The organism is Methanobrevibacter sp., from assembly GCF_045586545.1.
Classification (GTDB): Archaea; Methanobacteriota; Methanobacteria; order Methanobacteriales; family Methanobacteriaceae; genus Methanocatella.
The window spans coordinates 1-53,917 of sequence record NZ_JAZNAN010000064.1 but is presented as its reverse complement, the minus strand read 5'-3'; the positions used below and the strand labels follow the sequence as shown (position 1 = coordinate 53,917).

General features: G+C 32.8%; 49 protein-coding genes. 20 read left to right on the top strand and 29 right to left on the bottom strand.

What is annotated here, in order from left to right:
- Positions 1 to 91: 91 nt before the first annotated feature.
- The 5 genes from ACKI3D_RS05400 to mcm form a co-directional block, all read right to left on the bottom strand.
- Positions 92 to 295, bottom strand: a complete 204-nt coding sequence (locus ACKI3D_RS05400; protein ID WP_407392719.1) for a hypothetical protein — start codon at positions 293 to 295, stop codon at positions 92 to 94.
- Positions 296 to 1,258 carry a tyrosine--tRNA ligase gene (locus ACKI3D_RS05395; RefSeq protein ID WP_407392718.1) on the bottom strand — a complete coding sequence of 321 codons (963 nt, stop codon included), beginning with the start codon at positions 1,256 to 1,258 and terminating at the stop codon, positions 296 to 298.
- Between the two features lie 8 nt (positions 1,259 to 1,266).
- The gene (locus tag ACKI3D_RS05390; RefSeq protein ID WP_407392717.1) at positions 1,267 to 2,310 is read right to left on the bottom strand and encodes a 60S ribosomal export protein NMD3; all 1,044 of its coding nucleotides are present in this window, start codon (positions 2,308 to 2,310) and stop codon (positions 1,267 to 1,269) included.
- A gap of 31 nt (positions 2,311 to 2,341) precedes the next feature.
- Positions 2,342 to 2,749: a translation initiation factor IF-2 subunit beta gene (locus tag ACKI3D_RS05385; RefSeq protein WP_067040760.1), complete on the bottom strand. Its 408-nt coding sequence runs from the start codon at positions 2,747 to 2,749 to the stop codon at positions 2,342 to 2,344.
- 124 nt (positions 2,750 to 2,873) lie between these two features.
- Positions 2,874 to 4,877, bottom strand: coding sequence for a minichromosome maintenance protein MCM (gene mcm / locus ACKI3D_RS05380; protein ID WP_407392716.1), 2,004 nt, complete (start codon positions 4,875 to 4,877; stop codon positions 2,874 to 2,876).
- 119 nt (positions 4,878 to 4,996) lie between these two features.
- Here mcm and ACKI3D_RS05375 point away from each other — a divergent pair, with 119 nt between their 5' ends.
- Positions 4,997 to 5,416, top strand: a complete 420-nt coding sequence (locus tag ACKI3D_RS05375; RefSeq protein ID WP_407392715.1) for a hypothetical protein — start codon at positions 4,997 to 4,999, stop codon at positions 5,414 to 5,416.
- Positions 5,417 to 5,421: 5 nt separating this feature from the next.
- Here ACKI3D_RS05375 and ACKI3D_RS05370 read toward each other — a convergent pair whose 3' ends face one another.
- Both ACKI3D_RS05370 and ACKI3D_RS05365 read right to left on the bottom strand, forming a co-directional pair.
- Positions 5,422 to 6,048: an RlmE family RNA methyltransferase gene (locus tag ACKI3D_RS05370; protein WP_407392714.1), complete on the bottom strand. Its 627-nt coding sequence runs from the start codon at positions 6,046 to 6,048 to the stop codon at positions 5,422 to 5,424.
- Between the two features lies 1 nt (position 6,049).
- Positions 6,050 to 6,580 carry a metallophosphoesterase gene (locus ACKI3D_RS05365; RefSeq protein ID WP_407392713.1) on the bottom strand — a complete coding sequence of 177 codons (531 nt, stop codon included), beginning with the start codon at positions 6,578 to 6,580 and terminating at the stop codon, positions 6,050 to 6,052.
- A 137-nt stretch (positions 6,581 to 6,717) separates the two neighbouring features.
- On the opposite strand from ACKI3D_RS05365, the gene ACKI3D_RS05360 reads away from it, so the two are divergent.
- Positions 6,718 to 7,809: a formate--phosphoribosylaminoimidazolecarboxamide ligase gene (locus ACKI3D_RS05360; protein ID WP_407392712.1), complete on the top strand. Its 1,092-nt coding sequence runs from the start codon at positions 6,718 to 6,720 to the stop codon at positions 7,807 to 7,809.
- A 66-nt stretch (positions 7,810 to 7,875) separates the two neighbouring features.
- Here the strand turns inward: ACKI3D_RS05360 and ACKI3D_RS05355 are convergent, their stop codons facing one another.
- The 3 genes from ACKI3D_RS05355 to ACKI3D_RS05345 all read right to left on the bottom strand — a co-directional run bounded on the left by ACKI3D_RS05355 (position 7,876) and on the right by ACKI3D_RS05345 (position 11,352).
- A complete protein-coding gene (locus ACKI3D_RS05355; protein WP_407392711.1) occupies positions 7,876 to 8,280 on the bottom strand; it encodes a hypothetical protein in 405 nt (134 codons plus the stop codon).
- A 17-nt stretch (positions 8,281 to 8,297) separates the two neighbouring features.
- Positions 8,298 to 8,666, bottom strand: coding sequence for a DUF5518 domain-containing protein (locus tag ACKI3D_RS05350; RefSeq protein WP_407392710.1), 369 nt, complete (start codon positions 8,664 to 8,666; stop codon positions 8,298 to 8,300).
- A gap of 88 nt (positions 8,667 to 8,754) precedes the next feature.
- The gene (locus ACKI3D_RS05345) at positions 8,755 to 11,352 is read right to left on the bottom strand and encodes an ATP-dependent helicase (protein WP_407392720.1); all 2,598 of its coding nucleotides are present in this window, start codon (positions 11,350 to 11,352) and stop codon (positions 8,755 to 8,757) included.
- Positions 11,353 to 11,611: 259 nt separating this feature from the next.
- Between ACKI3D_RS05345 and ACKI3D_RS05340 the strand changes: the two genes are divergently transcribed.
- Together ACKI3D_RS05340 and ACKI3D_RS05335 are read left to right on the top strand one after the other, a co-directional pair.
- On the top strand, positions 11,612 to 12,382 hold the full coding sequence (locus ACKI3D_RS05340) for an SDR family NAD(P)-dependent oxidoreductase (RefSeq protein ID WP_407392709.1): 771 nt from the start codon (positions 11,612 to 11,614) through the stop codon (positions 12,380 to 12,382).
- Between the two features lie 86 nt (positions 12,383 to 12,468).
- Positions 12,469 to 13,314, top strand: coding sequence for a HEAT repeat domain-containing protein (locus ACKI3D_RS05335; RefSeq protein WP_407392708.1), 846 nt, complete (start codon positions 12,469 to 12,471; stop codon positions 13,312 to 13,314).
- Here ACKI3D_RS05335 and ACKI3D_RS05330 read toward each other — a convergent pair whose 3' ends face one another.
- A complete protein-coding gene (locus tag ACKI3D_RS05330) occupies positions 13,315 to 14,142 on the bottom strand; it encodes a carbon-nitrogen hydrolase family protein (protein ID WP_407392707.1) in 828 nt (275 codons plus the stop codon).
- Positions 14,143 to 14,189: 47 nt separating this feature from the next.
- Positions 14,190 to 14,885: a zinc ribbon domain-containing protein gene (locus ACKI3D_RS05325; protein WP_407392706.1), complete on the bottom strand. Its 696-nt coding sequence runs from the start codon at positions 14,883 to 14,885 to the stop codon at positions 14,190 to 14,192.
- 70 nt (positions 14,886 to 14,955) lie between these two features.
- On the opposite strand from ACKI3D_RS05325, the gene ACKI3D_RS05320 reads away from it, so the two are divergent.
- On the top strand, positions 14,956 to 15,435 hold the full coding sequence (locus tag ACKI3D_RS05320; protein ID WP_407392705.1) for a hypothetical protein: 480 nt from the start codon (positions 14,956 to 14,958) through the stop codon (positions 15,433 to 15,435).
- Here the strand turns inward: ACKI3D_RS05320 and nucS are convergent.
- Positions 15,432 to 16,214: an endonuclease NucS gene (gene nucS, locus ACKI3D_RS05315; protein ID WP_407392704.1), complete on the bottom strand. Its 783-nt coding sequence runs from the start codon at positions 16,212 to 16,214 to the stop codon at positions 15,432 to 15,434. The genes ACKI3D_RS05320 and nucS overlap by 4 nt on opposite strands.
- Before the next feature lie 111 nt (positions 16,215 to 16,325).
- On the opposite strand from nucS, the gene ACKI3D_RS05310 reads away from it, so the two are divergent.
- The 3 genes from ACKI3D_RS05310 to ACKI3D_RS05300 all read left to right on the top strand — a co-directional run bounded on the left by ACKI3D_RS05310 (position 16,326) and on the right by ACKI3D_RS05300 (position 18,585).
- Positions 16,326 to 17,276, top strand: coding sequence for an alpha/beta fold hydrolase (locus ACKI3D_RS05310; protein ID WP_407392703.1), 951 nt, complete (start codon positions 16,326 to 16,328; stop codon positions 17,274 to 17,276).
- Entirely contained in the window at positions 17,266 to 17,541 is a 276-nt protein-coding gene (locus tag ACKI3D_RS05305; RefSeq protein ID WP_407392702.1) for a DUF5750 family protein, read from the top strand. The genes ACKI3D_RS05310 and ACKI3D_RS05305 overlap by 11 nt, the downstream gene beginning before the upstream one ends.
- Positions 17,542 to 17,607: 66 nt before the next feature.
- Positions 17,608 to 18,585 carry a hypothetical protein gene (locus tag ACKI3D_RS05300; RefSeq protein ID WP_407392701.1) on the top strand — a complete coding sequence of 326 codons (978 nt, stop codon included), beginning with the start codon at positions 17,608 to 17,610 and terminating at the stop codon, positions 18,583 to 18,585.
- A gap of 22 nt (positions 18,586 to 18,607) precedes the next feature.
- Here the strand turns inward: ACKI3D_RS05300 and nadA are convergent, their stop codons facing one another.
- The 3 genes from nadA to rnz are packed head-to-tail and all read right to left on the bottom strand — an operon-like array spanning position 18,608 to position 21,178.
- Positions 18,608 to 19,525, bottom strand: coding sequence for a quinolinate synthase NadA (gene nadA / locus ACKI3D_RS05295; protein ID WP_407392700.1), 918 nt, complete (start codon positions 19,523 to 19,525; stop codon positions 18,608 to 18,610).
- Entirely contained in the window at positions 19,522 to 20,271 is a 750-nt protein-coding gene (locus tag ACKI3D_RS05290) for a mechanosensitive ion channel family protein (RefSeq protein ID WP_407392699.1), read from the bottom strand. The genes nadA and ACKI3D_RS05290 overlap by 4 nt, the downstream gene beginning before the upstream one ends.
- A 4-nt stretch (positions 20,272 to 20,275) precedes the next feature.
- A complete protein-coding gene (gene rnz / locus ACKI3D_RS05285) occupies positions 20,276 to 21,178 on the bottom strand; it encodes a ribonuclease Z (RefSeq protein ID WP_407392698.1) in 903 nt (300 codons plus the stop codon).
- A 70-nt stretch (positions 21,179 to 21,248) separates the two neighbouring features.
- Between rnz and nadC the strand changes: the two genes are divergently transcribed.
- A complete protein-coding gene (gene nadC / locus ACKI3D_RS05280) occupies positions 21,249 to 22,073 on the top strand; it encodes a carboxylating nicotinate-nucleotide diphosphorylase (RefSeq protein ID WP_407392697.1) in 825 nt (274 codons plus the stop codon).
- 3 nt (positions 22,074 to 22,076) lie between these two features.
- Here nadC and ACKI3D_RS05275 read toward each other — a convergent pair whose 3' ends face one another.
- Positions 22,077 to 23,597 (bottom strand): DEAD/DEAH box helicase, encoded by a 1,521-nt coding sequence (locus ACKI3D_RS05275; RefSeq protein WP_407392696.1) that lies wholly within the window; start codon positions 23,595 to 23,597, stop codon positions 22,077 to 22,079.
- A 207-nt stretch (positions 23,598 to 23,804) separates the two neighbouring features.
- Here ACKI3D_RS05275 and carA point away from each other — a divergent pair, with 207 nt between their 5' ends.
- Both carA and carB read left to right on the top strand, forming a co-directional pair.
- Complete coding sequence (gene carA, locus ACKI3D_RS05270; protein ID WP_407392695.1) at positions 23,805 to 24,887, top strand: glutamine-hydrolyzing carbamoyl-phosphate synthase small subunit; 1,083 nt, start codon at positions 23,805 to 23,807, stop codon at positions 24,885 to 24,887.
- Between the two features lie 11 nt (positions 24,888 to 24,898).
- Entirely contained in the window at positions 24,899 to 28,075 is a 3,177-nt protein-coding gene (gene carB, locus ACKI3D_RS05265; protein ID WP_407392694.1) for a carbamoyl-phosphate synthase large subunit, read from the top strand.
- Positions 28,076 to 28,093: 18 nt separating this feature from the next.
- On the opposite strand, the gene ACKI3D_RS05260 is transcribed toward carB, so the two are convergent.
- Complete coding sequence (locus ACKI3D_RS05260) at positions 28,094 to 28,687, bottom strand: zinc ribbon domain-containing protein (RefSeq protein ID WP_407392693.1); 594 nt, start codon at positions 28,685 to 28,687, stop codon at positions 28,094 to 28,096.
- Between the two features lie 175 nt (positions 28,688 to 28,862).
- On the opposite strand from ACKI3D_RS05260, the gene ACKI3D_RS05255 reads away from it, so the two are divergent.
- The 4 genes from ACKI3D_RS05255 to ACKI3D_RS05240 all read left to right on the top strand — a co-directional run bounded on the left by ACKI3D_RS05255 (position 28,863) and on the right by ACKI3D_RS05240 (position 31,970).
- Positions 28,863 to 30,017: an amidohydrolase family protein gene (locus ACKI3D_RS05255; RefSeq protein WP_407392692.1), complete on the top strand. Its 1,155-nt coding sequence runs from the start codon at positions 28,863 to 28,865 to the stop codon at positions 30,015 to 30,017.
- Positions 30,018 to 30,189: 172 nt separating this feature from the next.
- A complete protein-coding gene (locus ACKI3D_RS05250; protein WP_407392691.1) occupies positions 30,190 to 30,612 on the top strand; it encodes a universal stress protein in 423 nt (140 codons plus the stop codon).
- Between the two features lie 46 nt (positions 30,613 to 30,658).
- Positions 30,659 to 31,498 (top strand): CBS domain-containing protein, encoded by an 840-nt coding sequence (locus ACKI3D_RS05245; protein WP_407392690.1) that lies wholly within the window; start codon positions 30,659 to 30,661, stop codon positions 31,496 to 31,498.
- Positions 31,499 to 31,508: 10 nt separating this feature from the next.
- Positions 31,509 to 31,970, top strand: coding sequence for a hypothetical protein (locus ACKI3D_RS05240; protein ID WP_407392689.1), 462 nt, complete (start codon positions 31,509 to 31,511; stop codon positions 31,968 to 31,970).
- Between the two features lie 2 nt (positions 31,971 to 31,972).
- On the opposite strand, the gene ACKI3D_RS05235 is transcribed toward ACKI3D_RS05240, so the two are convergent.
- Genes ACKI3D_RS05235 through ACKI3D_RS05220 form a run of 4 tightly spaced genes read right to left on the bottom strand, consistent with a single transcriptional unit; the run spans position 31,973 to position 35,480 of the window.
- Complete coding sequence (locus tag ACKI3D_RS05235) at positions 31,973 to 32,983, bottom strand: ATP-binding protein (protein ID WP_407392688.1); 1,011 nt, start codon at positions 32,981 to 32,983, stop codon at positions 31,973 to 31,975.
- Positions 32,980 to 33,633 carry a TfuA-related McrA-glycine thioamidation protein gene (locus ACKI3D_RS05230; RefSeq protein ID WP_407392687.1) on the bottom strand — a complete coding sequence of 218 codons (654 nt, stop codon included), beginning with the start codon at positions 33,631 to 33,633 and terminating at the stop codon, positions 32,980 to 32,982. The genes ACKI3D_RS05235 and ACKI3D_RS05230 overlap by 4 nt, the downstream gene beginning before the upstream one ends.
- A gap of 4 nt (positions 33,634 to 33,637) precedes the next feature.
- Positions 33,638 to 34,837 carry a YcaO-related McrA-glycine thioamidation protein gene (locus tag ACKI3D_RS05225; RefSeq protein WP_407392686.1) on the bottom strand — a complete coding sequence of 400 codons (1,200 nt, stop codon included), beginning with the start codon at positions 34,835 to 34,837 and terminating at the stop codon, positions 33,638 to 33,640.
- Between the two features lies 1 nt (position 34,838).
- A complete protein-coding gene (locus ACKI3D_RS05220; RefSeq protein WP_407392685.1) occupies positions 34,839 to 35,480 on the bottom strand; it encodes a site-2 protease family protein in 642 nt (213 codons plus the stop codon).
- A gap of 50 nt (positions 35,481 to 35,530) precedes the next feature.
- On the opposite strand from ACKI3D_RS05220, the gene ACKI3D_RS05215 reads away from it, so the two are divergent.
- Positions 35,531 to 36,553: a M24 family metallopeptidase gene (locus ACKI3D_RS05215; protein WP_407392684.1), complete on the top strand. Its 1,023-nt coding sequence runs from the start codon at positions 35,531 to 35,533 to the stop codon at positions 36,551 to 36,553.
- A 5-nt stretch (positions 36,554 to 36,558) separates the two neighbouring features.
- Here ACKI3D_RS05215 and ACKI3D_RS05210 read toward each other — a convergent pair whose 3' ends face one another.
- Positions 36,559 to 37,329: a hypothetical protein gene (locus tag ACKI3D_RS05210; RefSeq protein ID WP_407392683.1), complete on the bottom strand. Its 771-nt coding sequence runs from the start codon at positions 37,327 to 37,329 to the stop codon at positions 36,559 to 36,561.
- Between the two features lie 217 nt (positions 37,330 to 37,546).
- Between ACKI3D_RS05210 and ACKI3D_RS05205 the strand changes: the two genes are divergently transcribed.
- Positions 37,547 to 38,326, top strand: coding sequence for a DUF4013 domain-containing protein (locus ACKI3D_RS05205; protein ID WP_407392682.1), 780 nt, complete (start codon positions 37,547 to 37,549; stop codon positions 38,324 to 38,326).
- 100 nt (positions 38,327 to 38,426) lie between these two features.
- On the opposite strand, the gene ACKI3D_RS05200 is transcribed toward ACKI3D_RS05205, so the two are convergent.
- From ACKI3D_RS05200 to ACKI3D_RS05180, 5 genes are all read right to left on the bottom strand, one after another.
- Complete coding sequence (locus ACKI3D_RS05200) at positions 38,427 to 38,906, bottom strand: DUF11 domain-containing protein (protein WP_407392681.1); 480 nt, start codon at positions 38,904 to 38,906, stop codon at positions 38,427 to 38,429.
- 331 nt (positions 38,907 to 39,237) lie between these two features.
- Positions 39,238 to 39,873, bottom strand: coding sequence for a 4'-phosphopantetheinyl transferase family protein (locus ACKI3D_RS05195; protein ID WP_407392680.1), 636 nt, complete (start codon positions 39,871 to 39,873; stop codon positions 39,238 to 39,240).
- The gene (locus ACKI3D_RS05190; RefSeq protein WP_407392679.1) at positions 39,870 to 41,648 is read right to left on the bottom strand and encodes a PP2C family protein-serine/threonine phosphatase; all 1,779 of its coding nucleotides are present in this window, start codon (positions 41,646 to 41,648) and stop codon (positions 39,870 to 39,872) included. The genes ACKI3D_RS05195 and ACKI3D_RS05190 overlap by 4 nt, the downstream gene beginning before the upstream one ends.
- 92 nt (positions 41,649 to 41,740) lie before the next feature.
- Positions 41,741 to 42,118, bottom strand: coding sequence for an ATP-binding protein (locus ACKI3D_RS05185; RefSeq protein WP_407392678.1), 378 nt, complete (start codon positions 42,116 to 42,118; stop codon positions 41,741 to 41,743).
- Positions 42,115 to 42,414, bottom strand: a complete 300-nt coding sequence (locus ACKI3D_RS05180; protein WP_407392677.1) for an STAS domain-containing protein — start codon at positions 42,412 to 42,414, stop codon at positions 42,115 to 42,117. The genes ACKI3D_RS05185 and ACKI3D_RS05180 overlap by 4 nt, the downstream gene beginning before the upstream one ends.
- 770 nt (positions 42,415 to 43,184) lie before the next feature.
- Between ACKI3D_RS05180 and ACKI3D_RS05175 the strand changes: the two genes are divergently transcribed.
- The 3 genes from ACKI3D_RS05175 to ACKI3D_RS05165 are packed head-to-tail and all read left to right on the top strand — an operon-like array spanning position 43,185 to position 53,643.
- Positions 43,185 to 51,005, top strand: a complete 7,821-nt coding sequence (locus ACKI3D_RS05175; protein ID WP_407392676.1) for an amino acid adenylation domain-containing protein — start codon at positions 43,185 to 43,187, stop codon at positions 51,003 to 51,005.
- A 12-nt stretch (positions 51,006 to 51,017) separates the two neighbouring features.
- Positions 51,018 to 52,745 carry an MATE family efflux transporter gene (locus ACKI3D_RS05170; RefSeq protein WP_407392675.1) on the top strand — a complete coding sequence of 576 codons (1,728 nt, stop codon included), beginning with the start codon at positions 51,018 to 51,020 and terminating at the stop codon, positions 52,743 to 52,745.
- A 16-nt stretch (positions 52,746 to 52,761) separates the two neighbouring features.
- Positions 52,762 to 53,643: an alpha/beta hydrolase fold domain-containing protein gene (locus tag ACKI3D_RS05165; protein ID WP_407392674.1), complete on the top strand. Its 882-nt coding sequence runs from the start codon at positions 52,762 to 52,764 to the stop codon at positions 53,641 to 53,643.
- Here ACKI3D_RS05165 and ACKI3D_RS05160 read toward each other — a convergent pair.
- On the bottom strand, positions 53,633 to 53,917 hold a 285-nt coding region (locus tag ACKI3D_RS05160; protein WP_407392673.1), incomplete at its 5' end, for a zinc ribbon domain-containing protein. The two genes, ACKI3D_RS05165 and ACKI3D_RS05160, sit on opposite strands and share 11 nt — an antisense overlap.

Below are 53,917 nucleotides of genomic sequence, written 5' to 3'. Positions count from 1 at the left end.
ATTTTGTAAATAAATCTGTTATTTATATATTTTTCTTTCAGATAGTTGTGATGGATTAGTATTTTCTAAAAAATTGTAATTGGAGGATTAATCATCCTTCCAATTCTTTTAATCTTTCAGCAATGGCGTCTGCTAAAAACTGTTTTGCTTTTGCAAGTTCTTCATAAGAACCTATAAGTCTTGGCCCATATTCTCCGTGTTCAAGTTTCACATCAAACTTTTCTATTGCATGTGCAAGCATTGCTTCTCCAACGCCGTTCGGCAATCCCATTTGAAATTCTTCTTTTTCTTCCATTTAATTTACCTCCATGTATTCTCTTACTGGAGCAAAGAATTCAATTAAGAAATCTTTAATTCCATTTTTTAAATCCATTGGATGTAAATTACCTTCACTAAAGTCTTTAATTAGTTCATCATGAGTAAGTTCAATATCTCCACCAAATTTCTCAGGTCTTTTGATAAGTAATTTTTCTTGATTTGGGAAAACAAAGGTTTCTGCAATTTCAATCATCGGATTTCCTTCAACTTCCCCTTGTGGACAGAAACTTTTCTTGATTTTCTTAGTGATTTCTTCAACAGAATCATCAACTGCAATGTAGTTTCCTTTACTGGATGACATTTTAGCATCGCCATCAAGACCGTGTAATAATGGGGTGTGAATACAAACAGGAACATTTTCGCCAATCTTTTCTAAGTTTTCACGCGCTAACATTTGGATTTTTCTCTGTTCCATTCCTCCAAGAGCAACATCAACTTCTAAAGCAGCCATGTCAACGGTTTGCATAATAGGATAAATTACACTGGCCACTTTTGGATTGTCATCTGCACGACTTACTTGATCCATACTTCTTCTTGCTCTTTTTAAAGTGGTCATAGTAGCTAATTGATAAACTTTATCGGTGTAATCTGGTTCTAATTGGAAAGAGGAACCTAAGACAAATTCAGTTGTTTCATCAAGACCAAGTGCTTGGAAACATTTTTTGTTATATTCAGCGGTTTCAGATATTTCTTCAATTGTTCCTTTCCCATTTAAGAATGCATGGTAATCTGCTAAAAGGATTTTAATTTTAAAACCTAGCTTTTGTAGTTGTTTTAATTTTTGCACTGTTACTGCATGACCTAAATGGATTTTACCTGAAGGTTCATAACCGGTATAAGCTATAGGTTCATCTTTAGCAAGAACTTCTTTTAATTCTTCTGAATCTATAATTTCTAAGGTACCATTCTCAATTAACTGAATTTTTTCTTCAATATTCATTTTATCACTTAATTCACTAAATAGATGTAATCATTAATTCTAATAAGCTTTACTTCATCCCCAATATTGAAATTAGAGTACTCTTCTTTCATGTTAATGTCAACGGCAGAGTAATCAACCGGATCCAATATTTGTATAAATTGAGGAGATTTTGAAATAACAGTTGTGGTTTCAATTTCATCTGACTTTTTAATGAGCTCAATGTCTTCCATATTTTTCATAGGGATATTGTGCTTTTTATCTGTTGAAATTTCCGCGCCAACAAGACTATTTTTACTAATACTATGCACCTGCATTATTTTGTTATCATATTTTATGAAATCATTAGTTTCAAATTCAGGAATTCTAACTGAAATCCAAATCCTATAAAGGCCTTTTCCGGTGGACTTATCTTCGCTAATGAGTCTTGGAGATTTTTTGAGTATGCCTCCAAATTCTTCCATCAATGCTTCAGCTACTTTTTCACCAGATTTAAAAGATCCGATATAGTAATCGTATCCTTCTTTCAATTTAGCTATTTGCGGACAGTATGCTAGTTTATCGTTTTTGGATTGTTTTATTAAAGTCCTTTCAACTATTTCATCAGCTTTAGCATATTCTTCTTCTTTTATTTCCCTGTTGTCGGCTCTAAACTGCACTACAACTTCATAATATCCGGATTGTATTTTACTGCAAGTTGGACAAACAGTTTTAAGGATTTTAACTTCTGTATCATAATTCTCTTCAATTTGAACTCCATGAACTTCCCCTATAGCTTCAACAGTACAACTGGCGAGTGTCCCTTTAATCTGTTCAATTCCAAGGACAATATTTTCATTTGAAACTTCATCAGCTACTTTTATGTTTCTTTCGAGTGCTCTATAAATTATTTCTTCTTCAGGAATGAATTCATCACTCCATTTGCCTTCTTCAAGTTTACTGTTGCAGTGGCTACAAATCTGAACTTCAATGCGTTTAGGAACTTCAATCATTTGAAATTCTTTTAAAAAACAGTCAATACAGACATCGCCAACCATTTCTTTATCTGTACTTCCGCACTCTGGACAAAACATAATATCTGTAAAAATAAAATAAAAAGAAGGATTATAAAGATTTTAAAGGTGCTGTTGCACCGCATGCAGCACATTTAAGTAAGAAAATTCTTCCTTCTCTGATAATTCTTGTATCTGGTCTGTTACATTCGTGGCAAATTACATATTTGTCTACATAGTCTTCAATTCTTTCATTAATTAAGTAGTGTGTAAATTTACCTTGTAAAATTGCTCTTTGACCTTCAATATTTCCTGCAGTACCTAATTCTCTCATTAAGAATTTTAATAAATGTTGAGGGTCTCTATTCAAACCTTCTGCAACATCTTTAAAGTTTTTAATAAATGTTCTATTACCTTGGATATCTGAATAAGCTTTAGGAATTTTGAATCTTTTGTGTTCAAATACTTCAGGAGGTAATTGGTCTATTGCTCTTTCTAATAAATCTTCGTATTTGTCCATATTATCTCTCCTTATAAAATTAGTATAAGTATAATATATTAAATTTAGTTTTAATATTATATTAATGTATTGTTATTTCGAAAATTCTGGTAAAAAATTTAAAAAAAGAAAAAGTTTAGGATATTTAGACTACACGTCTAAAGTATCCAGTAGTTGGTTGGTAAATAACTCCTTTTTGAACTAAGTTTCTGACAATTTGTTCTGTTTTGTCTTCACTTACTCCATATTTTTCACTCATATTTGAAATTAACACATTTAAAGGAGCTTGACCAGCATATTCCTCTTCAAGGAGTTTAATTTCATCAGTTACTCTTTGAATTTTGTCTCTATCAGATTTTGGAGTACCTCCACTGAGGATTTCAGCATCTATCTCTCCAGTTTCAGGATCAACTCCCACATCTTTAAGACAGAATAATGTTAATTTTACAGCTTTTTCAGCATCTTCTCTATCAACAGTATCTTTAAGTTTAACTTTAGCGCTGGCTTCAGCTAAACGAATAATAGCTTCTAGCTGTCTTGCTGTAATAGGAACAGCACCCTGCTCTTCAGGATTACTATTTCTGGTACTTACATAAAACTCTTTTAAAATTTGGTTAGCTTCATCAGTCAATTTTGGGCTGATGTTTTTACGAGCGTATGCAATATATTTTCTGAGCAATTCGGGTTCAATTTCATATTCCACAGTATTCTCTTTATGTATTTTTAGGATGTGGTCTGCTAATTTTGAATCCCCTTCCTTGCTTGGTTTATCTTCAATTACAAAAATCAAATCGAAACGGGAAATAATTGGGGCGGGCAGATCAATTTGTTCTGCAAGCACTTTATATCTGTCAAATCTTCCGAATTTAGGGTTTGCTGCTGCAAGAACGGAACATCTTGAATTTAATGTTGCCATAATTCCTGCTTTTGCAATACTTACTGTTTGTTGTTCTAAAGCTTCGTGAAGTGCAGATCTGTCTTCTGCTCTCATTTTGTCAAGCTCGTCAACACAAACGTTACCTTGGTCCCCAAGTACTAATGCACCTGCTTCCAGAGACCATCCTCCAAGTTCATCTCTAACTGCTGCTGCAGTTAAACCGGCACCACTTGTACCTTTACCACTTGTATAAATACTTCTTGGAGCTAATCTTGAAACATATTTCAATATTTGAGATTTACCGATACCTGGGTCCCCTACAATAAGGATGTGGATATCTCCTCTCAATTTTGTTTCATCTTCAAGCTGTTTTGCAGCCCCTCCAAACAATTGAAGTGCAATTGCCTCTTTAACTTCTCTGTATCCCCTAATTGATGGGGCAGTTGACTTGATAATTTTTTCATAAATATTTGGGTCTTGGGACAATTCTATAATCTTTTCTTCATCCTCTTCTGAAAGGTGCAATTCTTCAAATTCTTGCTCAAGCGGTTCGATATGATTAACGTAGATATAATTTTTGAATTTGCCGCTTCTTTCCTCTCTGAAGGTTTTTAATGTTCCAGTAATTCTTACTTTGTCTCCTGGATTTAATTTGTCTACTAAATCGTCCTCTAAAATCATTAACATTTGCTTAGGTTCGCTTCCTCCAGATAGATTTTCCAATGGCTCTTGCATCCTTGCAGTTTGTGTATCAATATATTTAGATTCCTCTTGAAGCAATCTAAATGATCTTCCTCCACATTCGCTGCATAGGGAAGGTTCTATTATTCTATTTCCGGAACTTTGTTCAACTTCATGTAGTCTCATACAGCCTCTGCATTCGAAAACACCAGTTTCGATACGAGGTCTTATTTCATCGGTTTTTCTCACAATTCCATCAGCTGCAACGAAGGTCCCGATGTATTTACTTAACAGGTCTTTTAATTGGATTACATTTGAAAGATTTTCAAAACGGATGTTAATGTCAGCATCTTTAACGAGTGGGTCAATATTTTTAATAGCTAATTGTGCAGCTTCAATAACTTCCTCAGGTTTCTCAATCAATAAATCTGCCAAGTTTGGATCAAATATTTCTAAAGATTGGTAATCTACATTAAGTGATCTTTCATCCGGATATTTTTCGAGGATTTCAAACACATCATCTTTATATGATGTTGCAAAAAATTCTTCAAATTTTGCAATTGATGTTTGTGATTTAGCAGTAGAATTCATTAAGTAATTATTAAGTTTTCATTATTTAAAAAAATATTGTATATGGTGAGGGTAATAAAAATTATATACTAAAAAATTCATATTACTATAAAGATAAATTAATTATAATAGAGGTTAATATGAGAAAATCTAGACTAAGCTTATTTAAATCCACTTCTATGCTAATTTCTGTTGTTGGAATTATCATGATTATATCAACAATCATCGTTGTTGCATATGTGGGATATAGTATGGTTTCATCTGGCATCACAAATGAGATATCCTCAGGCACTCAATATGATGAACTTGCGGAGCTAAAAGCAGAGTATAGCAATTTATCCATTAAGTTTGATAGTGTCAAGTCCACATATTATGCAGGAGGTCCTGATGATGTGCAGACTTATAACGATGCAAAATTAGAGTTGACACGGGCAAATTCAGCTATTGAAAATGTTCAAAGTGCCCTTGATGCAGGTAAGCCATCAAATGAAGTAGACAGCAGAATCGATTTTGCAAAACAAAAATTAGATGATGCTAATAAGGCATATAATACTCTTTAATTTTTTTATTTTCTATTTTTTTTAACATGTTTGTAGCCTAGTCCTACAACGTACATTTCTGAACTTTTTTTACGTGATGATGCAGGTTTTGTAGTTTTTACTTGTCTAAAGTTGCCTTTAAGGGAATCAAGCATGGTTTTATATTCAGGGCCTTGGAATACTTTCATGACGAGGTTGCCTTTTGTTTCTAGAATATTGTAGGCTATCTCAATAACTGCATTTGTCAAATCAATTGATTTGAGCTGGTCAATGTTTTTAATTCCGCAAAGGGAAGGTGATGCATCAGACATTACGACCTTTGCTTTTCCTCCAATCAGTTCTGTGATTTTTTCTTGAACTTCAGGGGTTGTAAAATCTCCTCTGAGCCCATAATAGTTTTCTTCATGGAATTTTTTGAATCTGTTCAGGTCCACTCCGACAACTATTCCTTCTTCACCGACTTTTTCCAATGCTACTTGGGACCACCCTCCGGGTGCAGCTCCAAGGTCAACAACAGTATCTCCTTCTTTTATGAGTTTGAATTTTTTGTCAAGCTGTTTGAGTTTATATGATGCTCTTGAACGGTATTCTTCTTGCTTAGCTCTTTTATAATATGGGTCTTTATGTTTTTCTACTTGCCATCTGCTTCCCATTTCAATCCCTCTTAAATTGGTCAAAATCAAGTGCACTGCATACTGGAGAGCCGATTTTAATGATTTCAACGTCAACTTCATTATTGTTAATCTCAAGCAACATTACAGTTCTGTCTGCAAGTCTTGGAACAATTGGGCTTCCCGGATTCAATAGTAAAATTCCCTCTTTTTGTTCGATTTTTGGTTGGTGGGAATGACCGCTGACTAGAATATCCACATCTAGCTCTTTTGCCAAATATAGCAATTGGTCAGAATCCGCTCTTGGATAAACCTCTCCATGTATCATACCAATTTTCAGACCTTCAACTTCAATGACTTTTGCTTTGGGCAGATTAATTCCATTGGCTCTGTCCATATTTCCCTGAACTGCCATCACAGGTGCAAGTTCCTCTAATTCATCAATTACCTTAGGCGATGTCAAATCGCCAGCATGCATTATTAAATCAACATCATTAAATGCATCGAGCACATTTTGAGGCAATATCCTTGCCCTATCAGGGATGTGGGTGTCTGAAATTAATCCTATTATCATGATTTTTCAATCCTTAATTATTCAATTTAATTATTTGTTTTTTTACCTTTTTAATTATATTTCTTCATTCAAATAAAAACTATTATAAATTCGGAAAAATATATATAATATCATCATTCTTTTTAGGAGAAGATAAAATGGGAGAAGTTAAAAAGGAAGACATTTTAGATATTTTGGCTACATATGACAAAAGTGAAATTACAATAGCCACTCTCGGAAGCCACACTTCTTTACACATCTTACAAGGTGCTAAAGAAGAAGGATTTAGAACCGCTATAGTATGTCAAAAAGGAAGGGAAATTCCATATCAACGTTTTGGAGTTGCTGATGAATATATCATCGTTGATGAATTTAAAGACATTGTCAATGAGGATGTCCAACAAAAACTTAGGGATATGAATGCTATAGTTGTTCCTCACGGTTCTTTTGTTGCATATGCTGGATTAGATAATGTAGAAGACAAATTCAATGTACCAATGTTTGGAAACAGAGATGTTCTTAGATGGGAAGCTGAAAGAGACAAGGAAAGAGCATTACTTGTTGAAGGGGACGTAAGAATACCATTCAAATATAATGATCCTTCTGAAATTGACAGACCGGTAATGGTCAAGTTCCCAGGAGCAAGAGGTGGAAGAGGTTACTTTGTTGCTTCATCTACTGAAGAATTTGATGCAAAAATTGACGCTATGAAAGCTCGTGGATGGTTAGATGACAGTGATGTAGAAGCAGCTCACATTGAAGAATATGTTTCAGGTTGTAATTATTGTATACACTATTTCTACTCCGCACTTGATGATAAAGTTGAATTAATGGGTATGGACACAAGATACGAATCAAGTATTGATGGTTTTGTAAGAATGCCTGCAAAAGATCAATTAGACATCGATTTAAGTCCATCTTATGTAGTTACTGGTAACCACCCAGCTGTAATTCGTGAATCTTTACTCCCACAAGTATTTGACATTGCTGATAAATTAACTGAAAGTGCTAAAAAATTAGTTGCTCCAGGATTGAACGGACCATTCTGTATGCAAACTTTAGTAAATGATAATTTAGAAGTAATCTGTTTTGAAATCAGTGCTAGAACTGATGGTGGTACTAACACATTCATGGACGGTTCTCCTTACTCCTACTTAACTTATGGTAAACCTATGAGTATGGGTAGAAGAATTGCTCTTGAAATAAAAAGAGGAATTGAAAGAGACGAATTAGAAAAAATAATAACATAAGTTTGTTATTATTTTTCATATTTTTATTTTTTTAAATTTCTTTAAAACCAGTTTAATGCTTTTTTGTTATTTTGCTTTTTTCTTTTTGGTTTTACCTATATTTTGCTTTTTTTCGTATTCTTCCAGTGCTTTCACACGGCTTTGTTTAGTCCATGCACCAACGAATCCGACAAATGCTCCAACGGCGAGTATTAAAACGGTCAATGCCATTATTCCATTTTCAGTTAGGAAAAAGCCATCAAATTGCCCCATATATCCTTGGAATGTTAAGATTATGATAGGTGTGGCAGCTAATGCTCCGAGTATTGTTCCCATTTTAAGGTTATTCTGGCCGTATCCTGCATATAAGAGGCCTATTGCTGAAAATGGATAAAACCAATCCCAATAATTATATCCAAATATTATAAATGCGGCAGCTATTGCTGCTCCAAATATCAAAGCTTTAATATTTATTTCCGGTAAGTTTGCCATATCATATCTCCAAAAATTCATTTTTTAGAAGCTATTGCGCCTCCAACAGCTCCTGTAATTCCCATGACGATTGCATAATAAATTAGATCTCCTATAATTACAGTTATGCTTGTGATTCCAGAGAATGTAAATCCAGTCAATCCTCCGAAAATGCCCATTACGCTTCCGCCTAGGGTTGCAACCAATACAAATAATATTGCGCTTATTATAGTTCCTAATGCTCCTGCAAGAGCGGCATTCCATAATCCTCCAAGCGCTCCTTCATGGGCTATATAACCTGTAATGAATCCAACAATCAATAATCCAATAAATTCATATTGTGCAAAAAATGATTTAACTATTACAGCTAATATGAAACCTGTAATTACTGCACTCCATTTAGTCATAGTATCACCGTAATATAATTATGTAATTTAATTAATAAATGTATTTATTTTTTCCCTTTTGATTTTCAATATCTTTTGATGTTGATGCCTAATAAATGTCGTTTAGTTTATCTTTAATCTGGTCAAGAATTGCCAAATGCATTCTTTTTGTAAATTCGCCTTTATCATTTTGATTCAACACGTCCAGATATCCTTGTGAAACTAAATTGAAAGCAAAAGGACTAGGAATAACTGTATTTATTGTTTTTATTTCCATTTCTCCAGAATCAATCATGTTAATTATCTTTAAAGCATTTTTTATATCCATATAATCTTCTAATGCTTCCCTTCTGGCTTCTTTTAGGATTGAAAAGTCATCGTCCATATCCTGCACGAATTTCAAAAGTATTTTGCCTCTGACTTGCTGACGGCCAGCAGATTTTGATTCGCCTTTGTATCTTCTAAGAGTCATAAGTGACCTTCCGGCGCAATGTCTGAATCTGGAAGCCAATGTTTCGGTTTTATTAAGGGAATTTGTCAAGATTCTTTCAAAATTTTCAGGATTTAATTGTTTGAATGATTCCAAACCTCCAATTTTTCCATCTGAACTTAAATAAAATCCGTTATCCGAAATGGATAGGGTCACATTCATGTTATATTGTTTGGCGGCAATGTATGCAACGGCTCTTGATAGCGCATCATTAACTTTTCTTCCGAATAAGGAATGGAATATTACAAAACGCCTTCCGCCATATCCTTTATAATATTCAATCAGCAACAGGCGATTTGATGGAATTTTGGCATATTTGTATTGTTCAATGAAGTATTCATAAATTGAATTTGCCGCAAAGTCATCGACATATAGGTAGCTGTGTATGAATTCCATTATCTCCTCTTTGCTTCTTCTGTATTCGAATTTGGTTTCCATGTGGGATCTAAACTTCTGGATATCCATTGCAAGGTCAAAGGATAATGGCAATTGTTGTGAAAACCAGGAAGGGATTGTAGGAGGGCCACTTGAAGGAGTTACATTTATTGTCATTCCTTTTCCATAATTGAATCTGTAGGTTCTGCCTCCCAAAACAAATGTGTCTCCTTTTTTTAATCTTTCCATAAATGATTCTTCAATCTTTCCAACGGTTTCACCATCACATTTAACCAGCACTCCGGAGGAGTCAGGTATGGTTCCGATGTTTGTTGAATATAACATTCTAGCTAGTTTTCCACGTTTGCCGAAGGTATTTTTCTTGTAATCAATCCAAATTTTAGCATACACATATCTCTCTTCAAGTTCAGGATATTCTCCTGCCATATAGCTTAAAACGTCTTCGTAATCATCTCTTGAGAGGTCTTTATAACAATAACTCTTCCGTATAACGTCATAAGCATAATCAATGTCCCATGGATTTTCAATACTCATTCCATAGATGTGCTGTGCAAGAACGTCTAGACAGTTTGTTGGAATGCTGATTTTATCTATTTTACCTTCTTTTGCATTCTTAAGTAAAACTGAACATTCAACTAAATCGTCACGATTGGTTACAATGATTCTGCCTTTTGACTTTTCATGTAACTTGTGTCCGCTTCGCCCAATTCTCTGAAGTGCTCTTGCAACAGATTTTGGAGAGTTTATGAGCACTACCAAATCAATGTATCCGATATCAATTCCAAGTTCCAGGGAAGTTGATGAAACAACAGCTTTCAATTTACCTTCCTTAAGCTTATTTTCGGTTTCAAGGCGCACTTCCTTTGAAAGCGATGAATGGTGGGCCATTATATTAGAATCATTGTAGTTGTGAGGATACATCTTTTTTAAATTGTAAACAAAACGTTCCGTACCGCTTCGGGTATTTGTAAATATTAATGTTGTCTTGTTTTCCTGAATCAAATCGTCCAATAGGTCATACATTCCTAAACGTGTGTCTTCTTCATCTGCAAGAACGATATCGCTTACTGGACACATCACTTCCATATCAAGTTCCTTCAGGTAATCAATATTGACGATTTTGCAGCTCCGGCCAACGCCATATTCATAGCCCACCAGGAATTTTGCCATTTCTTCCAGGGGACTGACTGTTGCTGAAAGCCCTATCCTTGTAAATTGCCCAAGCAAGTGTTGTAAACGTTCAAGGGATAAAGTTAAATGAACTCCTCTCTTATTTTCAGCTAATGAATGTATTTCATCAACAATAACGTATTTGACTCCACTTAGTTTTTCCCTAAATTTTGGAGCTACAAGTAAAATTGATAATGTTTCTGGAGTTGTAATTAATATGTGCGGAGGCTTTTTAAGCATTTTCTGTCTTTGATATTGTGTTGTGTCTCCTGTCCTAACTGCTTTTCTGATTCCCAATTCACGGCCAGCAATCTTTTCTATGCCATCTAAAGGTTCATCTAGATTCTTTTCTATATCATTATCAAGCGCTTTCAGAGGTGAAATATATATGCAATAGACTTTGTCTTCCAGCATATCCTTTTCAGCTAATGTGGTTAATTCGCTGATTACTGATAAGAATGCTGTCAATGTCTTTCCGGAACCTGTTGGTGATGAAATTAGGATGTTGTTCTTTTTATGGATGTCAATGATTGATCTTTTCTGAGCAGGAGTAAAATCACTGAATTGTGAGTCAAACCATCGCCTAACCCACGGATGTAAGATTTGATAAATCTGTTTTTTTGAATAACTTTTAGTTTGCTCTTCAATCATTTTAACGTCCTTAATCATTTATTTATAATTCTAGTTAAATCTTCTTATCTATTATAATTTTTGCACAATCCTGCTGTTTCATGGCTTCCTAAAATTTTTAGAGTTTTTTTTTAATCAAGTTCATTTGAATAATTTCTATTTTAAATTTCAATTCATTAAATTTTGTTTGGCATTTTACGAATTTGATAAAATAAAAATTATTAAATAGTTAAAATGTTATAATTATTATCATAGGCTCATGCCTAAGGTGGTATTAAATATGAAAAACTATTTTGATATAAAAGACAAAGTTGCGGTTGTTACTGGAGCTTCTTCCGGTCTTGGTTGGCAAATTGCTCAAGCATACGCAAGCCAAGGTGCTATATTAGCATTAGTTGCAAGAAGAGAAGAAAGGTTATTAGAAAACGTTGCTGAAATCGAAAAAGAATTCGGAACTGAAGTAATGTATGCTGTATGTGATGTTGGAGACTACGACAGTATCACTGCTGCTGTTGCAAAAGTTATGGATGCTTACGGAAGAATTGACATCTTAGTAAACGCAGCTGGTATGGGTAACAACAAAATGGTCACTGATCAATCCAACGAAGAATGGGAAAGACACATCCACATCGACTTAAGCGGTGTATACTACATGTGTAAAGCTGTTGGAGAAATCATGATCGAACAGGAATATGGTAAAATCATTAACATTGGTTCAATCCACTCAAGAGTAATCTTCCCTGGTGGAGGTATCAGCGCATACTCCTCAGCTAAAGGTGGAGTAATGAACTTAACCAAAAACTTAGCTGTTGAATGGGCTAAATACAACATTACCGTTAATGCAATCGGTCCTGCAGTATTTGAAACTGAATTAACTGTTGACTCTATTGAATTACCTGGATTCATGGACCTCATTGCAGCTTACTGTCCAGCAGGCCGTTTAGGTAAACCTGGTGAATTAGACGGTATTGCAATTTACTTAGCATCTGATGCATCCAGTTTCTGTACCGGTCAATTAATCTGTATTGACGGTGGATGGACTGCAATTTAAATAAGAGATTTTTTCTCTTATTCTTTTTTTATTTTTTCTTTATAATTTCTTAAAAGATTATATATTTTTAAAATCTAATTATTAACATGTCAAATTTAAGTTTTGAAGAAGCTATTAACAGCTTATCAGATGATGATGTTAAAGTTAGAAAAGAAGCTATAGAATCATTAGTTGGAATCACTGATGAAGAAGCTATTGAACCGTTAATTAAAGCTACCACTGATGATAATGCACAAGTCAGATTTAAAGCAGCTGAAATTTTAGGTAGTATGGGTGATGTAGCTGTTGATAAATTAATCGAAGAATTTAAAAATGCAGAAGGCAAAGATAAAAGATTTTTGGCTTTTGCACTCAAAGAGACTGAAGATAAAAAAGTAATTCCTTATTTTGTTGATGCAACTGAAGATGATGATTTTGGTGTTAGAAAAGTTGCTGTACGTGCTTTAGGTGAGCTTCAAGCAGAAGAGGAACTAGGTGCAATTGCAAAATGCCTTGAAGATGAAGATTGGGGTGTTAAACTTGCAGCTATTCAAGCGCTAGGGGACTTGGGATCTGATGAAGCTATCAAATTAATCAAAGATGCCAGAAAATCAGAAGATGATAAGGACTTTAAGAAATCCTGCAATAAAGCTATCAAAAAAGCTGAAAAAAGAAAAAAAGCTAAAGCGTCTGGTGAGGCAATTGTAAAAGTTATTCCAATGAGCACCATTAAAGAGATGGAAAAAACTAATCCTCAAAAAGCCATTAAAGAATATGAACGTTATGTTGAAGCAAAACAGGCTAAAGATGCGCCATATAAGAGATTATGTGTTTTGTACAGAAAAGCTAATGACAAAGACAATGAAGTTAGAGTAATCGAAACAGCTTGTGAAGTTTTTGCAGGCACTAAAAAAGCAGATTACTTTGAAAAAAGATTAGATAAATTACAATAATTATTTTTCAACAACTTCATAGAGGTCTTCCCTTTTATTTTTTAAAAGTGGAAGCTCTTCTCTTATTTTTTTTATTTCACTTAAATCAATTTCGGAAATAATCAATTCTTCTTTTGCGCTTGCTTGCCTGAGTACTTCACCCCATGGACTTGCAATAATTGAATGGCCATAGCTATGATAACTTGCATCTTCATTAAGTGCAGGAGCAACGCCAACACAATAACACTGATTATCTAGGGCTCTTGATCTAAATAACAACTCCCAATGGGTGGGTCCAGTGGTCATGTTAAATGCACCTGGATAGAATAATACTAAAGCACCCTTTTCAACCATAATCCTTGCAAGTTCTGGAAAACGAATATCGTAACAGATTCCAATGCCTATTTTACCGAATTCTGTATCGGCTATTGTAAATTCATTGCCTGCAGTCAGAACATCGGATTCCTTAAATGTAATTTTATCTTTAACATCAATATCGAAAAGATGCATTTTTCTGTGTTTGGCCATTATGTTTCCAGTTTTATCAAATAGATAGCTTGTATTATAAAGATTGTCCCCATCTTTTTCAGGAATGGACCCTGCAAGAATGTAGACATTGTTTTTCAAAGCCAATGAGGATATTTTATTTAACGTATAGCTATCATTTTCATCTTCCTGGTATTCTATGAATTTATCATTGGAATACGGGCAGTTGAACATTTCCGGAAGCACAATAAAATCAGCATTCTGTTTAACGCTTTCGGTTATCATTGAAGTGGCTTTTTTTAAATTTTCCTTTTTATTGTCAACAACATTCATTTGACATAAAGCAAGCTTGATTTTTGTCATTTTAAACACTTAAATAAAAATAGAAAAAAGTATGAATTTAATCATACTTAAGCAATATCTGCAGAATTTAACATGTTGTTAATTTCATCAGAGGTAACGGAATCATATGAGTCTCCAGTTATTTTAAAGACATATAATTCGCCATTATTTATCATTGTGACAAATCTTGTGTAATCACCGCTTTCACTTTCTAAAATGACATTTGATGAATCCACACCGTCTAATGTAATTGATTCAAGTAAATCTACATAATTGCCAGTTTCTTGAGCATAACTAATTCTGTTTTGATTAATTTCTTTTAATGAAGAATCACTAGCTACACTATAATACTCTACAATAGTATTATTGCTTTTGAAGAATTTTGCATCTTCATGTTCTGAATCAGTCAAATTCATTTCTTCCCATCCGCTAGGATATTTAAATGAAAAATCGCCAGCAGCATATTCAGCTAAATCACTTGAGAGCATTGCTGGGGAATTAGTGTTATTGCTTGATCCAGTAAGAAATATTCCACAAATTACGATTAATGTTATGAGTACTATAATTCCAATAAGGAGTTTCTTTTCTTTAATAATTTCTAGAGTACTTTGTTCATTGGAATTCTTTTTAGCTTTTGGGGTTTGTTGGAATATATCTTCTCTTTTTGAAGGAACTATTTTTGTTTTTGGAAATCTATATCCACAATTTCCACACATTGGCGCTCCATCATAACTAGGATTTCCACATTCAGGACATTTTTTCACGTTCAAACCTCCATTGAAATTTACATTTATTACTTATATTATAAAAATATATTTAAATATGTGTGATAGAATGGATGGCAATGAAATGATTAATATTGATGACATGAATTATGCAATTTATAAGATTGGCGAATGGGAAAATAACTATGAAATCAACCAAGTAGGGTTATCTCGTGAAATTCCAGTTACAAAACATACTATAACCCATGTTAAATTGTCTATGGAAGAAATTAGGAAATCTGAATTCGATGTTTCAGACAAAAAAGTAAATGGGTTCATAGCTATTGCAATGCAATTGAATCCAAATATCCAAGACATGGAAATCGATGATATGATTGAACTTGAAGAAAAAGAATATCAATCTATTCTTGAAGAGTTGGACGCTTTAGAACTCTTGGGTGATGATGAATCTATTCCTCTTGAGGGGGAGGAGTATCTTATTTATAAATTAGAAAAAGAGCATCATTTAACCAAATCCACTCCAGCTAATGAGTTTACAAAACAATACTCAATTGAGGAATTAAGAAGAATAACTGATGCATTAAGCTAAAATGCATCTAAAGTTACTTTTTTATCCCTTTTTAACTCTCGAGGGGGTTCTACAGAGACAAATTCAATTCCCTCCTCATCAAGTAGCTCTTGGGCATCATCCATTATTGACGGTGCAACAAGTATTCCTCTAATTATTTTCTTTTCAGCTTTACATTCTCTTAGATAATCGTTATCAGTATTTTCTAAATCTAGGAGATATCTTTTAAGTTGTTTAACTGCAGTAACTCCGGCTTTACGGGCTTTTAATTCCAATACCATTAGATTATTGTCTTTGTCCTTTCCTAAAATATCAATGAATCCATGTTCAACGCTGTATTCTCTAGTGGTAGGGTAAAAGCCTTCTTCAATAATGTGTGGTTTTTCCATAATCATATCGCTCATATCTTTCTCATAACCTGCTTGTTCAAGTTCTTCAAAGTCCTCGACATTAGCGTAGCTGATAAATTGAATATGCCTTATCTCAACAGTCAATAGCTCCTTTGGGGTTCTTCTATGACTTTCTAAAAATAGATTTTCATTTTTGATATAAGCTCTTGTTCTTGATTTAGGAGGTTGCCAATTCACCGGTTCGACCTTTTTTTCCTGATGAATTAAAAAAGCTCCATCAGGTTTTATCATTATAATACGTTCTCCCCAGTTTAATTCGCTTAAAGCACGGCCTTCATAATTAACTTTACAACATGCAAACATTATTATTGTCGCTTTTTTACGAAGCGCATCATAAACTAAATCATATGCATCTTCAGGGTTAGGTTTTTCTAAAATTTTATATTTCATTACAATAACATTGTTGAGTTTAATTTAAATATTTTGTTTTTAAGAAATTTAATTGGAGGGATTTAAATTTACGATGACGAATATTTGGAAAGTCAAAAAAAGTATTTTACAATGGATTCTTTTGAATTTGAAAACGGTGAAGTTTTAAATGATGTTAAAGTTGAGTATATGACTTTTGGAACTCCAAAATATGATGATAAGGGAGTTTTAAATAATGCTATTCTGTATGCTCACGGTTCCTTAGGCAATTATTCATCCATGAAAAAGATTTTCCCGTTGTCCTGTAAAAGTGATCCTTTTGATAAAGAAAAATATTTTTTCATTTCCATATCTTCATTGGGCTCACCAGGCTCATGTTCCCCATCAGCAACCGACTTAAAAAATAGATTCCCCAAATATTCTCTTGTTGATGTAGTCAATTTTCAAAAACAATTTTTAAAGGAAAAATTTGGAATTGAGCATGTTTTAGGATTAATAGGCAATTCCATGGGAGGCTTTGTCGGATTAACACTGGCTATTGAATATCCAGATTTTTGTGATTTCATCATTTGTGGAGTAAGCACTTTTAAGGTTGCAGGCCATGATTTTATTTTATCAAAGTTTGTCGATGAGATAATAACCTCTGATCCCGATTATGCCAAGGGCGAACTAACTTATTCTTTAATCAGAACTTTAAGAATCGCCTGTTTGGCGGAATTTAATTTCGGTCTTTCAAAGGAAGCCTTGAGAGATATGTCCAATATTGAACTGGCTTCTGAATTTGAAAACTTTGGAAATGAAAGCATAGAAACGGATATTTATGATTTAAAGTACTGCAATGCAGCTTGCATGAATTATGATGTTGAGGATGATTTGGATAAAATCAAATCTAAAGTGTTAATCATTGCATGTAAACAAGATCCTCATTTCCCACCTGAATTGGATGCAATTCCAATGTCTAAAATGATTAAAGATTCTGAATTGATTATAATGGATTCTGAATTGGGTCACCTATGTTTCAATGATTTGGAAAGCATTAAAAATGAATTAAATGAGTTCATGGAGGAATTTGATGATTGTTAATATTGTTGATTATGGGCAAAGTGGGGAGAAAAACTTTGTAACTTATGAAGTATTAGGCCTGTTGCCGGAACAATTGAATTATCTTCATGACAACTTGGATGAGGAAACATCATTAGAAGATAACCATTTAAGGTTAACTATGCATTTTTCTCCAGATTTATATCCTTTCCAAAGTGATGTTGCAAAAATTAGGATAGATGATTTCATAGCTCGTGAAGAACTAGAAATGAATGTGTTTCTGTCCAGCTTTTTAGAAGATATGTAATGATTATATTACACTCATTAAGGTTTATATAGGGTAATAGAAAAATTATAAAATGTTGGTGTTATTATGAATCCCCATGTTGAATCTAGCAATTATGTTATGGACTCTTTTGAATTTGAATCTGGAAGGGTTTTAGAGAATGTTAATGTCGAGTATGGAACTAGTGGGATTCCTAAATATGATGATAATGGCAATATTGTCAATGCTATTGTTTTTTGTCCAACTCTCAAAGGAGGGCATTCCGTTTTAGACAAATATCATGAATTTATTAAAAAATTCAACTTTAATAAAAACGATTATTTATTCATTAGAATTACTTCACTTGGAACACCGGATTCTTGTTCTCCGTCTTCTACCGGTTTAAGATATAATTTTCCATCATATTCTTTTAGGGATAGAGTTAATTTTAAAAGGCAATTTTTAGCTGAAAAATTCAATATCAAAGAAATCTTCGGAATTATCGGTGAGGGTACAGGAGGATTTGAAGTCTATACTTGGGCTTGCGAATATCCTGAGGAAATGGAGTTTATAGTCATTCTAAATTCTTCATTTAAGGCATATGGATATCATTATGTTTTGGTTAAATGTGCAGAAGCAATAATTGATTCATCAGATGATTTTTACACTGATGAATATAGCGTTTCTTTATCTAAACTGGTCGTAGCCATTACAAGATTATTATTCGCAGGTTATTTTTCAAGAGGCATTCTTGAAGAATTATCCAATGATGAAATTGATGTTTTAATGGAGGATTATGTTGATGAAGGATTGTTCATGGATATTCATGACTTTAAATCACGTAATGATTGTATTTTAGAATATGATGTTCTTGATAAATTATCCGATATTAAAGCAAAAGCATTAATTTTAGGTTTGGAAGATTATTTATTTATCAATGCAGAAAAAGATATTCTCAATCTAAAGGATGTTATTAAAAATTCAACTGTCGCAGTATTTAAAGAAAAAGAAAGCTTTTATGATGAAAATAATTATACTGAGATTCTTTCAGAAATAGTTTCATTTTTAGATGATTTAAAAAAATAAAATGGGTAGCTAGTTAAACTAGCTATTTTGATACATCAAGCATGTGTTGAACGGCTTTTCTAGATTTGTCCGCAACTTCTTTTGGCAGAACAACTTCCGGAGCTTCATTAACAAGTGAGTCTCTTATTTTTTCTAAAGTGTGCAATTTCATTGTTTTACAAATTGCCCCTTCCAGTAATGGATATAACTTTTTGCCCGGAACTTCAGAGTTGATTCTTGTAATCATGTCAATTTCTGTTCCAATCACGAATTCCTCTTTATCACTTTCAGCGATATGTCTTAGCATTCCTCCAGTTGACATTACAACATCACATGCATTTTGAACTTTCATATCACATTCTGGGTGGCAGATTATCTCTGCATTCGGATATTGTTCTCTTTTAAGTTCAACATCTTCCACATGGAATAGCCTGTGAACGTAACAATGGCCGTCTTTTGGAACCGGTATAATTTCTTTATCGATTTTTTCTGCCACGTGATTTCCCAAGTTTTTATCAGGTCCAAACAAGATTTTATCATGAGGCAAGCTTTCTGCAACTTTAACCGCATTTGCTGAAGTACATAAAGTGTCTGCATGCTGTTTTGCTTCAGCAATACTGTTTACATAAAGAATTACTCCTGCATCAGGGTGCTCTTTTTTAGCTTCTATGAGAACCTCTTCAGGCAGCATATGTGCCATTGGGCATTCGGCTTCTAATGTTGGAATGACGATTTTTTTATCTGGATTTAGAATGAATGCAGTTTCGGCCATAAAGTCTACACCACAAAAGATTACTAAATCTTTATCATCAATCTCTGAAGCTTTTATACATAATTCTAGCGAATCTCCAAGAAAATCAGCAATTTCCTGTACCTCTTTTGGTTGGTAGTTGTGTGCAAGAATTATCGCATTTTTTTCTTCTTTCAATTTCAAAATTTCATCTTGAAGAGCTTTGTTCATTTTTCCTCACCCATTTCTATAAAATTTCTTATATCATTACTGACTATTATTTTATATCTATCTTTATCGTTATAATCTTTTACCCAAAAGGATACCTTAACACGGCTTTCATTGAATATTATTTCTTTTGCAAAAATTTTGGGATTTGGATTTTCCGCAATATCACCGTAACTTTCCATTTTTTCAATAATATATCTTTCAAATTCATTAATGTCAACATTTAAAGGCAATCCTGCTGTTATGTCCACCCTATACTTTTCAGGAGGTTTAAATTGTAAATAAATGTTATTTGTTAGGACAGAATTGGGAATTACATTCCTTACGCCTAAATCATCAATAACAATGGTTGATCTAAGGGATATTCTCTCGACAAAACCCTTTTTACCATCTATTTCAATTGTATCTCCCACTTTAATACTTTTACCCATTATCAGGATAATTCCTGAAAAGAGGTTGGATATGATGTCTTTGGCAGCAAAACTCACTGCAATACCTACAATTCCTAAGCTTAATAGTGTTCCGGCAAGATTTATTCCAAAGAATTGTAGAATTATCATAAATGCAATAAAATAAATTATATAATTGATTATATCTCGAATAAGATAAATCGCAGTCATGTCTTTTTTGAATCTTTGCATTTTATTCATTGAGTAGGCTACAAGTCTTGTTATAATGGATGCGATTATTATTATCACTAAAGTATAAAGTAAAATCTTTGCAGGGTCAGCAATTGTTGGAATGTTCATCGTATCACCGCAATTTTATTTCCATCAAATCTTCAGCCAGTTCAGTATTTTCAAATACTTCTTTAGCTTCCTTTAACATTATTTTAGCATATTCTTCGCCATATCGAGTGCTGATGTGGGTTAGAATCAGTTGTTTGGAATTGGATTCCTTAGCAATCATGGCTGCATCTTGTGATGTTGAGTGAAAATGTTCTTCTGCATTATTATAATCTTCTTTTGTAAATGTTGATTCGTGAATAAGAAGGGTGCTGTCCTTTGCAAGCATAATCATTTCTTCACAAGGTTTTGAATCGCCGGAATATGTAATTTTAATGCCTTTCCTCGGCTCTCCAAGTACCTGTTCAGGTTTAATTATCTTCCCATCCACTTCAACCTCTTCGCCGTTGTGCAATTTTCCAAATTTAGGTCCTACCGGAACTCCAAGTTCAATTGCTTTTTCACGTAGGAATCTTGGTTTTTTCTTCTCTTCAATGGAGTAAGCCAAATTAGGAACATTATGTTTGACGAGTTGAGCTTTGACTATGTATTCTTCAGTTTCAATCACTGTTCCACTATCAATTTCAACAAAATCAATTGGAAACTCAATTGCACAGTATCCTAAGCTATAAATGGCACTTTCAAGCCTATCCAGTCCTCTTGGACCATATATTGTTAATTTTTCTTCCCGTCCAAGCAGGCTTAATGATTGTAGCAATCCCGGAAGGCCTAAAATATGATCTCCATGGTAATGTGAAATGAATATTTTGTCAATTTTCATAGGACTTACATTTGTATATATTAATTGCCTTTGAGTGCCTTCCCCACAATCAAATAAAAAAACTTCTCCAAATGCTTTAAGTGCAATTGAAGGATGATTCCTGTCTTTTGAATGGACCGCTGAAGATGTTCCTAAAAATGTTATTTCCAATTTAATCACTTATTTTTATATTATAATAACTGTATATATTAATAATAATTATTAAATTTTAGGTGATTTTTTGGATAAAATTATTGAATATATGCTGGCAGAAGATGAAGGATTTGGAGACATCACTTCCAATGCTGTTATTGAAAAGGGCAGTGAAGTAAAGGCATATATTATTTCAAAAGATGAAGGTATTCTAGCAGGCAGCGACATTATTCGTGAAGTATTTGAAGAGTATGGTGTTAAAGTTACATTCTGGTTAATGGATGGGACTAAAATTAATAAGAATGATTTGATAATGTCAATGAAAGGGGATGCAAGGACAATTCTGCTACTTGAAAGGACAGTACTCAATTTATCTATGCGAATGAGTGGTGTGGCTAGTGCTGCAGATTATTATGCCAGTTTAGTTAAGGATTATGATGTCAAAATTGCCGGGACACGCAAAACTTCCCCCGCTATTGCTAAATTTGACAAATATGCTTTAAAAGTGGGGGGTGTTGATACTCACCGTTTCAGTTTAGATGATATGGTTTTAATTAAGGATAATCATATTGCCGTATGTGGAACTCCACTAGAAGCATTATTAAAGGCAAAAGAGAACACTAGCTTTTCTAAAAAAATCGAAATTGAAGTAGAAACATTAGATGATGCTATTGAATGCGTAAAGAATAAAGCGGATATTGTAATGCTTGACAATATGTCCGGTGAGGAAGTTAAAGAGGTCATTGATGAGCTTAAAAAACTTGATATTCGTCAGAACTCTTTAATTGAAGTTTCTGGAGGAATTACTGAAGACAATATACTGGATTATGTTGAATATGGTGTTGATATCATCTCTATTGGTGCATTAACACATTCTTCTAGAAGTTTAAACTTTAGTTTGAAAATTGAATAATTATCATAATCTCAATGATAATTTTTCTTTCAATTCTTCATTGCTCATTTCTGTAATGAATGTTTCATCACTACTAATGGCTTTTTCAGCCAAATCTAATTTATTTTTGCTCATTTCATCAATTACTTCTTCAAGAGTTCCTTTTGTGATAAACCTATATACCATCACATCACTTTTTTGTCCAATTCTGTGTACGCGGTCTGTGGCCTGGTTTTCAATGGCAGGATTCCACCACAAATCATAATGGATTACATTTTGAGCGGCTGTCAGGTTTAATCCAACCCCTCCGGTTTTAAGGGTTGCAACTAGAATTTTATGGTCTTCATCCTCTTGGAAGGTTGTAATCACTTCATCCCGTTTTTGCTGTGTCAGTGAACCATGTAAAAATAGCACGTCAGTTTTTAACTTTTTGGAAACTAACTTTTGTATGATTTCGCCCATTTGGGCATATTGGGTGAATATTATGACTTTTTCATCGACATCCAGAATATTTTCCAGAATTGTAATCAACAGTTCCATTTTTCCGGATTCTGAAATTTTAGGGTTGTCTGAGCGCAGATATTGTGCAGGGTGATTGCAAGCTTGTTTTAAACCGGTTATTATATTTAAAATGATTCCTCTACGTTCAATGCCGGTTTTTCCTTCCAAATCCTCAAAAATTCCCTCCATTATTGCATTGTATAGTAATATCTGCTTTTTGGTTAGGCTGCAGTAAATGTCATTAACGATTTTGTCCGGAAGCTCGTCCTTAATGTTGTCATCAGTCTTAAGACGCCTTAGGACAAATGGTTTTGTTATTGTTTTAAATTTTTCCAATGTCTTTGTCTCTTCAAGTCTTTCAATTCTCATGACGTAATTTGCTTTAAAGCTATCAAGGCTTGATAGATATCCTTTATTTACAAAATCAAATATTGACCAGTAGTCCGTTAACTTGTTTTCAATCGGAGTACCGGTTAATGCAATTTTATTCAATGCAGGAACACTTTTAATAGCTTTTGTTTGCTGAGTATTAGGATTTTTAATGTTTTGTGCCTCATCAATAACACATATAAACCATTCTTTATCCATAAACATGTCTAAATCAAGCCGAATTACTCCGTAAGATGTTAATATGATGTCGTAGTCTTCAAATGGAAATGTTCTATTGGATCCATGATATATGTAATAGGTTAATTCTGGAGTGAATTTTTTAATTTCATTTTCCCAATTGGAAATTAATGTAGGTGGCACAATTATTAGTGAGGGTTCATTATCTAGGGGATTTTGCTCTTTAAAATGAAGAATTGTGCTTAAAACCTGGACTGTTTTACCAAGACCCATATCATCGGCCAATATGCACCCAAAATTGTATTTTATATTTTGAACAAGCCAGGAATAACCTATTTTCTGGTAGGGTCTTAATTCTCCCTTTAGAGATTTTGGAACTTCATAGGCTTTTGTTTCACTGACTAGCTTTTTGAACTTTGCGAAATCCCTAGGGTTTTTGAATTGCTGTTTGATTAGTTTTAAAGAATTTTTATCCATATTTCTTCTCTTGAAATTTATATCTGAATATATTTTTAATCATGATTTTAATTAAATTTTTTTCAAGATTTTAAAAAATTTCTATTTGAATTGTGTATCATTTTTCTAAAAAATGCACTGAAATTGACTAAAAAACAAACATTAATAAAATATTAAAATAAAATATAATAAAGATAGTAAATTTTTATATTTTATGATGGTGATTTAATGGTGAAAATAGCTAAATTAGCTTTGGAAGATGGAACTATTTTAAAAGGTGAAGCTTTCGGTTATGAAACCACCAAATTGGGAGAACTTGTTTTTTCCACAGGTATGGGGGGCTACACTGAATCTTTAACTGATCTGTCTTTTAGAGGAGAAATTTTAATGTCCACTTATCCTTTAGAAGGAAATCATGGGGTAAGTGAGGAGTGGTACCAATCTGATAAGGTTCAGGTTGAAGGTTTTGTTTGTCGTGAAGTTTGTCGTGAAGTGTCTAACTTCGGACCTCAAAAAACTTTAGATGAGTTTTTAAAAGAATTTGAAACTCCGGGAATTTGTGGAATTGACACTCGTGATTTAACACTTAAAATCCGTGAAAGAGGTTCACTTAAAGCAGCGATTACTACTGAGGATATTGATGATGAAAAATTGATTGAGATGGCACGCGAACAACCAAGCATTGAAGAGAGAGATGTTGTTCCATTAGTATCCACTAAAGAAATTAAGATGTTTAATGAAGATGCCGATAAGAAAGTTGCTTTAATCGATTGTGGTGTTAAAAGGAATATTATTAATTCATTTTTAGAAAGGGACATTGGTGTAATTTTATTCCCTTATGATACTGATTATAAAACCATTTTGGACTATTCTCCTAATGGTTTAATGATTACATCCGGGCCTGGAAATCCGGATAGGGTAACTGAGACCATTGAAACTATGAAAAAATTATCCAACAGATTACCGATTTTCGGTATTTGTATGGGTCAGCAGTTAATAGCTAAATCTTTTGGAGCAAAGTCATATAAAATGAAATTCGGCCACCGTGGTGAAAATCAACCGGTTAAGGACTTAGAAACCGGCAAAGTATTTATTACTTCACAAAACCATGGTTTTACCATTGATAAGGAATCATTAAATGAAACTGATTTGGTTTTAACCCAAATCAACTTAAATGATGGAACTCCAGAAGGTATTTCACATAAAGAATTACCATTGCATTGTATACAGTACCACCCTGAAGCAGGTCCTGGTCCAAATGATACAAGAAGCATTTTTGATGAATTTAACCAAATGATGGAAGATTATTAAGGGGATTTAATATGCCAGTTGATAAAGATATTAAAAAAGTTTTAATTATTGGTTCCGGACCTATTCAAATCGGACAGGCTGCAGAGTTCGATTATTCCGGTTCCCAAGCATGTAAATCACTGAGAGAGGAAGGTATTGAAACAGTGCTTGTTAACAGTAATCCAGCTACAATTCAAACAGATTTAGGAATGGCAGACACTGTTTACACTGAACCATTAACTCCAGAAGTTGTTGCTAAAATCATAAAAGAAGAAAAAGTTGATGCTATTTTACCAACCATGGGTGGACAAACCGGATTAAATATTGCAACAGGTCTTGGAGACTTAGGATTATTGGAAGGAATTAAGGTCATTGGTTCTGATGTTCAGACAATTAAAGATGTAGAAGACCGTGATTTGTTTGCTAATCTTATGGAAGAGATTGGTGAAGAAATTCCTAAATGTCAAGCTGTTGAAAGTGTAGAAGATGCGCTTAAAGCTGTTGAAGACATTGGCTATCCGGTTATTGTAAGGCCGGCATTCACATTAGGTGGAACTGGTGGGGGAATAGCCCATAATGAAGAGGAATTAATCGAAATTGCAAATCATGGATTAGACATGAGTTTCATCAATCAGGTTCTTATTGACGAATCAGTTTTAGGATGGAAGGAAATAGAATTTGAGGTAATGAGAGATAAGGAAGACACTTGTATTATTGTATGTACCATGGAAAACATAGATCCAATGGGTATCCACACCGGAGACAGTGTTGTAGTTGCACCTATTCAATGTTTATGTGATGAAACCATTCAGAAGATGCGTGACGCATCAATTAAAATTATAAGGGCATTAGGAATTAGAGGTGGATGTAATATTCAATTTGCACTCAACCCTGAGACTGATGAATATAAAGTCATTGAAGTAAACCCTCGTGTATCAAGAAGTAGTGCTCTTGCATCAAAAGCAACAGGTTATCCTATTGCTAAGATTTCCTCAAAGGTCGCATTAGGTTTAACTTTGGATGAAATTAAAAATGATATTACAAAAGAAACCCCTGCTTCCTTTGAACCTGCTATTGATTATGTTGTAATCAAAATCCCTAGATGGCCATTTGACAAATTTAAAGGAGTCAGCCGTGAAGTCGGAGTCCAGATGAAAGCGACTGGTGAAGTAATGGCTATTGGAAGAACCTTTGAAGAAGCATTCCAAAAAGCATTAAGATCACTTGACATGGGCTTTGACGGGTTTGAATATGTCGAATGGACTAAAGAAGACTTGGCAAAACCTACAGATATAATCTATTTCCAAATCTATTCAGCCATTAAGGATGGAATGGATATTGATGAAATAGGAAAAATCACTAAAATTGATAATTTCTTCTTATACAAAATCAGAAACATCGTTAACTTTGAAAATGAAGTTACCGCCGACAAATTAAATGATGAAGCATATCTCAGAAAAGCAAAACAGCTTGGTTTCTCTAATAAAAGATTAGCAGATTTGTCCGGCCAAACTGAAGAGTATATAAGAAACTTGCTTTCAAGATACAATATCAAACAATCCTATAAAATGGTAGATACCTGTGCTGCAGAGTTTGAAGCTAAAACTCCATATTACTACAGCAGTTATGATGTTGGAAATGAATTGGTATCAACCACTAAAAGAAAAGTTGTAATTCTTGGTGCGGGACCTATTAGAATAGGTCAAGGTATCGAGTTTGATTACTGTTGTGTACATTCCTCTCTTGCATTAAAAGAAGACGGAATTGAAACAATATTAATCAACAACAACCCAGAAACCGTAAGTACCGATTATGACATTTCTGATAAGTTATTCTTCGAACCAATTACTTTTGAAGACGTAATGGGGGTAATTGACCAAGAAAAACCTGATGGAGTAATTGTGCAGTTCGGTGGACAAACTTCAATTAACTTGGCAGTTCCATTGGCGAATGCAGGTGTCAAAATCCTAGGAACTCCTTATGAAAGCATTGACAGAGTTGAAGACAGAGAATTGTTTGCTGAACTTTTAGAAAAATTACACATTCACCAAGCTCCATATGGAACAGCTAATTCCTTTGAAGAAGCGAAAGAAATTGCAGATAGAATCACATTCCCTGTTCTTGTACGTCCATCATACGTTATTGGTGGAAGGGCAATGGAAATTGTTTATGATATGAATGAGCTTGAAGAGTATATGAAAGAGGCAGTAAAAGTTTCACCAGACCATCCAATTTTAGTAGACAAATTCCTGGAAGATGCTATCGAGCTTGATGTAGATATTTTATGCGATGGAGAAGATGTATTTATTGCAGGAATCATGGAACACATCGAAGAAGCAGGTGTTCACTCTGGAGATTCCGCATGTGTAATACCTCCTCAAACTATTCCTGAACATATCTTAGACACCATTCGTGAAAACTCTACCAAATTGGCATTAGAATTGGATGTAAAAGGTTTAATGAATATCCAATATGCTGTGAAACTTGATGAGGAAATGGTTTACATCATTGAAGCTAACCCTCGTGCAAGTAGAACTGTTCCGTTTGTAAGTAAAGCTATTGGAGTGCCACTAGCTAAAGTTGCAACTTGGATTATGGAAGGTGCTAAACTAAAAGACTTTGGATTAACCAAAGAAATTAAAATCGAGCATGTTGCAGTAAAAGAATCAGTATTCCCATTCTTAAAACTTCCGGAATCAGATACAGTTCTTGGTCCTGAAATGAAATCCACTGGTGAAAGTATAGGTATTGATGAAAGTTATGGAATGGCATTTTACAAGTCCCAGCTTTCAGCAGGAATGGAATTGCCTAAAAAAGGTAAGATATTCATCAGTGTTAAAGAATCCGATAAGAAAAAAATCAGGCCTATTGCAGAAAAAGCAGCTAATTTAGGATTTGACATTGTGGCTACTGATGGAACCGGTGATGCTACTGGTTTAGATTCAGTTGAAAAAATCTTAAAAGTATCACAAGGGTCTCCTAACATCAGAGATGCTATTCTAAACAATGAAATTGATTTAATTATTAATACTTCTGAAGGTAAACAATCTGCAAAAGATGGTTATATCATTAGACGTTTAGCTATTGAACTTGGTATTCCTTATGTTACCACATTAGCTGGAGCAAGAGCAGTTTTAAATGGTATTCAAGCTGTTCAAAATAATGAAATCAATGTAAAATCTTTAAATAAATATGTTGATGGAGAATAATTTTTCTCTATCCTTTTTTTAATTATTATATAAATATTCTTTAATATTGATTCCGCAATTAGGACAATCAGTTTCGCCAATCTTAAGTCTGCTTTTGCATTTAGGGCAAAAGTTAAGTTTGACTTTATATGTTTTAGTCGGATCAATAATGATATTGACTTCAATTTTCTCTTTGATGTTGGTTTTTAAGACGTTTTTATTCCAATGATTGTTCATTAATAGTTTTTTATAGTAGAATGCCTCAGTCATTGTGTCGTAATGTCCAATAATCTCTTCACCTTTTTGAATGAAAAATTTACGTAGTTTATGGTCAAAAAGAATTTCCCCTTCCCTTTCCTTTTTGTTGACTTTAGTGCCTTTTATTCTGCCTTTTGGCCTTTTTTCTGGAAATGGAGGCAATTCCATATTTTCATATTTGTTTTCCAAGTCACATTCAACAAGAAGATCGTAGTCAAAATTACAGAAAAATAGTGCATCTCTTTCGTATAACGCATCAGATAATTTACTGAACTCTCCATAATCCTTATTGTTATATTTAACTCTGTATACATTGCCAGTTTTTACAATATTCCTGTAAAAATATCTTAATTCATCAGAGTTAATAAGAATCATCCCCTAAGTCTTGCAAATATCTTCAACGGTTAATAAGAGATTAAAAAAGGTATTTTAATTTAATAATGTTGGATTTTAATTTGCTTCAACATTACTGTTATAATATTATGTTTTCAATTTAATAAATTTTTTTAATGAAAAAATATATTAATAAAAAAGATTAGATTTTCCTTTAATGTTCACTATATCAAACGGAATCATATTAAAAGGCAATAATCTTGTTCCAACTAAGGAAAATATTGTCGTTGATGACGGTAAAATTATTGAAATTGGAAAAGAATCAAAAGAAGGCAAAATCATCGATGTAGATGGAGCTATTGTTTGCCCATCTTTTATCAATGGCCATATTCACATTGGCGATTCAATTATAAAGGATGAAGGATATGGATTAAGTTTAAGCGAAATGGTCAAACCGCCAAATGGTGTTAAGCATCGCGCCTTAGCTGATGCAAGTGATGATGAGATGATTGAAGCTATGAAATCCTCCATGTGGGAAATGGTTAATTCCGGAACCACTCATTTTATTGATTATAGAGAAGGTGGAATTAAAGGTGTGGAGCTTCTTAAAAAAGCTAGCGAGGATATTCCAATTAAACCGATAATTTTGGGTCGTGATAATAGTTTTTATGGTGATAATCCGGACTTGGGCAAAGTCAAAATTGCTATTCGCAAAATTTTAAAAATTGCTGACGGTATAGCTCCAAGCGGTTTTGGTGAAATAACTGATGAAGTGGCACAATTGATTTCATCACAATGTGCAAAAGCTGGAAAAATCTCTTCAATCCATGTGGCTGAATCTGAAGCTAATCAAATTGAATCCTTGAATAACTTTAGAATTTCAGAAATTGGAAAGGGTGTTAAAAATAATTTCAGCCAATTGGTTCACATTACAAATCCAAAAGCAAATGATTTGGAGTTGCTTGGAAAATCAAATTCAAACGTGGTTGTATGTCCAAGAGCCAATGCTACTTTAAATGTGGGAGTCGCACCATTAAAGAAAATCATTGATTTAGGCATAAAGCCATTACTTGGAACTGATAATGTCATGTTGAATTCGCCAAATATGTTTCGTGAGTTGGAATTCACATTAAAAATCATGTCTGTTTGTTATAAAAGTTATATTAATCCTTTAGAATTGTTGAAAATGGCCACCACTAATATCTGTGGGTTTAATATAAACGACATTATTCAAAAATCAGTTATCGACACAGACAATTCCGCCGAATTTTTTGTGGTAAAATCTTTTTCTAAAAATCCTTACTTAAATATATGTAATAGGGTAGAAACGAAAAATATATTATATACTATTAATAAAAAAATAGATATATGATATTTATTTAAACAATATCATCTTAAAATGCAATTTATTTATTACTTTATAGTAATAACTGATTGTATGCAAATCTTATTAACAAAAAGGTTATTTAAATTATTCTTTATCGTATTGTGGATAATTGTATAGCCTATTTTTAAAATGTAGATTTTTGTGGAGGATGTTGATAATGTATAAGAAAATTTTAGTTCCAACAGATGGATCTGAATTTGCGAAGAAAGCTCAAAAACATGCTTTATTCTTGGCAAAAAACAGTGGGGCTGAAATTGTTGCTGTGAGTGTCACAGAAAACAACTTTGTCAATGGACTTCCGTTAGATGATGAAATATATCAATTGAATCAAGTTCTAAAAGAAAGATCTGAAGAAAATCTTAAGGAATTTGATGAATTAGTCGAGGATGATTTAAAAATTACTCATGTTATTCGTGAAGGATCACCTGCTAAAGTTATCTTACAGGTCGCCAAGGATGAAGATATTGATTTAATAGTCATGGGCAGTTCTGGAAAATCAGGCTTCGATAGATTTATCATGGGTAGTGTGGCAGACAAGGTTGTGAATTCGGCCAAATGCGCAGTACTTATAGTTCATTAATCAAATTTAACATTTTATTTTGTAAGTATTAATAAAAGGTGTTTTTATGTTAGTTAAAAGAACAATGTCTAAAAATGTAGTAAGTGTTTCTGTTCCGGGTAACAGAGAAAAAGTTTTAGACTTAATGAGAAAAGAGAAAAAAGCAGTATTGCCAGTTGTCAAAGAAGACACTGACATTTTAGTAGGACTAGTAACTCGTTCTGATTTAATTAATAATCCTGATGAAGAACAAATTGCAATGTTAATGACTAGAGATTTAATCACCGTAAATCCTGGTGATGATGTAGTTGTTGCTGCTCGTAAAATGATGGAGAATGATGTTAGAAGAGTTCCTGTTGTTAATGATGATGGTGAATTAGTAGGTATTATTACTTCTTTTGATTTAGTATCTAAAGCTTTAACTAAAATTGAAGTTAATGATGCTGTTGAAAATTACATGATTACTACTGTTCCAACAACTTGGGAGAAAACTCCATTAAATGTTGCATTTGAATCCATGAAACAATTTGGATTGAAATCTATTTTAGCATTAGATGATGATGCAAAACTATCAGGTATTTTAACTGAAACTGATTTTATTTCAGAAATTGAAATTATCTCTGAGAGAAGCGAACACAGCTCCACTGTAGGAACTGAAGGAGATAAATGGTCATGGGATAGTACTTCAGTATTATACATTGAAAAAAATAGTTTAAAATTCACTGATAAACTCGTTGGCGACGTCGCTATCGGTAATGTGGAAGTAGCTAACTCAAAAACTAAAGTTTCTGATTGTGCTAAAAAAATGAAATCCTTAAACATCGAACAAATTTCTGTTATTGGTGTTGAAGGAGATTTAGTGGGTCTTGTTAGAGCAAGCGACTTAATTAGAGCTTTAGTCCAATAATTGTGGTAAGATGGCCGTTAGTCCAGTATTAGTAATTAAGGTAGTTGATGACATAAGTGTTCATGTTCGTGCAAGATTATATGATGATTTTTCCGAACATGACATTGTTTTAAACTCTGTTCTTACTTATTGGTGGGCTAATAATCTTCCTCCTGCTGTTAAATTCCTAGAACTCTTTGATTCAGTCATCAAAAGGACTGTAAATGAAATCATGCCTCATAAGGTATTAAATTTAAAATATGATGTAAGGGCGAATGGGGTTCTAGACGAAGCTTCTGAATTAGAAATAAATTTGATTTCTCTTTCAGCTGATGATGTTGGTTTCAAAATTGAAAACGGTTTCATTTCCTTAAAAGGAATTAAAAAAGTCGATGATGATTTTGAAAGCAAGGAATTTAACACTACATTTGATTTGAGCATTGAAACTCCAGACATTGTCTTAAAAAAGTATAGGGAAATGCGAGAAAGGTAATATTAAACATTTCTTCTTAGCTTAGGTAACAGTTCCATAAAGTTATCTAAGGCATTTTCATAACTTTTGAAATTATTTCCTTTTATTAAGCCATTTTCATTTATTTCAATATTTTCTATTTTTATCTGATTTTCATTTTCGAAAGTTATTTCATTTTTGAGTTGTTTTTTCGAATTTTCAATGTTGATTTTGAATGGGAGTTTGTATGAAAATGAACCTTCATAATAGTCAATAGTTATCTTGTCATTATCATCGATTTGCGATAAATTTAAAGTAACTTTCTGCCAACCTAGTCCATTTAATTCATCATTAATCAGCATAAATTTATCATCTTCTAGAATTTCACTAATCTTATCTACTTCACATATACAAAATTCTTCAAAATCTCTAACTTTCACTATTTCGCAGTTGGTGTTGGATAAGATGTAGTCTTCACCATGACTAATCCTTTCAATTTTTTCTCTTGTGGTTGGAGTATTTGTTGGAATTCTAGTGGCAAGGCAGGTTGTGGATTTAGAATACTTAACATGATTTTTGTCTAAGTATTCATGAATGTCTTTTGAAGTTAATTTTGCTTTAATCAATGGAGTTTCAAATCCCTGTGCGTATGTAATTAGAATTCCGGGTCTGTCATTAACAAGATCGCTAATGTTATTTCCATCACAAATAAAATCAAAACCCTCTTTCATGGCTAGTTTCTTAATTTTTGTATACATTAGGTTTCTGCAGGTATAACATCTGCTTGAAGAGTTTGAAAGGAATTCCTCATCATCATAGAAGTCAATATCAATTATTTCATGCCTTATTCCAAACAGATTGCACATATTCTTCGCATGATTGATAAAATTAGTTGGCATTAGATGATTGTCAATTGTAATGGCTAATGTTTCTTCGGCCACTTTTGAGGACAAATAGGCTATTAATGTAGAATCTGCCCCTCCAGAAAAACCGATAGCTACTTTTTTGTCTTTTAAAATGTCTTTAACTATATCAATTCTATTTTCTATATTCATTGTATCATGTCATAAATGTACTTTAGCAGTTCTTTTGCGTCTTCCTTTTTGATATCTTTGGATTCGCGAATGAAATTGATAAGCTTGTCTTTTTTGTCACTGTCCAGGCTGGAATCAGCTAATGTTTGAGCGTAATTTCTTTTAGGATAATATGTTTTTTTAGAAATAGATAATAATTCGTCTTTTTCCTCTTCAGTAATGATGTTTTCAGATACTGCATTTTCAAAAACGTATTTCATATTAATCAGTGGTTCTGATAATGCTTCTAAGGTTTCAGAGTCAAGCATCACTGCCACATCATCGTCAGAATCAACAATGCCGTCGGCATATTGTTTATATACATAACCTATTCCGGTCATTCCTAATGTATCAAGTTCTGATGCCCTTAAGGCACCCATGCTTGATGCACCATACACTTCAATTCCTTTTTTCATCACATTAAGGATTTCCTTATGCCCTACTGCGGAGTTCTGGTGAAAAACTCCATCGATTATTCCGATAATGTCGGGATTTTCTTTTAAGGCCGCACCCAAATCCCCTCTTTTTATCGGCCTTTTATAAACTACTTCAACATCATCGGTTGAATCTAGAATTTCTTTAGCTTCATCAAAAGGAATTGATAAACCAGCATAGATTATAACTTTAATCATGATATCATACTTTTAAAAATCTGTATCCTGCACGGTTCGGATCAAGTGCATAAAGCTCCATTTCAGGAATTATTACACGAACAACGCTTACATCCAGTTCAGGTCTTGTCAAATCAGTGTATAAAATTTGTTTAATGTCATTGGAGATTAATTCTTCTTTAACAATTTCAATGTCTTCAGTTACTGAAGGTGTTGATTTATTTTCAATATCTGAAAGATTAATTTGATTTTCTTCTTCTTGGAAGTAAATTTTATTAATCTTTTTCATTCGTCTGTAACCTGCTTCACGTGCAAAATCTGCTCTAACGGTATCTTCACGGGCTCCATTAATCTGTGTTGCTCTGCTTTGTGCCACTTCAGTCAAAGCCCTTAAAACTGCGACTTCCGGGTCCAAATGGGTTCCCATTCCTAAGGTTAAAAGTCCGGCGTCTTTAGTTATTGTATCATCAGCTGAAGCCGCTATTGTTGGGATTTTTATATCGGCTGTAAAGTCCATTAACTTGATTTTAATGCCTTCAGATTCAAATTTTTCAATTGTTTCATTAATGAGGTCGCTTTCAATAGTGTCTAAATTGATTTGTGAGTAATTTTTATGGGTTAACTCAAAAATGCTCCATGCATCCCTTTCAATCACTTCAAACATTCCATGTAATATTGCTTCTTCAAGGACATTGCCGGAAGCAAGTCCATTGGTATTTGATTTGAATAGGCTTAGGACAGAATCATTGTTATAAGGATGGAAAACAGCATTTGAAGGAACATAAAAATCTTCAGTTGAAATTAAATCATGTGCAACACTCCATTCTAATTTAACATTGCTTAAATCCTGCTTTTCTAAATTTTGAGGCAGATTTAAAGATCTTAGTTCAATATAATTTCCTCTTTCAGCTATCTCTTGAGGGGTTGCAATTATAGTTTCATCGGTGTCCTGCCTTTCTGCGGAATATCTCTCAAAGCCTTCCATCATTGCCGAAGCTTTGGCATGGTCTTTTGATATTCCTTTTCCGCCATAGATACTAATGGCTCCCTCTTCAGCAGTTGGCCTGATTGCAGTAAAGACAGGCATTCCAATCCTATCTAAATCTGTAATGTCTGCAATACGGGTTATTCCAGCTGTTTTTAATTTATCCTCATTGATTTCAATTGTCTTTTTAGGAGCTATTACTCTGTGAGTTCCTTTAAAGTATGTAAGTTCTTCTACCATTTTAAATTCCCAATATTATTCTAACTAAATCTTGAACACCAATTGTCATTGATAGCACTGTCATTATTCCAGCAATCGCTATTGTAACAATCCAAATTCCAAAGTTCCAGTTAAGAACTTTTGATCCGTCCAGGTTTCCAATAGGAAGCAAGTTGAATGCTGCTAAAAAACTATTGATGGAGTAACCTAATGCACATACAATAAATATTAATGCATAGGTTTCTGAATATAATGCGGATTGATAAACTGAAACTGCAATGCCTAAAAATATTAATGCAAGGATTATATTGACAATCGGTCCTGCAATTGATATTTTACCGTTGATTTCATCAGTCATATAATTAGCATAAGTGTAAACTGCACCAGGTGCTGCAAATACAAATCCTAAAAATGATGTAATCAGTGCAAATAGGAGTCCTTGAGGCCATAATTTGAATTCGGCCCAGTATCCATATTTCATTGACACAAATTTGTGTCCAAGTTCGTGCAGAATAAACCCTGCACCTACACCAACCATAATCAGTGGTAATAAGGAAAGTATTGCATTAACATCCCGTCCTGCATTAGCTATTGCAAAACAAAGTGAAATCACGATAAATGCAATTATTAAATCTCTCACTTCACTGCTTGTAAATTTGAACATGATTTTAAAATATCTAATTTTATATATAAAAGTTTTTTCTAAATAGTATTATGGACTTACATATTGATAATATTTTAAAAGATTTGGAAAATGATAATTTTCAGGCTTATTTGCTGACACAGTTTACAAATGTTCAATACATCTCGGGTTATAAGCCAACTAGTTTCGCTTTTTGTGTTATAAAAGAAAATCCAATTATCTATGCTTCCGGTATGGATATGGAACTTGCAAGGAAGGATTCAACAATTGAAGTTAAAGAGTATGAATCCTATGATGTGATGATAGATGAGCTAAAAAAAGAGGGCATTAAAAATCTTGCAATTGAGCCGAGCTTGCCTTTCAGCACATATGTAAAATTTAGGGATGATTTTGAAATCGATGCAAAAACATATATCGATAGACAGAGAATGATTAAAACCCCTGATGAGATTGAAAAAATCACAAAGGCAACCGAAATTGCTCAAAAATCATTCCTGCAGTTGGATATTCTGAATAATAATGGCACTGAAAAGGAAGTTGCTTTTGATTTGAATAGATTAATGATTGAAAACGGGGCTTTTAAGGAATCATTTGATACAATCGTTACAAGCGGTCCTGCTTCAAGTCTTCCACATGCAATTCCACAGGACAAAACATTAGAACAACCAATTTTAATTGATTGGGGAGCTATTTTTGAAGGTTATTGTTCCGATAACACCCGTACAATGGTTTATACAGAACACCAGCAGGAGATTTGGGATATTGTAGCCGAGTCTCATGATAAGGCAATTAAAGCTATTAAGCCAGGTCTTAAATGTTCAGACATTGATAAGGTTGCTCGCGATATTATTGCAGATTATGACTATGAAGAGAAATTCATTCACTCAACTGGGCATAGTTTAGGCCTTGATATTCATGAAACTCCAGGATTTTCCCTTCGTGATGAAACAGTAATTGAAAAGGGTATGGTCATAACAGTAGAGCCGGGAATCTATTTGGAAGGCGAATTTGGAGTCAGGCTTGAGGATACAATAGCCATTTCAAAAAGAGCCGATATTATTGGCGATTTGCCTTTAAAAATAGATTATTTTTAAAAAAATTATTTGTCATTTTCCTTTATCAATTCTTCTAATCTATCAAATTTTTTATTAAAGTGCCTCATTAAAATTGCTGCAGTTAATGTGGCGGTACCTACTCCAGACAGCACATATCCTGCCCAAACCAAGATTAAAGCGTTTAATTTGCCTGCACTTGAATTTCCTAAAATTGCATAACCGTTACTTGTGAATGCATTTGAAACCATTACCAATGAATTCAATGGCCCAACGCCTTCAACGATACTTGTAACAAGAAAACTAATGAATATGATTGCGAATAATAAAATAATGGTTATTCCTAAACTGTTTGTTTGTGTATACTGCCTAAATTTATCATAATATATTTTAATTAAATATGCATATGCGAGAACGTGGAGAATGTCAAGATATACCACAGGAGTATATTCAAAAATTAGAAAAGAAATAGACCCGTAAGGTATTAGCAAAAGGAATAATATCTTATTTTTCCAGGAACTATAATCCAGAGTTAATGTAACATACAATAGGACAACGATTTCCAATCCTGCTATTGCGAGATAGTCATTATCCACATATATTAAGGTATATAATAGGAATATGAAGAACAATAGCATCATAATCAAATAAAAAACTTGTTTTAATGATTGAATCTCTTCTTTAGGAAGATATTCATCGGGATTTAGATATCTGCTTTCGCTATTGTCTATTTTATTGTATATCCTCTTTCCTATTTTAAATAAAACTAAAAATATTAGTACTGTAACTATTAACTCGAAAATGGGCATGTAATCCATAAAATTATTTTTTATTTTCATTGTTAATAAATTATTTCGCAATTGGTATATATAATCAAAAAATATATTCATTGTTAAAAGAGTATTATTTGGAATATTCTGTGAGGAAGAATTTTGAAATTTATATTAATCGGGAATGGTTATATCTGTTTTCTAAAATTTTGCTTAAATAAACTATTTATTTTTTAAATTACAATTAATTATTGGGGAGTAGTTAATGCCGGCGTATACATTAAAAAAAGTATGGGAGTATTGCAGTTATAATATACCATTTTTTGTATTTATAACCATATTGATATTTATAATAAATCTGATTTCAGATTTTTCTGTAAGGGATCCTGGTTGGGAAGTGGGATTTATAATCTCGGTTAGTATTTCAGTTATTTTAACAGGTTATGGGTTGTCAATAACCCGTGATAGGATAAATCATGGTCATAGATTGCCTAAAATCATGCCCAAAGATGTTCTTGATTTAGGAATTAAAGGATCATTTGTGTATATGGTATTTTTTCTTTTTCAAGGAATTATTTTAACTTTCATATCTCATCCATTAAATTTTCCGGCTTTTAATTTAGAAGAAATGTTATTAGACTTTAATAAAACTATATATTTATTATTTAATCACAATCCACTCCATACAATAATTTTCCTCATTGTAGGAGGAATGGTATTTTACATTACTAGCTTTTTTGGAGAAGTGGCTTTAGCTAGATTGGCGGATACAAAAAGTATCATGGCAGCTTTTGATTTAAAAGCCATATACAGAATTATTGATTTATTTGGATGGAGACATTATGCAAGAGACTATACTTCAATTATAGTCGTTATTGTAATTTTAACATTTATAGAATCCCATTTGCCTGTGGTTTATGGAATCGATGATTTTGTAGGTATGTTTCTCGGACTTTTAATATTTGCTGCTCAGTATTTGGGTATTGGTGCGGTGTACTGCAATATAAAAGATAAGGAATTGGGCAGGAATAGGGCTGAACAATGATTTATATTGTTGTTTAATTTTCCATCCACAGAAATAAATAGATAGGGATTATATAATCCCTTTTTTTATTCTTTTTTTTAAAATTTCATGTTATGCAGAATTATATTCTGATTCTTTTAAAGGATATCAGAATTGCAAATAATGAAATAACAATCATGGCGATTGGATTTGAGGTTGGGTGCATAACTGTATGTGCAGATTTGTGAAGCTTTTCAGATTCTGAATTTCCAGAGTTTTCAAAAACATCTATCTCTTCTTCATAGCTTCCATTATCATTCAGATTGTCGGTGTCGCTTGTTAATTTTGCCTTGTTTATTTTTTCACCAACAGATACTGATTTGGTAAGTATATTTAGGAATACTTCTCCATCGTCTACACTTAAATCGCCTATATCCCATATTCCTGATGCTGGATCGAATGTTCCTTTAGTGGTTGTGTGTTTGATATATTTTAAACCATCAGGCAATTGGTCAGATACTTTAACGTTTTTTGCAGTATCAGGGCCTTTGTTTAGGACGCTTACAATCCATGTAACAGTATCTCCAAGGCAGATATTCTCTTTATCTGCATCATTATCCAATACTAAATAAGCCTGTTGGTTAGTATCGCTTGTTGATTCGCTGGCTAAAAGAGTTTCATCAGAAGACTCATCGTCAGAGGGGGGGTGTCATTTCTAATTGTTGCAAATCATTTGAATCTAAATTCAGCTCATCATTTTCATCATTTAAATCCTGTGCATAAGTGTAGGATAAAGATAACAGAAATATTAGAGATATCAAAACTATTGTTGTAGCTTTTTTTATTTTCACACCTCCTTTGATTAATTTTTTGTCTTTAAATTTAAATAATTTTTTTAAATATTTTTATCTTATAATGAAAGAATGCCCTAACCTCTTTAAGGTTGGGGAGGTTTAATTTAGTAGTTCATTGACATTATATTCGATTAACTCGCTAACATCATAATGGCTGCTGATTCCTATTTTATATTGATCAATATCAAACAAATTAAATCTTAAATTTTCATCATCATTTTTAAGTCTAATTCTATCTTTGATTATTATTTCAAAGCTATCTAATTCTAAATTCATTCCAAGGCCAGTATATTTCATATAACTTTCTTTTAAAACCCAATATTTGAAGAATTCCGCTGATGGTTCATTGGATTTCATGATGCTTTCATATTCACTGTTGTAGAAGTAATTTTTTGCTATGTTTAAATCAATTGCAGGGTCGTTATATTCAACATCAACTCCAACTTCCATATCAGATATTGCACATAAAACTATTTTACCTGAATGACTCAGATTAAAATGTATGTTGTCATAGTTTGAGATGTATGCTTTGCCATATTTTTCAGTTTTAAAAACGGGTTTTGTGATATTCTCCTCATCAAGTAGTTTTTTCAAAAGCAGATATGCTCCGGCACTTAGCTTTTTATCCTTGTCAAATCTATAGAAATCTATTTTTTCCTGACGATTTTTAGGAACCAATCCGTAAGCCTTTTTCAAATCTAAATTTTCCACATTACAATAAGCTATCTTAATCATTTTATCTTTAAATATACTAGTGTCATGTCATCAAATTGGGCTTGATTTTCAGTAAAGTTATCAATATCTTTTAATAATGGTCGAATAGGATCGTTATCACTTTTGAATTCATTAAAGAAGTTTAATAATTTATCTTCACCGTACATATCATCATTGCTGTTATTGGCATCAGTTATTCCATCAGTATAGGTAATCAATTCATCTGTCAATGTTAACTCTTCGGTTACATATTCAAAATCTTCCATAACTCCTAAAACGATTCCACTATCAATATCCAAATATCTAAATTCATCATTTTCTCTTATTAACGGGGGATTGTGTCCCGCATTTGAAAATGTTACTTTTTGAGTTGTTTTATTATAGATTCCAAGCCATAATGTTATAAACATGGATTCAGGGTTGTTTTGACATAATTGATTATTTAGCGAGTGCAGTATTTTTGATGGATCTTGGTCGTGTTTAATCATTTGTTTAATTACAACCTGAGTAATCATTGCGACTAGCGCTGCTGGAACACCTTTGCCTGATGCATCACCAATTACAATGGCCAAATTATCCTCATCTATCATGTAATAATCGAAAAAGTCTCCTCCAACCTCTTTGGCAGGTTGAGAAAATCCATTAACAATGAATTCATCACACTCAATTTCCTCGGTAGGAAGGCTGGCTGCTTGAATTTTAGTTGCAATATCCAGTTCCGCATTAATGCGTTCCTTTTCACCTTCAATTTCGCGAATATTCTCAATATAATTGTTATTATGTTTGATTAAATCAGTATAAGAGCGGGCAAGTGTCCCAATTTCAGTTTTTTCATTGATATATTTGGAATAGACATTCACCAATCCTTCGGCTTCGATTTTTTCGTCTTCCTTAATAAACCTTTCAATTTCAGAAAATGATGAAATAGGCTGAATTACTTTCGTTTCAACATATCTGAAAATAATAATTCCCGGAATGAAGAATAAGAGTATACTCACGTCAGTTATGAAGAGTAAAGGCATTAAATATATATATGGATTTATATTGTTAATCTGAGTAATAAAATTATAACTTAAAATGGAAATTAATACTCCAAAAATTGTAATGACCAGTATTATTATGAGAAAATTCCTCATAATCTTTTCAATTATTGTGTCTTCATCATTAGGTTGGATTTCAAATACAAAAGGTTTTGTCAGATAACCGAATAATAAGATTCCAACTAATATTGTTACTCCAGTCATAATATTTCTGTCCATACCTACAATTGCGGATATGGATGCAATTATTGTAGCAATAATTAATAAATAAAATATTATTCGATATAATCTTTTATTGATAACTTTTTTTGATGATTTAGGAGTTTCTATAAAATCAATTTTATCAGAAAACAACAAAATTAGTATTCCAAAAATAAATGCAACATTAATAAAGTTTAAAAAATATGTAATGAAGTAATAGATACTTATTTTAGGTTCGATAAAAATGCCTAATAAATTTCCATGAATTGCGGAATAGACCAATCCACATATAGATATGATTGATAAGAATAGAAGTAGGTGATAAGTATTATCTAATTTTGGTTTTGTAATTTCTTTGGCTTTAAAACCAGAATACCAAAGTTTATATGCTAAATAGGAAACTCCAAAACTGAAAATGGCTGAAGCAATTATTTCGATTGGACTGAATCCATTTAAAAAATCCAATAGTATATTTGCAAGTACTGCACCTAAAGCACCATATGGGCCAAATAATAAACCTAAAACAAATAACAGTCCAACGTGGGGATTTTCCAATCCTAATTCCCAAAAAAATGTTGGAGAAAATAGGATATTAATTAGTAATATTAATATAAAAGATATTGCTATTTTTTTTAGTTTAGATTTCATCATTCCACTTTTTTAATTATTTTCAAGTGATTTTCACCATTTATGTAGTGATAATCCAGTTCATCAGCCATTTTTTTAGCTAAAAAAATACCCAATCCTCCGATTTGAGTGTCATCAATGTTTTCAGGAGTTTTAGGATCTTCTTTTAAAAGAGGATTAAATTCAATTCCATTGTCAATAAACTCCAATGTCAATGTTTCATTTTCATACTCTGCATTAACTGTAATAAAATCAGTTTTTGAATAATAAACAATATTTACAAAAACCTCTTCAACGATTAGATTGATTTGAAAATTTTCTTTTGGAAGTTTATTTAAAATAAACTCGTTTAAAGTGTATAATTCGTTTATTTCTGGTTTTAATGTAATTGTATTCATTTTATCTTGAGGATTTTATCAAAACCTGACATTCTGAATATTTCACTAACACTATCATTAACATTTTTGATAATAAATGGAATATTTTCGGGTTTCAGTTTCTTTTGGGTTGCAATTAGAACTCTAAGTCCTGCACTTGAGATGTATTCCACATCATTAAAATCCATTACCAATGAGTCGAAATTACCTATTTCCTCCTGAATCTCATTATCTAATTCTTGCGAAGTTATTGTATCAATACGGCCTTCAATTGAAAATGTTAACTCTTTTTCATTATAATTTTTAATAATATTCATAAAATCACTATAATTATTTTTGTTTTATATTAATTTTAAATATTTTGTTCAAGTATGTAGGTTGGCATGATGGAGGGATTCATCAATAAAGTGGCATTCCGGGCAATATGATGGCAATATTTTCTTTTTCTTAAGAGATTAACGGTTGGTGTAGGGGGTTGTCAAGTTCACAATCGGTGCAAAAACCCCTGCCGGTTAGAATATGATGACAAGGGGAGTTGACTAAAGTAGAGTTAGACCTCTATTAAAAATTAAAAAATAATTAATTGTATTCATGGCTTTTTTATAGTATATTATTTTTTAAATTGCTTATTTTTTCTAAATAATTGTTTAAATTTCTTTTTTTATAATTTTAAGATGCAAGTGAGCGCTTACATTCGAAAAAATTTATATATGGCCTTTAATATACTAAGTATTAAGTGTGATAGTTCAAAACTGAAAAACTTAAAAATATTTGTATCGAAACTGTTGAATTAAAAAAATAGATTTTTGGAGGTGAGAATATGGATTTCTTTGATTTCATTGATTGGAGACGTTGGTGGACTGTTCCCGGATATCCTTTTTAGGTGTGTTGTTAATTTGAGGGGAATATTTTCCTTTAACGCCATTACTATTTTTCTTTCTTTTAACTATTCACAAATTTTTTTTATAAATGTTAAAGATTATAAATTATAAAAAATTTATATGGGTTTTTTATATATTATTAATTAAATAGGATGAAATCATTTTTTTTTTAATGAAATGACTCAAATCAAGGCGGGATGAGACATATGTATTTATTCAATTTATCTTCAGCTCAGAAAATGTTATTGTTTTCAGAAATTAATAATCCTCATAATGATTCTTTCTATCTTAAATTTAGAAAAAATTATGATTTGGAGGATTTTGAAATTGTAAAATCGGCTATAAAATGTATTTCAAAAGAATATTTAAATTTACAAATTAAATATGATGAAAATGGGGATTTTAAGCAATATTTCAGTGATGTTAGTAGTGTTAATGTCGATTCTTTAGATATTGTGGACGAAGATATCGATGATTTTATAAAAGATTATTTGGATAATCCTTTTGAGGATATATTCGATAGTCCTTTATACAAATGGGCAGTTTTGAAAACAGAAGATTCAACTGTGCTTATAGGTGTTGTGCAACATATTCTGCTTGATGGAACATCACTTTATTCAATTGTCCCTAAAGAAATTGAAAGGTATGTGGAATGTGCTAAAAATAACACAGAATTTGTTCCATTTGATTATTCCTATGAAACATATGTTGATGCAGAATTAGATTATTTAAAATCAGACGAAGCTGAAAACGATAAAAAATATTGGTTGGATGCACTAAAAGACTACTCTCAAGATTGGTATTCTTTTGAGGATTCCGAACTTGGTTATGCCGAAGTTCTTTTTGATAATGTTCGTAATTTCAATTATTCTCCATTTGTCACATCTTTAGCGCTTTGTTTTTTATATTTGGCTAAATCTAAAAAAGACAATAAATTATTCAAAGATTTAGTTTTAAACACTTCAGTTCATGGAAGATACTTCGGACAGAATGATGCTTTGGGAATGTTTGTAAATACCATTCCGTTAAGGTTGGAGTATAATGAAGAGTTAACATTTGATGAATTGCTCAGTTACTCAAAAAATGTTCTAAAAGAAGGATTAAGCCATGCAAAATTACAATTCAGTGAATATACTACAGATTTGAGAAATGAAGGTATTGATCCTGATTGCATTTCCATGATTTCAATAGTGTCAAATTCCACAGATTATGATTCTAAATTTCTAACACTTCAAAAAGACATTAAATTCCCACTTCACTTCAGAATCAATAAGAATTTCTCAGATAAAAAAGGTCTTCAATCCATATTTATAGAATATGACAAATCCTGTTTCGGCGCAAGCGAAATTGATTTAATCGGTCAGGGATTAAAAGATTTAATAAAAGAAGTTAGTCAGGATTCTTCTAAAAAATGCAGGGATTATAATGTTAATGAAATAGAATTCTTCAAAGCGGAAAACTATTATAATAATTTAATTAACTCTTTTGATAATCCTACTGCAATCTCTCCGGATGTCAGCGGGGATAAAGTAAAATTCATAAAAATATCTAAACCGATAGATATTGATAAATTGAAAAATCTGGCTAATAAATATCGTTTATCAAAAGAAAAATTATTGCTTGCAACTTTCTTATATAATCTGACTAAATTTTCATTTTCAAAAGATATTTTGATTGCATATAATAAACAAGCTACCGGTTATCATTTCAACACAGATTTAAGCGTAGAAGAATATTTAAGCGATTTTAAAAAATCATTCAAGGAATTCAACAAATATCCTCTTTTAAATAATCAAAAACTAAACTTTGAAAGCGAAATTTTATTCTTCATTGATGAGTTTGATAAGAAAGATTATAAATTAGTATTCAATTTCGAAAGCGGAAACATTAACATTAGTTATGATGAGTCATTTTATTCAGAAGAACTGATGAGAGCTTTCCTTGATTCAATGGATGTTTTATTAGACAGATTCTATGAAAGTGAAGCGTTATTAAAAGATATTTCAATTAGAAGCGAAATAGAATTAGATGAAGATTTTAAAATAGAACTTGCTAATGAGGGAATTGTAAATAAGGTATTTGAAAATATCGCAAGCGAAAATCCTGATAAGACAATACTTTATGCTGAAGATGGTGAGCTTAAATATGATGAATTAAACAAAAAGGCAAATAAAATTGCCAATAGCTTAATTAAACGTGGAGTTGAGATTGAAGATAGAGTAATGTTTATGATGAGGAGAAACAGTGATTTAATAGCTACTGTTTTAGGAATCAACAAAGCAGGAGCAGCATTTATCCCTATTGATCCGAATTATCCAAAAAATAGAATTAATCAAATCTTAGAAGACAGCGATTCAAGATTTGTCATCACATCCTCTGAGATTGAATATGATGGTGAAAATAGAATTGACATTTCTGAATTGCTTGAAGAAACTGATGATGCTAATCCTGAAATTAATTTAACACCGGATAATCTTTGTTTTTTAATTTATACTTCCGGTTCAACCGGAAAACCAAAAGGAGTAATGATTACTCACAGGGGAATAACAAACTATATTGCTAATGTTAAAGAGAATGTTCCAATTTATGAGTTAAACCATAAATGTAACAAGTTTATTTCTATTTCAACCGTTTCATTCATTGTATTCCTAAGAGAAATCTTCGGTACAATTCTGAATGGTTTGCCTGTGGTATTTGCTAACGATGAACAAGCAATTGACCCCTTGCAATTAGTCGAATTATTCAAAAAAACTGATGCGGAAGGTTTCGGTTCAACACCAACAAGATTGCTCGAATACTTACAACTTGAAGAGATTCAGGAAGTTGTCGGAAAATGTAAGGTAATCATTGTCGGTGGTGAAGGATTCCCTCCAGTATTGTATGATAGATTATCAAAATACACTGATGCGGATATTTATAATTCATATGGCCCAACAGAGGTGACTATTGCTTCACATTATAAATTAATTGATTCCAATGAAGTTACTGCAGGATGGAAGATGCTTAATGTAGTTGATAAAATAATGGATATCGATGGAAATCAGCTGCCTGCTTATGTAACTGGTGAAATATATGTCGGTGGAGCAGGAATTGCTAGGGGATATTTAAACAACCTTGAACAAACGAAAAAAGTCTTTTTAACATTAAACAACATCCCATATTATAATACTGGAGATTTGGGCAAAAAAGATGGGAATGGTGAATTATATGTTTCAGGACGTAATGATACTCAAATTAAACTCAGAGGTTTAAGAATTGAGTTATCTGAAATTGAGGGGGCAATTGCAAATTATGAAAACATAGCCCTTTCAAAAGTTGTTGTTAAAAAACTTAATAATGTTGAACATTTATGTGCTTATTTCACTGCATCCGAGGATATTAATCCAGAAGAATTGAAACAACACCTAGTAGATTCATTGCCGGAGTATATGGTTCCATCATATTTCACACAACTTGATGCATTTCCAAAAACACCAAATGGAAAAACTGACTTTAAAAACTTGCCGGATCCTGAAATTGATGTAGATGAATTCATAAAGCCAAGAACAGATATTGAAAATGAATTGTTTGATATAGTTTCAGAAATTTTGGGCATTGAAGAGTTCGGGGTCAATACGGATTTATTTAGCATAGGTTTAACTTCATTATCAGTAATCAAATTAACTTCTGCAATTTATAATAGCTTGAACGCACAGTTAAATGTTACAGAAATATTAAAATATAAAACTATTGAAAGAATAGCTTCTGAAATCAGAATTGAGAGTAATGAATCCAGTGATGTTCAGGAGTTATATCCATTAACCTCAAACCAACTTGGAGTTTACTTCGACTGTATTAAAAATCCTGAAAACACGGCGTATAACCTTCCGAAGAAAATGGAATTCAGCGAGGGTATTGATGTGGATAAACTCAAATCATCAATAATAACCGCTATCGAAAATCATCCATATTTGAAAACCAGGATTGTCATGGATAATGGTGAAGTCTATCAACAAAGAAGGGATGGCCTTAAAGTTGATGGTCTAATTGAGATTGCAGACGAGGCGAATTTGGAAGAATTCGTAAAACCGTTCAAACTTGATGAAGGGCCGTTATTCAGATTTAAAATTGTTGGCGACTCAATGTTGCTTGCAGATTTCCACCATATTATTGTTGACGGAACTTCTTTAAACATATTATTTGATGAAATCTCTAAAATCTACGATGGAAAAGATTACGAGTTGGAGGAACTCGACGGATTTGAATATTCATTGAATGAAATCAAAACGGAGCAGTCCAGTTTATACAAAGAAGCAGAGTTGTTCTTCTCAAATAAAATTAAAGAATTTGATGATGCAACTGTTATCGCACAAGATATTAACGGCGATGAATCGCAAGGAAAGGCTTCAATGATTGATATTTTCTTAGAAAAGGAGCCTATTGATGAGTTCTGTTCCAAGTCAAACATTAGTCAGAATAATTTATTCTTGGCCGCAACATCATTTGTCTTAAACAAATTTGTTTATAATCGCGATACGTTAATTGCAACAATCACTAATGGTAGATTCAATCCAAATCAACAAAAAACATTAGCAATGATGGTCAAAACACTTCCGTTAGCATTGAAGTTAAATTCAGATTCGACTATTAAAGAATATTTGGAATATGTCAATGGGGAATGGTTGAATGTATTGGCTTATTCATCCTATCCTCTAACAGAGATTTCCAATGAATTTGACATTGCTCCTGAAATATTGTATGCATATCACGGAAAAATTATTGAAGACATTGAAATCGGGGGGATGACTGTCGAAAGGCAATCCATTGACTATGAGGGATTGAAATTTAAAATAAACGTAAATGTAGTTGAAGTTGACAATAAATACAGGATATTCTGCGAATATAATGATCAATTGTATTCTGAAGGGTTAATTAGCACATTCCTTGATTGTATTGGAATTGTCTTGAACAAATTCCAGACATTTGATGAGAATACTTTAATGAAGGACATTTCAATCATCGAAAACGATAATTGGAGTGTTGATGATTTGGAATATGATGAAATCCCTGAAGACAGATTGAATAAAATATTTGAAAATCAAGTTGAACTGCATCCGGATAGAGTAATCTTATATGCTACTGATGGGGAATTCACTTACTCACAATTAAATGAAAAAGCCAACAGGATTGCCCACAGCCTTATCAAAAGGGGTGTTGGTCCTGAAGATAGGGTAATGTTTATCTTAAATAGGAACAGTAATCTAATAGCATCTGCATTTGGTATTTTAAAAGCTGGTGGGGCATTCATTCCTGTAGACTCAGAATATCCTTCAGAAAGAATTGAGCATGTTTTAACAGACAGTGAATCAAAATTCATCATTGTAGATGATGTAATTGAGAAAAAAGGCATTGATTTAAGCGACTATAGTGAAAACTTATTGGATGTTAACGAATTGCTCGAAGAAGAAGATACCACTAACCCTGACCCTGATGTGCATGCGAATAATATGGCGTATCTTATTTATACTTCCGGTTCGACAGGACTTCCAAAAGGAGTAATCTTAGAGCACGGAAACATTGCAAACTTTGTATATCCTGATCCAAGAAATGTCTGTACTTATGAACTGGTGCACAATCTTGAAAAAGAAGATTATAAGGTGCTGTCCACAACCACAGTCGCTTTCGATGTGTTCCAGCAAGAATTAATGGGATCCCTATTAAATGGAGTTCCAATGGTATTTGCCAATGATACTGAATATAAAGACCCGATTGAAATGATGGACTTAATCCATAAAAGTGGAGCGAATGTTTACATCGCCACTCCTTCAAGATTGCTTCAATATTTGGAAATAGAAGCAATGCAGGAAACAATGTATGGATTTAAAGTATACATTCATGCGGGTGAACCATTTTCACAAAGATTATATGAATTGCTTTCCGAAAACTCCAATGGTAAACTATTTAATATGTATGGGCCAACAGAAACAACAGTTTATTGTAATGGTACTTTACTTGAAAGTCCAGATATCCACATAGGAAAAGAATTATTCAATGTTCACGAAAGGGTCATGGACTTTGACTCAAATCCATTACCTCCTAATGTTATCGGGGAGTTGTTTATTGGAGGAAAAGGAGTTTCAAGAGAATATTTGAACCGTCCTGAGAAAAATGCTGAAAGCTATGAGGTAATTAATGGAATTAGGTTCTATCATTCAGGAGACTTTGTTAAAGTCACTGAAGATGGAGATTATTATGTATTCGGAAGAATGGATAACCAGATTAAACTAAGGGGTTTAAGAATTGAAATAGGTGAAATTGAAGTGGGACTTTCAAAATTCCCTGGAATCAAATCTGTAGCAGTTGTTGTTAAAAAAATTAAAGGCAATGACCACTTATGTGCTTACTTCACAGTTCATGATGAATACAAAGATGAAAACCGTGAAGAAAACGGTTATTCCATTGATATTGATGATTTAAAAGCTTCACTTGCTGAAAAATTGGTATATTATATGGTTCCAACAGTTTACATGGAACTTGATGAAATGCCTCAGACAGCAAATGGTAAAACTGACTTAAGAAACTTGCCTGAACCAATTTTAATCACAGAATATGTCGCTCCTGAAAATGACATTGAAGCATTCTTTGCAAACCTGTTTGCAGAGATTTTGGGTCTTGATGAAGTAAGTGTCACTGACAATTTCTTTGAAATTGGTGGAACATCACTGTTAGTTACTAAAATTACTATGGAAGCTTTAAATAGAAATTATAATTTAAGCTACGGAGATGTTTTCTCAAATCCGACTCCAAGAGCATTATCTGAATTTATCTTATCGGACAAATCCGTTGAGAAAAAATCAGAATTGTCCTATGACTACTCTAAAATTAATGAGTTTCTTAAGAAAAACAACCTCGAAACAATTATCAACGGTGAAATTCAAGATAGTCTTGGAAATATTTTGCTTACTGGAGCTACCGGATTTTTAGGAATCCATGTGCTTCGTGAAATACTTGAAAATGAGATGGGTGATGTTTACTGTTTCATTAGATCCAACAAAGTATTAAGCGGTGAAGAAAGATTAAAATCACTGCTATTCTATTACTTCTCAAATGAATATGCAGAACAATTCAGTGAAAGATTGCATGTTATTGAAGGGGACATTACCAGTTTTGCGGACTTTGAAAAACTCATTCCTGAAAAAATCGATACTGTAATCAACTGTGCAGCTAACGTGAAACACTTCTCATCTGGAACGGACATTGAAGACATTAACCTTGGGGGTGTAATAAATGGACTTAAATTTGCAAAAATGAAAAGTGCAAAGTATGTCCAAGTATCCACATACAGTATTGCGGGTGAAAGCATAAACAATTATCCTCCAATTGATGTCAAATTCACGGAAAATGATTTATTCATTGGCCAAGCAGTGGATAATCAGTATCTCAATTCTAAATTCTTAGCGGAACGTGCTGTTTTGGAAGCAGCAGTTGAAGATGATTTGGATGTAAAAATTATGAGAGTTGGAAACCTAATGGCAAGAAGCTCAGACAGTGAATTCCAAATTAACTTTGAATCAAACGGATTCATCAATCGTTTAAAGGCATTCGTAACAATTGGAAAAATGCCTTATTCAATGTTGATGAGCAATGTGGAATTTTCACCAATTGACATGACAGCAAAAGCTATTGTAAATCTTTCAAAAACTCCTAAGGAATGCACAGTTTTCCACCCATATGATTATCATAGTGTTTGCTTTGGAGACATAATTGACATTATCAAACCTTTAGGATTGGATATAGAGCCTGCTGAAGAAGAAGATTATGAAAATGCTTTGGATGAAGCACTTGCTGATAAATCAAAGCAAGAGGGGGTATCTGGCCTCATTACTTCAATCGGTTCTGGAAAAGTTAAAAAGATTTGGATGCCTGTTGATAATACCTACACTGTTCAAGCATTATATCGCTTAGGTATTAAATGGCCATTTGTATCTGAAGAGTACATCTATAATTTTATTAAATTCTTGGATGATTTGGATTTCTTCAGTGTTTAGGAGTATGAAATAATGTATGATAGAAATTATAATCTTTTAAAATCAAAATTCTCAGAATTTTTCCTTCCCACATTATTTACCTCAATGGCAGGTAATATCTGTTTATTCGTGGATGGTTTAATTGTAAGTTTTTTAATTGGTGCAAGCAATCTTGCTCCAATCCAAATTGTTGCTCCAGTAATGACATTCGTTAATCTTATTTACTGGATGATTGGACTTGGTGGCAGCGTACTTTGTTCTGTTGCAAAAGCGGAATTTGACGATGAAAAGAGCAATACGTACTTTTCAGTATCCCTTATTTCACTTATATCAATCGGAATTTTGATTGCTATTTTAGGGCTTTTGTTTTCAGGCAATATTTCTCAATTTTTATGCTCTTCACAACCTGAACTGGTTTCTGATGTTACACAATATTTCGTTGCATTAATTATTGGAATGCCCTTTTTATGTTATATGATGAGTCTATCTTATTTTATAAGGGCGGACGGTATACCAACATTACCGTTTAGAGCCATATTGATAGCCAATATTGTTAATATCTGTTGTGATATAATTTATATTCGCTTTTTCAATTTAGGTCTTTCAGGTGCCGCATTAGCTACTTCAACAGGTTATTTGGTAGGATCCATTTTAATTTCATATTACTTCTTTAAAAAAGAACGCACATTGGAATTTATAAAATTAAAAGTCGATTCTTTCTTTAAGTTCCTTAAAAAAATCGCAACTTCAGGATTTTCATCCGCATCAACTCAATTATATCTGACTTTAAAATTGCTTGTCATAAACTTTTTAGTCGGTCTTTATGTTGGAAAATCCGGTGTTGTTGCATTTGGAATCTGTTATAACAGTTTATTCATATTATATATTTTCTTAATCGGAACGGCACAGACAATGTCTCCAATCGTATCTGTCTACTTTAAGGAAGAAGACTATTCCGGAGTTAGTTTTATCATTAAAAGATCTTTAAAAATTGTTGTTGCTTCAAGCTTAGCACTGTCCGTTTTATTCATTGTTTACCCGAATGCTTTACTTTTCTTGTATAGTGTCAAAAATCCTGCAGACATTCCTGTCGTATTAAACGCTTTAAGAATATTTGCAATAAGTTATGTGGGGACTGCCATTACATTTTTATATACATTCTATGCTCAAGCAATTCAAAAAAATCAATTGTCTGCAATCATTTCATTCCTTGAAGGTTTTGCATTGCCGATTTCAGTTGCAGTTATATTGTCTTTTATAATTGGAGGAAATGGAATTTGGATTTCATTTGCAATTGCAGAATTATTGACAATCTTGTTCATTTTTGCTTATTCAAAACGCATTAACAAGAAAACCAATAAAGAATACACAGGATTCTTCATCAACAAACACAATGATGATGAAAAGGTATTCGAGCATACAATTGATGGTGAAATTAAAGAAGCTGTTGAATTGTCTAGGGAGGTTCAAGATTATCTTGCGGGAAATAAATCAGCCGCATTGGTTAGTTTGGCTATTGAGGAAATGCTTGTAAATATCATTAACATTAATGAAAAGGTAGATACGATTGATGTTATTGTTAGAGATAATGAGGAAAACATACTGATATCTGTAAAGGATAATGGGATTGATTTTAACCCGGTTATTGAAAATGAAAATCTTGAATTTGACAATATCAGCATTTTAAATAAAATTGCTGATAAAATCGATTATTCACGGGTGTTGGGTTTGAATAGTACTGTTATCACAATCAAAAATTGAATAGTTAACTGATATAATGTCAAATAAGAAATCATTCATCGCAAAAATAGAGGAAGCTATTTTAAGGTCTACAAAACTGGATTTCATGGATTCAAAAGAAAAAGTAGACGAATTGTTAAATAATCCATCAGACAATAGGTTACCTAAAGGCATTTTCAAAAGCATTGATTTTGATGGAACTCAAGTTTTTACATTTGGGGATGAAACTGACGAAAACACCATATTGTACATACATGGTGGAGCCTACGTAATGGAAATCAATTATCAGCATTTATTATATTGCCTTATGCTGTCGCGAAAACTGAATGCTTATGTGCTGGCGCCGATTTATCCACTCGCTCCTAAGGGTAAATCCGAAGAAACTTATGAAATAATCACTGATTTATATAAAAATCTAATTCAAAGGGATAATTTGATATTAATGGGAGACTCAGCAGGCGGAGGTTTCGCCCACTCTTTTTGCCAATATTTAAAAACTGTTAATCTGCCTCAGCCCGATAAAATAATTACATTTTCACCTTGGGTTGATATTTCAATGAGCAATCCTCCTTATGACAGTGAAAACGATCCTATTTTAGGCGAAGTTGGCCTTAAGGAAATAGGAAAATCATGGGCCGGTGACTTGGACACTCAAGACTATCGTGTAAGTCCGCTTTTCGGGGATAATGTTGGCTTGCCGGATACTTTAATCTTTGCAGGGGAAAATGAGATTTTCTACAAGGACATCGTGAAATATGTTGAAAATCTAAAAAAGGATAATGTTAATGTAAAATTAGTCACGGGAAATGGTTTATTCCATATTTATCCGTTATTCCCTATTCCTGAAGCAAGAAAGGCACTGAAAGAATTGAACTACCTCGACTTTGTAGAAGTCGAGGATTCTTACTTCACGGGCTGATACTCTCCCATGAAAGTAGAATTACCGTGCTATCCCCCCTGTCCCAGAGGTTCATTGTTTCATCGATTAAATCGATTAATCCTTGTTTTAGAATGTTTTTACCTGCATTAATGTCCCTATCATGTATCATTGCGCATTGTGGGCATTTCCATTTTTTTTCATATTTTAGGCCTTGATAGTAGTATCCGCAGTTGCTGCATGTTTTGCTTGATGGGTACCATCTGCTGATTTGTCTGAATGTTTTTCCGTATATTTCGGCTTTGTATTTGAGCAT

Bases quoted from the DNA above. Each gene is read 5' to 3' on its own strand.
- ACKI3D_RS05335 (WP_407392708.1), top strand. From the start codon at position 12,469: ATGTCAAATTTAAGTTTTGAAGAAGCTATTAACAGCTTATCAGATGAT.
- ACKI3D_RS05255 (WP_407392692.1), top strand. From the start codon at position 28,863: ATGTTCACTATATCAAACGGAATCATATTAAAAGGCAATAATCTTGTT.
- ACKI3D_RS05360 (WP_407392712.1), top strand. From the start codon at position 6,718: ATGGGAGAAGTTAAAAAGGAAGACATTTTAGATATTTTGGCTACATAT.
- ACKI3D_RS05340 (WP_407392709.1), top strand. From the start codon at position 11,612: ATGAAAAACTATTTTGATATAAAAGACAAAGTTGCGGTTGTTACTGGA.
- ACKI3D_RS05350 (WP_407392710.1), bottom strand. From the start codon at position 8,666: ATGACTAAATGGAGTGCAGTAATTACAGGTTTCATATTAGCTGTAATA.
- nucS (WP_407392704.1), bottom strand. From the start codon at position 16,214: ATGAAATATAAAATTTTAGAAAAACCTAACCCTGAAGATGCATATGAT.
- ACKI3D_RS05240 (WP_407392689.1), top strand. From the start codon at position 31,509: ATGGCCGTTAGTCCAGTATTAGTAATTAAGGTAGTTGATGACATAAGT.
- ACKI3D_RS05320 (WP_407392705.1), top strand. From the start codon at position 14,956: ATGGATGGCAATGAAATGATTAATATTGATGACATGAATTATGCAATT.
- ACKI3D_RS05300 (WP_407392701.1), top strand. From the start codon at position 17,608: ATGAATCCCCATGTTGAATCTAGCAATTATGTTATGGACTCTTTTGAA.
- ACKI3D_RS05180 (WP_407392677.1), bottom strand. From the start codon at position 42,414: ATGAATATTATTAAAAATTATAATGAAAAAGAGTTAACATTTTCAATT.
- ACKI3D_RS05390 (WP_407392717.1), bottom strand. From the start codon at position 2,310: ATGTTTTGTCCAGAGTGCGGAAGTACAGATAAAGAAATGGTTGGCGAT.
- ACKI3D_RS05175 (WP_407392676.1), top strand. From the start codon at position 43,185: ATGTATTTATTCAATTTATCTTCAGCTCAGAAAATGTTATTGTTTTCA.
- ACKI3D_RS05250 (WP_407392691.1), top strand. From the start codon at position 30,190: ATGTATAAGAAAATTTTAGTTCCAACAGATGGATCTGAATTTGCGAAG.
- ACKI3D_RS05370 (WP_407392714.1), bottom strand. From the start codon at position 6,048: ATGGGAAGCAGATGGCAAGTAGAAAAACATAAAGACCCATATTATAAA.
- ACKI3D_RS05215 (WP_407392684.1), top strand. From the start codon at position 35,531: ATGGACTTACATATTGATAATATTTTAAAAGATTTGGAAAATGATAAT.
- ACKI3D_RS05365 (WP_407392713.1), bottom strand. From the start codon at position 6,580: ATGATAATAGGATTAATTTCAGACACCCACATCCCTGATAGGGCAAGG.
- carA (WP_407392695.1), top strand. From the start codon at position 23,805: ATGGTGAAAATAGCTAAATTAGCTTTGGAAGATGGAACTATTTTAAAA.
- ACKI3D_RS05375 (WP_407392715.1), top strand. From the start codon at position 4,997: ATGAGAAAATCTAGACTAAGCTTATTTAAATCCACTTCTATGCTAATT.
- ACKI3D_RS05210 (WP_407392683.1), bottom strand. From the start codon at position 37,329: ATGGATTACATGCCCATTTTCGAGTTAATAGTTACAGTACTAATATTT.
- ACKI3D_RS05230 (WP_407392687.1), bottom strand. From the start codon at position 33,633: ATGATTAAAGTTATAATCTATGCTGGTTTATCAATTCCTTTTGATGAA.
- ACKI3D_RS05225 (WP_407392686.1), bottom strand. From the start codon at position 34,837: ATGGTAGAAGAACTTACATACTTTAAAGGAACTCACAGAGTAATAGCT.
- ACKI3D_RS05400 (WP_407392719.1), bottom strand. From the start codon at position 295: ATGGAAGAAAAAGAAGAATTTCAAATGGGATTGCCGAACGGCGTTGGA.
- ACKI3D_RS05260 (WP_407392693.1), bottom strand. From the start codon at position 28,687: ATGATTCTTATTAACTCTGATGAATTAAGATATTTTTACAGGAATATT.
- ACKI3D_RS05305 (WP_407392702.1), top strand. From the start codon at position 17,266: ATGATTGTTAATATTGTTGATTATGGGCAAAGTGGGGAGAAAAACTTT.
- ACKI3D_RS05165 (WP_407392674.1), top strand. From the start codon at position 52,762: ATGTCAAATAAGAAATCATTCATCGCAAAAATAGAGGAAGCTATTTTA.
- ACKI3D_RS05345 (WP_407392720.1), bottom strand. From the start codon at position 11,352: ATGATTGAAGAGCAAACTAAAAGTTATTCAAAAAAACAGATTTATCAA.
- ACKI3D_RS05355 (WP_407392711.1), bottom strand. From the start codon at position 8,280: ATGGCAAACTTACCGGAAATAAATATTAAAGCTTTGATATTTGGAGCA.
- ACKI3D_RS05385 (WP_067040760.1), bottom strand. From the start codon at position 2,749: ATGGACAAATACGAAGATTTATTAGAAAGAGCAATAGACCAATTACCT.
- ACKI3D_RS05330 (WP_407392707.1), bottom strand. From the start codon at position 14,142: ATGACAAAAATCAAGCTTGCTTTATGTCAAATGAATGTTGTTGACAAT.
- ACKI3D_RS05275 (WP_407392696.1), bottom strand. From the start codon at position 23,597: ATGGATAAAAATTCTTTAAAACTAATCAAACAGCAATTCAAAAACCCT.
- carB (WP_407392694.1), top strand. From the start codon at position 24,899: ATGCCAGTTGATAAAGATATTAAAAAAGTTTTAATTATTGGTTCCGGA.
- ACKI3D_RS05220 (WP_407392685.1), bottom strand. From the start codon at position 35,480: ATGTTCAAATTTACAAGCAGTGAAGTGAGAGATTTAATAATTGCATTT.
- mcm (WP_407392716.1), bottom strand. From the start codon at position 4,877: ATGAATTCTACTGCTAAATCACAAACATCAATTGCAAAATTTGAAGAA.
- nadA (WP_407392700.1), bottom strand. From the start codon at position 19,525: ATGAACAAAGCTCTTCAAGATGAAATTTTGAAATTGAAAGAAGAAAAA.
- ACKI3D_RS05170 (WP_407392675.1), top strand. From the start codon at position 51,018: ATGTATGATAGAAATTATAATCTTTTAAAATCAAAATTCTCAGAATTT.
- ACKI3D_RS05245 (WP_407392690.1), top strand. From the start codon at position 30,659: ATGTTAGTTAAAAGAACAATGTCTAAAAATGTAGTAAGTGTTTCTGTT.
- ACKI3D_RS05205 (WP_407392682.1), top strand. From the start codon at position 37,547: ATGCCGGCGTATACATTAAAAAAAGTATGGGAGTATTGCAGTTATAAT.
- ACKI3D_RS05235 (WP_407392688.1), bottom strand. From the start codon at position 32,983: ATGAATATAGAAAATAGAATTGATATAGTTAAAGACATTTTAAAAGAC.
- ACKI3D_RS05185 (WP_407392678.1), bottom strand. From the start codon at position 42,118: ATGAATACAATTACATTAAAACCAGAAATAAACGAATTATACACTTTA.
- ACKI3D_RS05310 (WP_407392703.1), top strand. From the start codon at position 16,326: ATGGATTCTTTTGAATTTGAAAACGGTGAAGTTTTAAATGATGTTAAA.
- ACKI3D_RS05290 (WP_407392699.1), bottom strand. From the start codon at position 20,271: ATGAACATTCCAACAATTGCTGACCCTGCAAAGATTTTACTTTATACT.
- ACKI3D_RS05395 (WP_407392718.1), bottom strand. From the start codon at position 1,258: ATGAATATTGAAGAAAAAATTCAGTTAATTGAGAATGGTACCTTAGAA.
- ACKI3D_RS05195 (WP_407392680.1), bottom strand. From the start codon at position 39,873: ATGATTAAGATAGCTTATTGTAATGTGGAAAATTTAGATTTGAAAAAG.